Annotated in this window: 55 protein-coding genes (1 of these 55 cut by a window edge); 36 read left to right on the top strand and 19 right to left on the bottom strand. The window is 65.0% G+C overall.

Annotated features, from left to right (window positions below; all coding sequences use genetic code 11):
- Together ltrA and FAZ69_RS26265 are read left to right on the top strand one after the other, a co-directional pair.
- Positions 1 to 1,299: group II intron reverse transcriptase/maturase (gene ltrA / locus FAZ69_RS26260; protein WP_439654801.1), on the top strand; the 1,299-nt coding region annotated here is incomplete at its 5' end.
- A gap of 137 nt (positions 1,300 to 1,436) precedes the next feature.
- Positions 1,437 to 2,474: an IS110 family RNA-guided transposase gene (locus tag FAZ69_RS26265; RefSeq protein ID WP_136898024.1), complete on the top strand. Its 1,038-nt coding sequence runs from the start codon at positions 1,437 to 1,439 to the stop codon at positions 2,472 to 2,474.
- Between the two features lie 311 nt (positions 2,475 to 2,785).
- Here FAZ69_RS26265 and FAZ69_RS26270 read toward each other — a convergent pair whose 3' ends face one another.
- Positions 2,786 to 3,589: an IclR family transcriptional regulator gene (locus FAZ69_RS26270; RefSeq protein WP_136898025.1), complete on the bottom strand. Its 804-nt coding sequence runs from the start codon at positions 3,587 to 3,589 to the stop codon at positions 2,786 to 2,788.
- A gap of 180 nt (positions 3,590 to 3,769) precedes the next feature.
- On the opposite strand from FAZ69_RS26270, the gene FAZ69_RS26275 reads away from it, so the two are divergent.
- The 12 genes from FAZ69_RS26275 to iscX all read left to right on the top strand — a co-directional run bounded on the left by FAZ69_RS26275 (position 3,770) and on the right by iscX (position 13,057).
- Complete coding sequence (locus FAZ69_RS26275; RefSeq protein WP_136898026.1) at positions 3,770 to 4,492, top strand: (Fe-S)-binding protein; 723 nt, start codon at positions 3,770 to 3,772, stop codon at positions 4,490 to 4,492.
- Between the two features lie 45 nt (positions 4,493 to 4,537).
- Positions 4,538 to 5,950, top strand: a complete 1,413-nt coding sequence (locus tag FAZ69_RS26280; protein ID WP_136898027.1) for a lactate utilization protein B — start codon at positions 4,538 to 4,540, stop codon at positions 5,948 to 5,950.
- Between the two features lie 208 nt (positions 5,951 to 6,158).
- Positions 6,159 to 6,392 (top strand): hypothetical protein, encoded by a 234-nt coding sequence (locus FAZ69_RS26285; protein WP_136898028.1) that lies wholly within the window; start codon positions 6,159 to 6,161, stop codon positions 6,390 to 6,392.
- Between the two features lie 91 nt (positions 6,393 to 6,483).
- Positions 6,484 to 6,972, top strand: coding sequence for a low molecular weight protein-tyrosine-phosphatase (locus FAZ69_RS26290; protein ID WP_136898135.1), 489 nt, complete (start codon positions 6,484 to 6,486; stop codon positions 6,970 to 6,972).
- A 104-nt stretch (positions 6,973 to 7,076) separates the two neighbouring features.
- Positions 7,077 to 7,610: a Fe-S cluster assembly transcriptional regulator IscR gene (iscR, locus tag FAZ69_RS26295; RefSeq protein WP_136898029.1), complete on the top strand. Its 534-nt coding sequence runs from the start codon at positions 7,077 to 7,079 to the stop codon at positions 7,608 to 7,610.
- A gap of 65 nt (positions 7,611 to 7,675) precedes the next feature.
- A complete protein-coding gene (locus tag FAZ69_RS26300) occupies positions 7,676 to 8,899 on the top strand; it encodes an IscS subfamily cysteine desulfurase (protein WP_136898030.1) in 1,224 nt (407 codons plus the stop codon).
- A gap of 76 nt (positions 8,900 to 8,975) precedes the next feature.
- Positions 8,976 to 9,395, top strand: a complete 420-nt coding sequence (iscU, locus tag FAZ69_RS26305) for a Fe-S cluster assembly scaffold IscU (RefSeq protein ID WP_136898031.1) — start codon at positions 8,976 to 8,978, stop codon at positions 9,393 to 9,395.
- 29 nt (positions 9,396 to 9,424) lie between these two features.
- A complete protein-coding gene (iscA, locus tag FAZ69_RS26310; RefSeq protein WP_136898032.1) occupies positions 9,425 to 9,748 on the top strand; it encodes an iron-sulfur cluster assembly protein IscA in 324 nt (107 codons plus the stop codon).
- Between the two features lie 155 nt (positions 9,749 to 9,903).
- Entirely contained in the window at positions 9,904 to 10,431 is a 528-nt protein-coding gene (gene hscB, locus FAZ69_RS26315) for a Fe-S protein assembly co-chaperone HscB (RefSeq protein ID WP_136898033.1), read from the top strand.
- A 94-nt stretch (positions 10,432 to 10,525) separates the two neighbouring features.
- Positions 10,526 to 12,397 carry a Fe-S protein assembly chaperone HscA gene (gene hscA / locus FAZ69_RS26320; protein WP_136898034.1) on the top strand — a complete coding sequence of 624 codons (1,872 nt, stop codon included), beginning with the start codon at positions 10,526 to 10,528 and terminating at the stop codon, positions 12,395 to 12,397.
- 95 nt (positions 12,398 to 12,492) lie between these two features.
- The gene (gene fdx / locus FAZ69_RS26325) at positions 12,493 to 12,834 is read left to right on the top strand and encodes an ISC system 2Fe-2S type ferredoxin (RefSeq protein WP_136898035.1); all 342 of its coding nucleotides are present in this window, start codon (positions 12,493 to 12,495) and stop codon (positions 12,832 to 12,834) included.
- Between the two features lie 25 nt (positions 12,835 to 12,859).
- Complete coding sequence (gene iscX / locus FAZ69_RS26330) at positions 12,860 to 13,057, top strand: Fe-S cluster assembly protein IscX (RefSeq protein ID WP_136898036.1); 198 nt, start codon at positions 12,860 to 12,862, stop codon at positions 13,055 to 13,057.
- 109 nt (positions 13,058 to 13,166) lie between these two features.
- Here the strand turns inward: iscX and FAZ69_RS26335 are convergent, their stop codons facing one another.
- The 7 genes from FAZ69_RS26335 to FAZ69_RS26365 form a co-directional block, all read right to left on the bottom strand.
- On the bottom strand, positions 13,167 to 13,961 hold the full coding sequence (locus FAZ69_RS26335) for a glycine zipper 2TM domain-containing protein (protein WP_136898037.1): 795 nt from the start codon (positions 13,959 to 13,961) through the stop codon (positions 13,167 to 13,169).
- 242 nt (positions 13,962 to 14,203) lie between these two features.
- Positions 14,204 to 15,742, bottom strand: coding sequence for a lysine--tRNA ligase (lysS, locus tag FAZ69_RS26340; RefSeq protein WP_136898038.1), 1,539 nt, complete (start codon positions 15,740 to 15,742; stop codon positions 14,204 to 14,206).
- A 19-nt stretch (positions 15,743 to 15,761) separates the two neighbouring features.
- Positions 15,762 to 16,866 (bottom strand): peptide chain release factor 2 gene (prfB, locus tag FAZ69_RS26345; RefSeq protein WP_136898039.1). Its coding sequence is split into 2 segments (ribosomal slippage): positions 15,762 to 16,784 and positions 16,786 to 16,866, totalling 1,104 coding nucleotides; the frame shifts between segments, so codons are not numbered across the junction.
- A gap of 105 nt (positions 16,867 to 16,971) precedes the next feature.
- Complete coding sequence (locus FAZ69_RS26350; protein WP_136898040.1) at positions 16,972 to 17,406, bottom strand: type II toxin-antitoxin system VapC family toxin; 435 nt, start codon at positions 17,404 to 17,406, stop codon at positions 16,972 to 16,974.
- The gene (locus FAZ69_RS26355; RefSeq protein WP_136898041.1) at positions 17,393 to 17,629 is read right to left on the bottom strand and encodes a FitA-like ribbon-helix-helix domain-containing protein; all 237 of its coding nucleotides are present in this window, start codon (positions 17,627 to 17,629) and stop codon (positions 17,393 to 17,395) included. Before FAZ69_RS26355 ends, FAZ69_RS26350 begins: the two co-directional genes overlap by 14 nt.
- A gap of 135 nt (positions 17,630 to 17,764) precedes the next feature.
- Positions 17,765 to 19,492 carry a single-stranded-DNA-specific exonuclease RecJ gene (gene recJ, locus FAZ69_RS26360; RefSeq protein WP_136898042.1) on the bottom strand — a complete coding sequence of 576 codons (1,728 nt, stop codon included), beginning with the start codon at positions 19,490 to 19,492 and terminating at the stop codon, positions 17,765 to 17,767.
- A 70-nt stretch (positions 19,493 to 19,562) separates the two neighbouring features.
- Positions 19,563 to 20,642, bottom strand: coding sequence for a regulator (locus tag FAZ69_RS26365; RefSeq protein ID WP_136898043.1), 1,080 nt, complete (start codon positions 20,640 to 20,642; stop codon positions 19,563 to 19,565).
- A 171-nt stretch (positions 20,643 to 20,813) separates the two neighbouring features.
- Between FAZ69_RS26365 and FAZ69_RS26370 the strand changes: the two genes are divergently transcribed.
- From FAZ69_RS26370 to ftsB, 9 genes are all read left to right on the top strand, one after another.
- The gene (locus FAZ69_RS26370) at positions 20,814 to 22,067 is read left to right on the top strand and encodes a lipoprotein-releasing ABC transporter permease subunit (protein WP_136898044.1); all 1,254 of its coding nucleotides are present in this window, start codon (positions 20,814 to 20,816) and stop codon (positions 22,065 to 22,067) included.
- 4 nt (positions 22,068 to 22,071) lie between these two features.
- Positions 22,072 to 22,812: a lipoprotein-releasing ABC transporter ATP-binding protein LolD gene (gene lolD / locus FAZ69_RS26375; protein WP_439654803.1), complete on the top strand. Its 741-nt coding sequence runs from the start codon at positions 22,072 to 22,074 to the stop codon at positions 22,810 to 22,812.
- Between the two features lie 33 nt (positions 22,813 to 22,845).
- Positions 22,846 to 23,634 carry a TatD family hydrolase gene (locus tag FAZ69_RS26380; protein ID WP_136898046.1) on the top strand — a complete coding sequence of 263 codons (789 nt, stop codon included), beginning with the start codon at positions 22,846 to 22,848 and terminating at the stop codon, positions 23,632 to 23,634.
- Between the two features lie 89 nt (positions 23,635 to 23,723).
- Positions 23,724 to 26,222 carry a DNA internalization-related competence protein ComEC/Rec2 gene (locus FAZ69_RS26385; protein WP_136898047.1) on the top strand — a complete coding sequence of 833 codons (2,499 nt, stop codon included), beginning with the start codon at positions 23,724 to 23,726 and terminating at the stop codon, positions 26,220 to 26,222.
- A gap of 38 nt (positions 26,223 to 26,260) precedes the next feature.
- The gene (locus FAZ69_RS26390) at positions 26,261 to 27,076 is read left to right on the top strand and encodes an alpha/beta fold hydrolase (protein ID WP_136898048.1); all 816 of its coding nucleotides are present in this window, start codon (positions 26,261 to 26,263) and stop codon (positions 27,074 to 27,076) included.
- A 108-nt stretch (positions 27,077 to 27,184) separates the two neighbouring features.
- A complete protein-coding gene (gene pyrG / locus FAZ69_RS26395) occupies positions 27,185 to 28,846 on the top strand; it encodes a CTP synthase (RefSeq protein WP_136898049.1) in 1,662 nt (553 codons plus the stop codon).
- 166 nt (positions 28,847 to 29,012) lie between these two features.
- A complete protein-coding gene (gene kdsA, locus FAZ69_RS26400; protein ID WP_136898050.1) occupies positions 29,013 to 29,867 on the top strand; it encodes a 3-deoxy-8-phosphooctulonate synthase in 855 nt (284 codons plus the stop codon).
- A gap of 93 nt (positions 29,868 to 29,960) precedes the next feature.
- The gene (gene eno / locus FAZ69_RS26405; protein WP_136898051.1) at positions 29,961 to 31,244 is read left to right on the top strand and encodes a phosphopyruvate hydratase; all 1,284 of its coding nucleotides are present in this window, start codon (positions 29,961 to 29,963) and stop codon (positions 31,242 to 31,244) included.
- 82 nt (positions 31,245 to 31,326) lie between these two features.
- Positions 31,327 to 31,791 (top strand): cell division protein FtsB, encoded by a 465-nt coding sequence (ftsB, locus tag FAZ69_RS26410; protein ID WP_136898052.1) that lies wholly within the window; start codon positions 31,327 to 31,329, stop codon positions 31,789 to 31,791.
- Between the two features lie 72 nt (positions 31,792 to 31,863).
- Here the strand turns inward: ftsB and FAZ69_RS26415 are convergent, their stop codons facing one another.
- The 3 genes from FAZ69_RS26415 to FAZ69_RS26425 all read right to left on the bottom strand — a co-directional run bounded on the left by FAZ69_RS26415 (position 31,864) and on the right by FAZ69_RS26425 (position 33,875).
- The gene (locus FAZ69_RS26415; protein WP_169708767.1) at positions 31,864 to 32,238 is read right to left on the bottom strand and encodes a hypothetical protein; all 375 of its coding nucleotides are present in this window, start codon (positions 32,236 to 32,238) and stop codon (positions 31,864 to 31,866) included.
- Positions 32,239 to 32,367: 129 nt separating this feature from the next.
- Positions 32,368 to 33,318: an Hsp33 family molecular chaperone HslO gene (gene hslO, locus FAZ69_RS26420; protein ID WP_136898053.1), complete on the bottom strand. Its 951-nt coding sequence runs from the start codon at positions 33,316 to 33,318 to the stop codon at positions 32,368 to 32,370.
- Between the two features lie 32 nt (positions 33,319 to 33,350).
- Positions 33,351 to 33,875 carry a gamma carbonic anhydrase family protein gene (locus FAZ69_RS26425; RefSeq protein WP_136898054.1) on the bottom strand — a complete coding sequence of 175 codons (525 nt, stop codon included), beginning with the start codon at positions 33,873 to 33,875 and terminating at the stop codon, positions 33,351 to 33,353.
- Between the two features lie 190 nt (positions 33,876 to 34,065).
- Here FAZ69_RS26425 and FAZ69_RS26430 point away from each other — a divergent pair, with 190 nt between their 5' ends.
- The 10 genes from FAZ69_RS26430 (at position 34,066) to FAZ69_RS26475 (ending at position 43,146) form a co-directional block, all read left to right on the top strand.
- Positions 34,066 to 34,920, top strand: coding sequence for a ferritin-like domain-containing protein (locus tag FAZ69_RS26430; protein ID WP_136898055.1), 855 nt, complete (start codon positions 34,066 to 34,068; stop codon positions 34,918 to 34,920).
- 114 nt (positions 34,921 to 35,034) lie between these two features.
- A complete protein-coding gene (locus FAZ69_RS26435) occupies positions 35,035 to 35,919 on the top strand; it encodes an alpha/beta fold hydrolase (protein WP_136898056.1) in 885 nt (294 codons plus the stop codon).
- A gap of 94 nt (positions 35,920 to 36,013) precedes the next feature.
- The gene (locus tag FAZ69_RS26440; protein WP_136898057.1) at positions 36,014 to 36,844 is read left to right on the top strand and encodes a 3',5'-nucleoside bisphosphate phosphatase; all 831 of its coding nucleotides are present in this window, start codon (positions 36,014 to 36,016) and stop codon (positions 36,842 to 36,844) included.
- Between the two features lie 93 nt (positions 36,845 to 36,937).
- Entirely contained in the window at positions 36,938 to 37,570 is a 633-nt protein-coding gene (locus FAZ69_RS26445; protein ID WP_136898058.1) for an L-threonylcarbamoyladenylate synthase, read from the top strand.
- 63 nt (positions 37,571 to 37,633) lie between these two features.
- Positions 37,634 to 38,299 carry a site-2 protease family protein gene (locus FAZ69_RS26450; protein WP_136898059.1) on the top strand — a complete coding sequence of 222 codons (666 nt, stop codon included), beginning with the start codon at positions 37,634 to 37,636 and terminating at the stop codon, positions 38,297 to 38,299.
- 4 nt (positions 38,300 to 38,303) lie between these two features.
- Positions 38,304 to 39,506: a tryptophan--tRNA ligase gene (locus tag FAZ69_RS26455; RefSeq protein ID WP_136898060.1), complete on the top strand. Its 1,203-nt coding sequence runs from the start codon at positions 38,304 to 38,306 to the stop codon at positions 39,504 to 39,506.
- A gap of 28 nt (positions 39,507 to 39,534) precedes the next feature.
- Positions 39,535 to 40,152, top strand: coding sequence for a class I SAM-dependent methyltransferase (locus tag FAZ69_RS26460; protein ID WP_136898061.1), 618 nt, complete (start codon positions 39,535 to 39,537; stop codon positions 40,150 to 40,152).
- 42 nt (positions 40,153 to 40,194) lie between these two features.
- Positions 40,195 to 41,112: a 4-hydroxy-tetrahydrodipicolinate synthase gene (gene dapA, locus FAZ69_RS26465; RefSeq protein ID WP_136898062.1), complete on the top strand. Its 918-nt coding sequence runs from the start codon at positions 40,195 to 40,197 to the stop codon at positions 41,110 to 41,112.
- 113 nt (positions 41,113 to 41,225) lie between these two features.
- Positions 41,226 to 42,365 (top strand): NlpB/DapX family lipoprotein, encoded by a 1,140-nt coding sequence (gene bamC, locus FAZ69_RS26470; protein ID WP_136898063.1) that lies wholly within the window; start codon positions 41,226 to 41,228, stop codon positions 42,363 to 42,365.
- Between the two features lie 7 nt (positions 42,366 to 42,372).
- The gene (locus FAZ69_RS26475) at positions 42,373 to 43,146 is read left to right on the top strand and encodes an MBL fold metallo-hydrolase (RefSeq protein WP_136898064.1); all 774 of its coding nucleotides are present in this window, start codon (positions 42,373 to 42,375) and stop codon (positions 43,144 to 43,146) included.
- A 129-nt stretch (positions 43,147 to 43,275) separates the two neighbouring features.
- Here FAZ69_RS26475 and FAZ69_RS34075 read toward each other — a convergent pair whose 3' ends face one another.
- A complete protein-coding gene (locus FAZ69_RS34075; protein WP_240702470.1) occupies positions 43,276 to 43,539 on the bottom strand; it encodes a hypothetical protein in 264 nt (87 codons plus the stop codon).
- A gap of 226 nt (positions 43,540 to 43,765) precedes the next feature.
- Positions 43,766 to 45,001, bottom strand: a complete 1,236-nt coding sequence (locus tag FAZ69_RS26490) for a cupin domain-containing protein (RefSeq protein ID WP_136898066.1) — start codon at positions 44,999 to 45,001, stop codon at positions 43,766 to 43,768.
- A 32-nt stretch (positions 45,002 to 45,033) separates the two neighbouring features.
- Here FAZ69_RS26490 and FAZ69_RS26495 point away from each other — a divergent pair, with 32 nt between their 5' ends.
- Complete coding sequence (locus FAZ69_RS26495; RefSeq protein ID WP_136898067.1) at positions 45,034 to 45,579, top strand: FKBP-type peptidyl-prolyl cis-trans isomerase; 546 nt, start codon at positions 45,034 to 45,036, stop codon at positions 45,577 to 45,579.
- Here FAZ69_RS26495 and FAZ69_RS26500 read toward each other — a convergent pair.
- The 4 genes from FAZ69_RS26500 to FAZ69_RS26515 all read right to left on the bottom strand — a co-directional run bounded on the left by FAZ69_RS26500 (position 45,559) and on the right by FAZ69_RS26515 (position 51,913).
- Positions 45,559 to 46,851, bottom strand: coding sequence for a hypothetical protein (locus tag FAZ69_RS26500; RefSeq protein ID WP_136898068.1), 1,293 nt, complete (start codon positions 46,849 to 46,851; stop codon positions 45,559 to 45,561). The genes FAZ69_RS26495 and FAZ69_RS26500 overlap by 21 nt on opposite strands.
- The gene (gene mutS, locus FAZ69_RS26505) at positions 46,838 to 49,516 is read right to left on the bottom strand and encodes a DNA mismatch repair protein MutS (protein ID WP_136898069.1); all 2,679 of its coding nucleotides are present in this window, start codon (positions 49,514 to 49,516) and stop codon (positions 46,838 to 46,840) included. Before mutS ends, FAZ69_RS26500 begins: the two co-directional genes overlap by 14 nt.
- A gap of 111 nt (positions 49,517 to 49,627) precedes the next feature.
- Complete coding sequence (lplT, locus tag FAZ69_RS26510) at positions 49,628 to 50,926, bottom strand: lysophospholipid transporter LplT (protein WP_136898070.1); 1,299 nt, start codon at positions 50,924 to 50,926, stop codon at positions 49,628 to 49,630.
- A gap of 183 nt (positions 50,927 to 51,109) precedes the next feature.
- Positions 51,110 to 51,913, bottom strand: coding sequence for an inositol monophosphatase family protein (locus FAZ69_RS26515; RefSeq protein WP_136898071.1), 804 nt, complete (start codon positions 51,911 to 51,913; stop codon positions 51,110 to 51,112).
- A gap of 353 nt (positions 51,914 to 52,266) precedes the next feature.
- On the opposite strand from FAZ69_RS26515, the gene FAZ69_RS26520 reads away from it, so the two are divergent.
- On the top strand, positions 52,267 to 53,139 hold the full coding sequence (locus FAZ69_RS26520) for an RNA methyltransferase (RefSeq protein ID WP_439654804.1): 873 nt from the start codon (positions 52,267 to 52,269) through the stop codon (positions 53,137 to 53,139).
- 165 nt (positions 53,140 to 53,304) lie between these two features.
- A complete protein-coding gene (gene cysE, locus FAZ69_RS26525) occupies positions 53,305 to 54,072 on the top strand; it encodes a serine O-acetyltransferase (protein WP_136898072.1) in 768 nt (255 codons plus the stop codon).
- A gap of 21 nt (positions 54,073 to 54,093) precedes the next feature.
- On the opposite strand, the gene FAZ69_RS26530 is transcribed toward cysE, so the two are convergent.
- On the bottom strand, positions 54,094 to 54,861 hold the full coding sequence (locus FAZ69_RS26530) for a UDP-2,3-diacylglucosamine diphosphatase (RefSeq protein ID WP_136898138.1): 768 nt from the start codon (positions 54,859 to 54,861) through the stop codon (positions 54,094 to 54,096).
- A gap of 68 nt (positions 54,862 to 54,929) precedes the next feature.
- Positions 54,930 to 55,354, bottom strand: the 3' portion of a protein-coding gene (locus FAZ69_RS26535; protein ID WP_136898073.1) for a peptidylprolyl isomerase. Its footprint extends 70 nt past the window's final position; 425 of the gene's 495 nt are visible here — the last part of the coding sequence; its start codon lies off the right edge, out of view — the gene reads right to left on this strand; its stop codon occupies positions 54,930 to 54,932.

Below are 55,354 nucleotides of genomic sequence, written 5' to 3' on the forward strand. Positions count from 1 at the left end.
GAGCCGGAAGCGGTGCGTGATGAAGCACGGACGGCGCGAGACGAAACTGGAGGCTTGGGGCGAGACAGTCTGCTATCGCAGGTGCTCGCGAGAGCGAATCTGGTGATGGCGTGGAAACGCGTCAAAGCCAATCGCGGCAGTGCCGGGGTGGATGGGAAGTCGATCGCCGAGACGGCGGACTATCTCAAGACGCACTGGCCCCGGATTCGGGATGCATTACTGGACGGCAGCTACCGGCCCGCGCCGGTGAAGCGAGTCCAGATACCGAAACCTGGCGGCGGGAGGCGTGAACTGGGGATACCGACGGTGACGGATCGGCTGATCCAGCAAGCCCTGCTGCAAGTTCTGCAGCCCATCATTGATCCGACATTCTCCGAACACAGCTACGGCTTCCGACCGGGACGGCGTGCGCGTGACGCGGTGCTGATGGCACAACGGCATGTGCAGGACGGCTACCGGATGGTGGTCGATGTGGATCTGGAGAAGTTCTTTGATCGGGTCAATCACGACATTCTGATGGAGCGGCTCTCGAGGCGGATCGAGGACAAGGCCGTGCTGCGGCTGGTACGCCATTACCTGGTGGCCGGAATCATGGATGGCGGGGTGGTCAGTGAGCGATACGAGGGCACGCCGCAAGGCGGGCCGCTCTCGCCGCTGCTGGCCAATGTACTGCTGGACGAGGTGGATCGGACGTTAGAGAAACGTGGCCACCGCTTCGTGCGCTACGCCGATGACTGCAATGTGTATGTGCGCAGTCGGAGGTCGGGTGAACGAGTGCTGGACGGCTTGCGCAAGCTCTACGAGCGGCTTCACCTGAAGGTCAACGAGGCCAAGACGGCGGTGGCGCAGGCGACCGATCGCAAGTTCCTGGGCTACGAACTGTGGCGCAGTTCGGACGGGCGAATCAAATGCGCGGTTGCCCGTCAGGCGCTGGCGACCTTCAAGCAGCGCATCCGGGAAATGACACGCCGCTCGGGCGGGCGCAGCCTGCCGGAGTGCGTGGAGCGACTGCGGGCGTATATACCGGGTTGGAAGGCGTACTTCCACTTGGCCCAGACGCCCAGGGTGTTCCGCACGCTCGACGAGTGGATCAGGCACCGGCTGCGCGCGATGCAGCTCAAGCACTGGCGTCGGGGCACGACGATGTACCGGGAGTTGCGAGCGCTGGGCGCTTCGGAACAAGAGGCCCGCAGGGTGGCGGCGAACAGCTGCCGCTGGTGGCGCAACAGTTACTTGTTACTGAACCGAGCCCTGCCCATCGCCTACTTCGACCGGCTTGGCGTACCTCGGCTCTCATGACCTCAACGGCTCGAACCGCCCGGTGCGGACCCGCATGCCGGGTGGTAATGGAATGGACGCCCCCGTCCGAAACGGCATCGCCGTGTCAAAGTGGTGAGGCTGTCGAAACACCACCTTCATCGGAGGAGGGCGTCACCATGAACGTTACTACGATCGGCATTGACCTCGCCAAGAACATCTTCCAGGTCCACGGCGTGAATGAGCACGGCAAGACCGTGTTAAAGAAGCAGCTCAAGCGGCACCAGATGGTGGCGTTCTTCGCGAACCTTCCTCCCTGCGTGATCGGCATGGAAGCCTGCGCCAGCGCCCACTTCTGGGCACGTAAGCTGCAGGCGCTCGGCCATACGGTGCGGCTCATGGCTCCCCAGTTCGTCAAGCCCTACGTGAAGACGAACAAGAACGACGTTGCCGATGCGGAAGCCATATGTGAAGCCGTGTCACGTCCAAACATGCGGTTTGTGCCCATCAAGAATGCCGACCAACAGGCGGTTCTCGCATTGCACCGCGCCCGCCAGGGGTTCGTCCGCGCTCGCACGGCGCAGGCCAACCAGATCCGTGGACTGCTAGGGGAATTTGGTCTCGTGATCCCCCAAGGTATCAGCAGCATTACGCAAATGGTGCACGAACTCATCGAAGACGCTGACCATGAATTGCCGGGGTCATTCCGCCTGCTGATACAGCGCCTGACGGATCACCTGAAGGAACTTGACCGACAGGTCGAAGAGCTCGAGACGCAGATCAAAGCCTGGCATCACGCGAATGATGCCAGCCGCAGGCTGGCGGCCATTCCTGGCATCGGTCCGATCACAGCCAGTGCCCTGGTTGCGTCAATCGGCGACGCCAGATCCTTCAGCAACGCCCGGCAACTGGCGGCCTGGCTAGGCCTGGTGCCACGACAGCATTCGAGTGGAGGCAAGCCAACACTGCTGGGCATCACGAAGCGCGGCGATACCTACTTGCGTACGTTAATGGTGCACGGCGCGCGGGCTGTCGTCCGATATTGCGTTAACAAGGATGATGCGTTCTCGGGCTGGCTTCAACGCCTGCTGACGCGCCGTCACAAGAACGTCGCCGTGGTGGCAGTCGCCAACAGGAACGCCCGCATTGCCTGGGCTCTGCTCACGCAAGGCACTGCGTTCCGGTCGGATTACGCGCCGTCCACAAACGCCGAGTAATCCGATCGGGTTCAGTTAAGGCTCCCCCAGGAGGTTGCTTGGGCAATCGTGACGTGATGGCAAGATAGGTTGGACCGGGATCGGAATACTCTGCCCTCCCACAGGCGCTTCGAGCGCGAGGTGGTGATTAGAGCCCGATCAGCAGATTCCATCAGGGACAGAGGCGTTGCTGTCGCCTCCTCAACAGTCCGGATGTATGGCCGCAATCTCAATCCCATCTGCCGATCGTTCGCGAAGGCCTTGCAAAACGGGGGCGTCCATGTATGTGGGAGGGGATCGCTCAGGCTACCTGAGCGCCCCTATCCCGATGTTCAAGCGCGTTTCTGGGCGTCGGTCGGCGCGGCTTCGGGCCGGTATCCGAGCGATTCGGAAATCACGAGCGCGGTCTGGCTCAAATGGGCAAGCCAAGCGTCCTGGAGCCGGTCAGCCGGTGCGGACAGCGACAGGCCTGCGACAAGCTTGCCCGTATCGTCGTAAATACCTGCGGCGATGCAGCGCACGCCCAGTTCGAGCTCTTCGTTATCGCGCGCGCAGGCCTGCTGCCGCACGTGCAGCAATTCGCGCTCGAGTTTCGAAAGATCCGTGATGCTGTTCTGCGTGTGGCCCGAAAGCCCCGTGCGCGTAGCGTAGGCGCGTACGCGCGACGCTTCGTCAGCGGCAAGAAAGAGCTTGCCGACAGAGGTCAAATGCAGCGGCGCCCTGCCGCCGATCGCGCGTACCACTTGCATGCCTGAGCGCTCGGAATAGGCGCGCTCGATATAGACGATCTCGTCGCCTTGCCGGACCGACAGATTGACGGTTTGCCCAGTCAGCCGATGCAGTTCGCGCATCGGCTGGAGTGCGGCGTCACGCACCGAAAGCCGTGCTTTGACTAGATTGCCGAGTTCGAGCAGGCGCATGCCGAGGCGATAGGTGCCCGGATCCGAGCGGTCGACGAGGCGGCACGTCACCATGTCGTTCAAGATGCGGTGGGCCGTCGACGGATGCAGTTCCGTACGCTGCGCGAGTTCCTTGAGGCTGACCGGGTCGGTATGGTCGGCGAGAGCGTCCAACAGGCGCATCATGCGTTCGATGACCTGAATCGACGTTTTGGAATCCGGATTCGTTTCGCTCATCGTGAAAAATCGTTTGACGCGTCAACAGCGGGAGAGTCGATTGTATCTCGTATCGTGAAAAAAGCGAACGGCGTTCGAGGCCTGCCTCGGGCCGGAGATTCGGGCTTTCCCGCCCGTTTTGGCGTTGGAGATGCGAACCAAACAGCGGATAATCGCAGATGTTTTCTCGAAGGAGGGGCTATGCGTGTCGGATTGTTCGTGACCTGCCTGATTGACATGATGCGCCCGGAGATCGGGTTCTCCGTCATCAAGCTGATCGAGCGCGCGGGTTTCGAAGTCGTCGTTCCGCCGGCGCAGACCTGTTGCGGGCAGCCCGCCTACAACTCCGGAGAACGGCGTCTCGCGCGCGATCTCGCCGAGAAGACACTCCGCGAGTTCGAGCAGTTCGACTATATCGTGGTGCCGTCCGGCTCGTGCGGCGGCATGATCGGCGTCCACTACGGCGACTTGTTCGCTGACGATCCCGAACTGATGAGCCGCTACGGACGGCTGCGTCCGAAGGTCTTCGAGCTGACCGATTTTCTCGTCAACGTCGCGAAAATCGAACTGGCGCCGCTCGGGTTCGAGGGATCGGTTACGTATCACGACTCGTGCTCGGGGCTGCGCGAGCTGGGCGTCAAGGTGCAGCCGCGCGCGCTGCTCGCGCAAGCCGGCGTGGCGCTCACCGAGATGAAGGGTTGCGAGCACTGCTGCGGCTTCGGCGGAACCTTCGCGGTGAAGTACGGAAATATCTCGACGGCGATCGTCGACGAGAAATGCGCGAATATCCAGGCAAGCGGGGCGGATGCCGTCGTGCTCGGCGACCTCGGCTGCATGCTCAATATAGAGGGGCGCCTGCGGCGCACTGGCGACACCAAGACGCGCGTCCTGCACATCGCACAGGTTCTTGCCGGCGACGCGTGAAGCGGCCAGCCGCCGCGCTTTCCTCTTTTCCTCCAAGGTCGCCCCATGCAAGTTCAATCGATGCAGTTCAAGGCGCGCGCGGGCCAGAAGCTTGCGGACCAGCGTCTCCAGCAGAACCTGACCAAGCTGTCGACGAAGTTCGTCTCGGCGCGCGCGGCCTCGATGACCGCGATCGATTTCCCGGCGACGCGCGCCGCGCTGAAGGCGCGCCGCAATCGCGCGCTCGAAAACCTGGACGTCTGGCTCGAGACGTTCGAGCGCGAGGCGACGCGCCGCGGCGTCACGGTGTTGTTCGCGGAAACGACGCAAGACGCGGCCCGGCTTGTCGCCGATATCGCGAAGCAGCACGAGGTGAAGAAGGTCATCAAGACGAAGTCGATGGTGACCGAGGAGATGCGCCTGAACGCGGTGCTCGGCGAAATGGGCGTGCAGTCGATCGAGACGGACCTCGGCGAGTACATCCTGCAGATCAATGACAACGAGCCGCCGAGCCACATCATTGCGCCCGTCGTCCACAAGGACAAGGAAGAGATCTCGGACTTGTTCGCGAAGACGCATGGGCGCGCGCGCCTCACGGAAATCCCGGAAATGACGCGCGAGGCGCGCGAGGTGCTGCGGCCTCACTTCCTGTCGGCCGACATGGGCGTGACGGGCGGCAATTTCGTGATCGCCGAGACCGGCTCGGTGGCGCTCGTGACGAACGAAGGCAACGAGGGGATGTGCACCGTGATGCCGCGCGTGCATGTCGCGGTGACGGGTATCGAGAAGGTGCTGCCGACGCTCGAGGACCTTGCTACCGCGATGCGTCTCCTGCCGCGCTCCGCGACGGGGCAGACCACGTCGAACTATTTCTCCGTCCTGACCGGGCCGCGCGCGGCGGGCGACCAGGATGGGCCCGAGCATATGTATGTCGTGCTCGTCGACGGCGGCCGCACGGGGCTTATCGGCGGCGAGTTCCAGGAGATGCTGCGCTGCATCCGTTGCGGCGCCTGCATGAATCACTGCCCGGTGTATCAGAAGGTGGGTGGTCATACCTATGGCTGGGTCTATCCCGGGCCGATGGGGTCGGTGCTGACGCCGAGTTATGTCGGCCTCGACAAGGCGCTCGATCTGCCGCAGGCGGCAACGTTGTGCGGCGAGTGCAACAGCGTCTGTCCGGTGGGGATTCCGCTCTCGGATCTCTTGCGCAAGCTGCGCGAAAAGCAGATGGAGCGGCATTTGCGGCCGTGGCGGGAGCGCGCGGGCTTGGCCGTCTGGGGTTTCCTCGCGCTGCGCCCGGGCTTGTATAACTTGGTGACGAAGCTCGCTGTGCGCGTGCTCGAGCGCGCCGGCGGGCAGCGGCGCGCGATTTCGCGCCTGCCGCTCGCGCAGGGCTGGACGGCGACGCGCGATATGCCGGCGCCGGTCGGGCGGACGTTTCGCGAGTTGTACGCCGCGCAGCGCAGCCATATCGGCTGATCGCATCGCTGGCTTGGCGGGGGCGAGGGTTTGGCGGTGCGCCCTCGCGCATCGCGCCAAGATGGTTCCGCGCGCATACGACGATTGTTTGTCCCAATGCAACACTGCATTCGCTATTCGGTGCTTTTTCTCGATAGGTCCTGTCTATAGAATTTGGACTCGGCGCCATGGGTCGTTACTGCGCGCCATTCCCGAGAGAGAGCACATCATGAAAAAGAAAATATCGATCTACTGGCCGCTGGCGGTTATCGTGCCGCTCGCCGCAGTCGCTTACCTGCACGCATACGGCGATGCCGCCACGCACGCGCCACTGGCCGCGCGTCAAGTCACGGCGGAACTGGCCCGGACGGTTTCCTACGGCTACATCACGGACGGCGGTACGGCAAAAGAGCTGCCGGTGGTGCGCCGCGGCGCGCCGTTTGGCGCGTCGGAGGCTTCGTAAGCGCGTTAGTGCGTCCGACGAGGAATCGCTCGCCTTTGTATAATCGCGGGTCGGCTTTGTTCGGCCGCTTTCCAGGTTCTTGGCATCCTCGATGAATTCTGTTGCGATCTGCTTTGTCTGCCTCGGCAACATCTGCCGTTCGCCTACCGCCGAGGCGGTGATGCGCACGCAGGTCGAGGCGGCGGGATTGCAGTCGCGGATTGTCATCGATTCGGCCGGTACTGGAGACTGGCACATCGGCGAAGCACCGGATGCTCGGGCGCAGGGCGCCGCGCTGCAACGCGGCTACGATCTGTCAGCGCTGCGCGGCCGGCAGATCGCCAAAGCCGACTTCGAGCGCTTCGACTTGCTGCTGGCCATGGACGAGGCGAACCTGCGTGAATTGCGCAAGCTGTGTTCGACAGAGCAAAGCCACAAGGTGCGCCTGCTGATGGAGTTCGCTCCTCGGAGTGGACGCCTCGAAGTCGCAGATCCTTATTTTGGCGGCGCGCGAGGATTCGAAACGGTGCTGGATCAGTGCGAAGAAGCATGCCAGGGCCTGCTCGCTGATCTGCGCGTCAGGCTGGCGGCTGGAAATTAGTCATCCGCTCCGCTAATAACCGGAATCGAGATAGGGATACTTGACTAAATTTGTCATGTATTTATACTTGACCAAAACCGTCGAGAATTGCAGCTCCCCCAATTATGAGACTCACCACGAAAGGCCGTTTCGCCGTCACGGCGATGATCGACTTGGCATTGCGCCAGGAGCAGGGCCCGGTGACGCTGGCCGGCATCAGCCAGCGCCAGCGCATCTCGCTCTCGTATCTCGAGCAGTTGTTCGGCAAGCTGCGCCGTCATGAAATCGTCGAATCCGTCCGCGGACCCGGCGGCGGGTACAACCTCGCGCGCCGCGCGGAGGATGTGACGGTGGCCGACATCATCATCGCGGTCGACGAGCCGCTCGACGCCACTCAGTGCGGCGGCAAGGGCAGCTGCGAAGGCACCAAGCAGCACGATGGCCACTGCATGACCCACGAGCTGTGGGCCACGCTCAACCAGAAGATGGTCGAGTATCTCGATTCCGTCTCCCTGAAGGACCTGGTCGACCAGCAGCGCTCGCGCGAAGGCGCGCCTGCCGTGCTGCGCGATCGCCGCACCGAGGCGCCGGCTGCCGAACCCGCGCGGGTCGTGCCGAAAGGACCGAATTCCGTTTTCAATATGGCGACGAGTTCATAGACGCTCATCCCCACAGAGCCGAACCGTCAGCCGTAGCGCTGTGCATTGATTCCCCGGAGCGATTGATGAATAACGATATTCCCCACCTGCCCATTTACATGGATTACAGCGCGACGACGCCGGTCGATTCGCGCGTGGTGGACAAGATGATTCCGTACTTGCGCGAGCAATTCGGCAACCCCGCATCGCGCAGCCACTCGTATGGCTGGGACGCGGAGCGGGCGGTCGAGGAAGCGCGCGAGAACGTCGCGGCGCTCGTCAATGCCGATCCGCGCGAGATCATTTGGACGTCGGGCGCGACGGAGTCGGACAACCTCGCGATCAAAGGCGCAGCGCATTTCTACAAGAGCAAGGGCAAGCACGTCATCACGGTGAAGACCGAGCACAAGGCCGTGCTCGACACCTGCCGCGAACTCGAGCGCGAAGGCTTCGATGTCACGTATCTGGACGTGAAGGCCGACGGCTTGGTCGACCTCGATGTGTTCAAGGCCGCGTTGCGCCCGGACACGATCCTCGCGTCGGTGATGTTCGTGAACAACGAGATCGGCGTGATTCAGGACATCGCGACAATCGGCGAAATCTGCCGTGAAAAAGGCATCATTTTCCACGTTGACGCGGCGCAGGCCACGGGCAAGGTCGAAATCGACCTGAACAAGCTCAAGGTCGACCTGATGTCGTTCTCGGCGCACAAGACCTATGGCCCGAAGGGCATCGGCGCGCTCTACGTGCGCCGCAAGCCGCGCGTGCGCATCGAAGCGCAGATGCACGGCGGCGGCCACGAGCGTGGCATGCGCTCGGGCACGCTGGCGACGCATCAGATCGTCGGCATGGGCGAAGCGTTCCGGATCGCGCGCGAAGAAATGGCGACGGAAAACGAGCGCGTGCGGATGCTGCGCGACAAGCTGCTGCGCGGCCTCTCGGAGATCGACGAGGTCTATGTCAACGGCGACATGGAGCAGCGCATTCCGCACAACCTGAACATCAGCTTCAATTTTGTCGAAGGCGAGTCGCTGATCATGGCGATCAAGGATGTCGCGGTGTCGTCGGGTTCGGCGTGCACTTCGGCGTCGCTCGAGCCGTCGTATGTGCTGCGCGCGCTCGGCCGCAACGACGAGCTCGCGCACAGCTCGATCCGCTTCACGGTCGGCCGTTTCACGACGGAGCAGGATGTCGATTACGTCGTCAATCTGTTGAAGAGCAAGATTGCAAAACTGCGCGATCTGTCGCCGCTTTGGGAAATGCACCAGGACGGCATCGATCTGTCGACGATCAAGTGGGCCGCGCACTGAGCCGCCCGGTAAGCCGCCAGTTGCCGCCCGGGCGTCGCGAGCGAACGCCCGCTGAATCGAATCAAGGAGTGTGATCATGTCTTACAGCAACAAAGTTCTGGACCATTACGAAAACCCGCGCAATGTCGGCTCGTTCGCTAAGGACGACGATGCGGTCGGCACCGGCATGGTCGGCGCGCCCGCGTGCGGCGATGTGATGAAGCTGCAGATCCGCGTCGGCGCCGATGGCGTCATCGAAGACGCGAAGTTCAAGACCTACGGCTGCGGCTCGGCGATCGCGTCGAGCTCGCTCGTCACCGAGTGGGTGAAGGGCAAGACGCTCGATCAGGCGCTTTCGATCAAGAACACGCAGATCGCCGAGGAGCTCGCGCTGCCGCCGGTGAAAATCCACTGCTCGATCCTTGCGGAAGACGCGATCAAGGCTGCTGTCGCCGATTACAAGCAGCGTCACGGCGGTGCGCAATCGCCGGAAGAAGCGAAGCAACAGGTCGCCTGAGGGGCGGGCCGCGGGACGGGAAGAACGCTATGGCAATTACGATGACCGAAAAGGCCGCGCAGCATGTGCAGAAGTACCTGACGCGGCGGGGCAAGGGGGTCGGGCTGCGGCTCGGCGTGCGCACGACGGGCTGCTCCGGCTTGGCCTACAAGCTCGAATATGTCGATGAGGTCGCGCCCGAGGATCAGGTGTTCGAGAGCAACGGCGTGAAGGTTGTGGTCGATCCGAAGAGCTTGGCGTATATCGACGGCACGGAGCTCGACTTCGCGCGCGAGGGGTTGAACGAGGGCTTCAAGTTCAACAACCCGAACGTGAAGGATGAGTGCGGCTGCGGCGAATCGTTCCGCGTGTAAACGCCTTTGTCGAGCCGAGTTGGTGCTTCGGCACTTACTCGGGTCCCATGCAAAGCGCGGGTGGGAAAGAGGCGGCGCGGGCCGCCTTTTTGTTTGCTGGCCTCCTGTTTTTCGCGGCCCCATCCGCTTCCAACGATGACTGACGACGTAATGTGATGGCCTCGATCAGCGACAGCCACTTCGACCTTTTCCAGCTGCCGGCGCGCTATACGCTCGATGCCGAAGCGCTCGAGCACGCGTATCGAACCGTGCAAACACAAGTCCATCCGGACCGCTTCGCCGCGGCCGGCGACGCGCAAAAGCGCATCGCGATGCAATGGGCCACGCGTGCGAACGAAGCGTATCGCACGCTGCGCGATCCGCTGAAGCGCGCGATGTACTTGCTGTCGCTGCGCGGGGTCGATGTCGCGATGGAAAGCAACACGGCGATGGAGCCGGCATTCCTCATGCAGCAGATGGAATGGCGCGAGGGCGTGGAGGATGCAGCGGCGGCAAGGAACATCGACGCTCTCGATGCGCTCTTGAACGAGCTGCGCGACGAGGAGCGAGCGCGCTTCAACAAGCTCGCCGCGCTGCTCGACAGCGGCGCCGACCAGGCAGCGGCAGAGGCGGTGCGGCAATTGATGTTCATCGAACGCGTTGCGGCGGAGATCGGCGCACAAATCGAAAGACTCGAACACTGACGACAACGGGCAGCCGGTGCGCACGAACACTGCGCACACGGTGACGCCCTGCAACGCGATAATGGCGGGGACGCACGAACCCCGAAACGTACTGATGGCTTTACTGCAAATTTCCGAACCCGGCATGGCGCCCGCGCCGCATCAACGGCGTCTCGCTGTCGGCATCGATCTCGGCACGACGAACTCGCTCGTCGCCGCGGTGCGCAGCAGCATCCCCGAAGTGCTGCCCGACGAGCACGGCAACCTGCTGCTGCCGTCGGTGGTCCGCTATCTGGCGAAGGGCGGCCGGCGCATCGGCCACACCGCGAAGGCGGAGGCGGCTTCCGATCCGCGCAACACCATCGTGTCGGTCAAGCGCTTCATGGGGCGTGGCAAGGAGGAGGTCGAAGGCCATGAAAATGCGCCATATGACTTCGTCGATGCGCCCGGCATGGTGCAGATCCGCACGATCGACGGCGTGAAGAGCCCGGTCGAGGTGTCCGCGGAAATTCTCGCGACGCTGCGCCAGCGCGCCGAGGATACGCTCGGCGACGAGCTCGTCGGCGCGGTCATCACCGTGCCTGCCTATTTCGACGAAGCGCAGCGCCAGGCGACCAAGGACGCTGCGCGCCTCGCCGGCCTGAATGTTCTGCGCCTCCTGAACGAACCGACTGCGGCTGCGATCGCCTACGGGCTCGACAACGGCGCGGAAGGGCTCTATGCCGTCTATGACCTCGGCGGCGGCACGTTCGACCTGTCGATCCTGAAGCTCACGAAGGGCGTGTTCGAAGTGCTTGCAGCGGGCGGCGACTCCGCGCTCGGCGGCGACGACTTCGACCACGCGCTTTTCCGGCACGTGCTCGCGAAGGCGGGCATCGCGGCGCGGAGCCTGTCGCACGAAGACGTGCGCTTGCTGCTGGATCGCGTGCGCGAGACGAAGGAAGCGCTGTCGTCGGCGCCGAGCGCGATGCTCGAGGTGACGCTCTCGAGCGGCGCGAAGCTCGACATCGCAGTCGCCGAGAGCGAATTCGCCGATCTCGTTCAGGACCTCGTGCAGCGCACGCTCGGTCCGACGAAGAAGGCGCTGCGCGATGCCAAGATCGCGCCGAAGGATGTCAAAGGCGTCGTGCTGGTCGGGGGCGCGACGCGCATGCCGGTGATCCGGCGCGCGGTCGAGGCGTTCTTCGGTCAGCCGCCGCTCGTCAATCTCGATCCGGATCAAGTGGTCGCGCTGGGCGCGGCGATCCAGGCCGATCTGCTCGCCGGCAACCGGGGCGCGGACGGCGACGACTGGCTGCTCCTCGACGTGATTCCGCTCTCGCTCGGCGTCGAGACGATGGGCGGTCTTACCGAGAAAATCATCCCGCGCAACTCGACGATTCCCGTTGCGCGCGCGCAGGATTTCACGACCTTCAAGGACGGCCAGACGGCAATGGCGATCCACGTCGTGCAGGGCGAGCGCGAACTGGTGTCCGACTGCCGGTCGCTCGCGCGCTTCGAGCTGCGCGGCATCCCGCCGATGGCGGCCGGTGCGGCGCGCATCCGCGTGACGTACCAGGTCGATGCGGACGGCTTGCTGTCGGTGTTTGCGCGCGAGCAGCATTCGGGCGTGGAGGCGTCGGTGGTCGTGAAGCCGTCGTACGGCCTCGCGGACGACGACGTCGCGCGGATGCTCGAAGAGAGCTTCAAGACCGCCGAAATCGACATGCGCGCACGCGCGCTGCGCGAAGCGCAGGTCGAAGCGGATCGCCTCGTGGAAGCAACCGAAGCGGCGCTTGCCGTCGACGGTGAGTTGCTTGCCGCCGATGAGCGCGCCGAAGTCGACGCGGTGCTCGAGAGCCTGCGCACGCTTGCCAAGGGCGACGACACCGGCGCGATCGAAGCGGCCACCAAGGCGCTCGCGGCGCAAACCGACGAGTTCGCCGCGCGCCGCATGGACAAGGGCATTCGGCTCGCCCTGACGGGCCGCAAGCTGGACGAGATCTGATCGAGTCCGACGAATCTTAGGCGGCGCTGCAAGCCGCCGGTAACATGCGGCGGCGCTCGAGCGCCGCCGCGCCACCCAGTCAAAACGGAATTCGTATGCCTCAAATCGTTGTGCTGCCTCACGTCGAACTGTGCCCGGACGGGGCCGTGATCGACGCCGTGCCGGGCAAGAGCGTGTGCGACAGCCTGCTCGAACACGGTATCGAAATCGAGCATGCCTGCGAAAAGTCTTGCGCTTGCACCACGTGTCATGTGATCGTGCGTGAAGGGTTCGACGCGCTGACGCCGTCCGAAGAGGACGAGGACGATCTGCTCGACAAGGCTTGGGGGCTCGAGCCGACGTCGCGGCTATCGTGTCAGGCGGTCGTGCCGGATAACGAGGATCTCGTCGTCGAGATTCCGCGCTATTCGATCAACCACGCGAAGGAAAATCACTGAGCAAGATCCTAAGGAGCGAGACGCCATGAAGTGGACCGATACGCAAGAAATCGCGATGGCCCTGACCGACAAGCACACGGATATCGATCCGCAATATGTGCGGTTTACCGACTTGCATCGCTGGGTCACCGAACTCGAAGGCTTCGACGACGATCCGGAGCGGTCGAACGAAAAGATTCTCGAGGCGATTCAGCTGGCCTGGATCGAGGACGCGGCTGAATGAATTAGGCTGCAAGCAGTGGCAGGCGCCCAGATGGAAAAAAGGCGATTCGGATTTCCGAATCGCCTTTTTTCATGCCGACGAGCAAGCCTTGCGCGGCTGCTCGAGCCGGTTACCCGGCCACGAGAGTGCCGTTCTCAATCCGCACGCGCTCACCTTGCTGGAACGGCGGCGCATCGTGGTACGTGAAATAGCGCGTATGGCCGTTTTCCATCCTCACCCGGACTTGATAATCGGTTTCGCTGCGCAGGTGCTTTTCGAGCGCATTGCCGCCGAAGCCGCCGCCGACCGCGCCGAGCACGGTCATTGCCGCGCGGCCGTTGCCGTGGCCGAACATGTTGCCGACGAGGCCGCCCGCCACTGCGCCGCCGACGGCGCCGATACCGGTGCCATGACCTTCCTTCTTGATAGCGACGATCGATTCAACTGTGCCGCAGCTGGCGCAGTACGCCGGGGCCGGCTGGGACTGCTGCTGCGCGTATTGCGGCTGCGCCGGCCGCTGTCCGTACTGAGGTTGCGCTGGCTGTTGCGCATATTGAGGCTGAGCGGGTTGTGCCGCTTGTTGAGCCTGAGCCGGTGCGACGGGCGCTGCAGGAGCCGCGGTTGCGGGCTGCTGAGCCGTCGTTTGCGGCTGTTCTTGAGGCGCGGCCGAGCCCGCTTGCTGATCGGCTTGTCCGTTGGCCGCCAGCTTGGCCGGCGCGGACGAATCGACCACCCCTTGCGGCTGCGCGGTGACCGCGGCTGCCTGGGTCTGGTTGCTGAGCGAGTCGGAGCTCGATGCCTTCGGGAACAGGCCCGTGATCGCCGCGGTGGCGGCGAGGCTCGCGACGATGACGCCCGCCGCCGCAGTGGCGATGAGCGGATGAAGACGGCGATGCGGCGTGGTCGGCGTGTTCTGGTTGTCCATTTGGAACCTCCGTCTAAGCAGAGTCGATTTACCTAAGACAATAGTCTCCGCCGATTGGCACGGTATTGCGTTTCGATTTGTAACTGTTTGCAGCGGGCTTGCGGCGAGCGCTTGCGCTCTACCGTGCGAGATCGCCGTCGCCCGAGGGGCGTGAGCACAAATGAAAACTGCCCGACAAACCGCGTCGGGCAGCATTTACCGGCAGTTACAAATATCCGGCCAGAATTTCCACCTGAGCCGCGTCAGTCCTCGCGGCGCAGGTGCGGGAACAGGATCACGTCGCGGATGCTCGGGCTGTCGGTCAGGAGCATCACGAGGCGGTCGATGCCGATGCCGCAGCCGCCCGTCGGGGGCATGCCGTATTCGAGCGCGCGGATGTAGTCGGCGTCGTAGAACATCGCTTCCTCGTCGCCCGCGTCCTTCTGCTCGACCTGCTTCTTGAAGCGCGCAGCCTGGTCTTCCGGATCGTTGAGCTCGGAGAAGCCGTTGGCGATTTCGCGGCCCGTCATGAAGAGCTCGAAGCGTTCGGTGATGCCTTCGCGCGTGTCCGATGCGCGCGCGAGCGGAGACACTTCGATCGGGTAGTCGATGATGTAGGTCGGCTCCCAGAGCTGGGCTTCGGCCGTTTCTTCGAAGAGCGCGAGCTGAAGCGAGCCGACGCCTGCATTCAGGAATGCGGGCTGCGTCGTGTCGACGCCGAACTTCTTCAGCTCGGTGCGCAGGAAGGCGCTATCGGAGAGCTGGCCGTCGGTGTATTGCGGCGCATACTTCTGGATCGCCTGCGTGATCGTCAAGCGATGGAACGGCTTGGCGAGGTCGAGCTCGCGCCCCTGGTAGGTGATCGTGGCCGTGCCGAGCGAGTCGATCGCCGTCTGGCGGATCAGCTGCTCGGTGAAGTCCATCAGCCACGTGTAGTCGGTGTACGCGGCGTAGAACTCCATCATCGTGAATTCCGGATTGTGGCGCGGCGACACGCCCTCGTTACGGAAATTCCGGTTGATCTCGAACACGCGCTCGAAGCCGCCGACGATCAGCCGCTTCAGGTAGAGCTCGGGCGCGATGCGCATGAACATCTGCATGTCGAGCGCGTTGTGATGCGTGACGAACGGCTTGGCCGCCGCGCCGCCCGGGATCGGGTGCAGCATCGGCGTCTCGACTTCCATGAAGCTCGCGTCCGACATGAACTTGCGGATCGACGAAACGGCCTTGGTGCGCGCGACGAAGGTCTTGCGCGCCTCGGGCGTGACGATCAGGTCGACGTAGCGCTGGCGATAGCGCATTTCCTGGTCGGCGAGGCCGTGGAACTTGTCCGGCAGCGGACGCAGCGCCTTCGACAAAAGACGCAGCTCCGTGCAGCGCACCGACAGCTCGCCCTTGTTGGTGCGGAAGAGCACGCCGCGCGCCGCGACGATGTCGCCGAGGTCCCACTTCTTGAACGCCTCGTAGGTCTCTTCGCCGGCGTCGGCCGGCGTGATGAAGAACTGGATCTGCCCGGAGCCGTCGCGCACCGTCGCGAAGCTCGCCTTGCCCATCACGCGCTTGAGCATCATGCGGCCGGCGATGGCCACGTTGAGCGCGCTTGCTTCGAGCGCGTCCTTGTCGGTATCCGCGTAGGCCGTCCGCAGGTCGTCGGCGTGATGCGTCGGACGGAAGTCGTTCGGGAAGGCTACGCCGCGCTCGCGCAGCGCGCGCAGCTTCTCGCGGCGCTCGGCGATGATCTGGTTGTCGTCCTGCTCAGGCAGGGCGGCGGGCACGGCGGCCGGCTGGGTCAGTTCGGTCATGATGATTGGCTGTTGGAACTTACACGCCTTGCTTGAGGCTGGCGCTGATGAACTCGTCGAGGTCGCCGTCGAGCACGCTCTTGGTGTTGCTGATTTCGACGTTGGTGCGCAGATCCTTGATGCGGCTGTTGTCGAGCACGTAGGAGCGGATCTGGTGGCCCCAGCCCACGTCGGACTTGCTCGACTCGAGCTTGTCCTGCTCGGACTGGCGCTTGCGCATCTCCGCTTCGTAGAGGCGCGACTTCAGCATCGCCATCGCTTCGGCGCGGTTGCGGTGCTGCGAGCGGTCGTTCTGGCACTGCACGACGATGCCGGTCGGCATGTGCGTGATCCGCACGGCGGAGTCGGTCTTGTTGATGTGCTGGCCGCCCGCGCCCGAGGCGCGGAAGGTATCGATGCGCAGGTCGGCCGGGTTGATGTCGACTTCGAACGAGTCGTCGATTTCCGGGTACACGAACACCGACGAGAACGACGTGTGGCGGCCGCCCGACGAATCGAACGGCGACTTGCGCACGAGGCGGTGAATGCCGGTTTCGGTGCGCAGGAAGCCGTACGCGTATTCGCCTTCGACCTTGATCGTCGCGCTCTTGATGCCGGCGACGTCGCCCTCGGACTCTTCGAGCACCTCGGTCTTGAAGCCCTTGCGCTCGCAGTAGCGCAGGTACTGGCGCAGCAGCATCGAGGCCCAGTCGCACGCTTCGGTGCCGCCGGCGCCGGCCTGGATGTCGATGAAGGCGTTGTTCGGGTCGGCCGGGTTCGAGAACATCCGGCGGAATTCCATGTCGGCCACGCGCTGTTCGAGCGCCGCGGCGTCCGCTTCGCAGGCGACGAGCGTGTCGTCGTCTGCTTCTTCGCGCGCCATGTCGAAGAGATCCTGCGTGTCGCGCAGGTCGTTGTCGAGCGCCGTGAGCGTCATGACGACGCCGTCGAGCAGCTTCTTTTCCTTGCCGAGCGCCTGGGCGTGCTTCGAGTCGTTCCAGACGTCAGGGTCTTCGAGTTCCTTGTTGACTTCGGCTAGACGCGAGGCTTTGGCGTCGTAGTCAAAGATACCCCCGTAGCTCGCCCGCGCGATGGCGCAGGTCCGCAAGAGAGCTTTCGATCACGTTGAGACGTTCCGCTTCCATGTCGATCTGTTCGGCTTCGTAAAAAGGAGAAATTATAGCCGATCGACATGGCGGGGCGGCGGCGCGGATGGGGTTCGGCGCGGCGTGAGCAGTGCACGGCGCCGGTTATTCTGACCGGGCGGACCGGGCGAACGGGTTGAGGACCGCGACGCCGGTGCCCGCGAAATCGTCGACGTTGCGCGTGACGACGGTCAGGTCGTGAATCAAGGCGGTGGCTGCGATCAGCTTGTCGATCGCGTTCTCCGCGCGCGGCGCGCGCAGGGCGCCCCAGACTTGGCCGATGTCGGCGTCGATCGGCAGGATGTGATGCGCGAAATCGCTGACGAGCGCATTGAACCATTTTTCGAGCAGTGCGGTTTGCTTCGCGTCGCCTCGGTGGCGGATCAGCTCGACGCCGCGCCGCAGTTCGCCGACCGTCACGACCGAAAGATAGAGATCGGCGGAATCCTTGACGGCCTGGCGGAAGAACGCGCGCACGCCTTTGTCGGCGCGCTCGCGCTTTCTCGCTTCACTGATGACGTTAGTATCAACCAAATACATTCGCGGCCTTGGGCGAATCGGCGACGCGTTCGAAATCGGCGTCCTCGCCGACGTTCGGCATGGCCATCAGCACTTCGGCCAGACTCTTGCGCTTTACGCGCTTGAGTGCGTGCGAAAGGATTTCGCGATGCTCGGCCTCGGAACTGCGCCCGTGAGCTGCAGCCTGCTCACGCAGGTTTTGCACGAGTTCATCGTCGACGCCGCGAACCAGCAGATTGGGCATGGGGTACCTCCGTTGCTATCATTGCTATCAATGATAGCAGGTCGGTCGCAGGCTGTAACGGTCGTCCGGATGGGATAGGGCGAGGCGCTGTGACGCAGGAGCGAGGGTGCGATGGCGCCCCGCCGATTCCATCGATCAACCCGCCGCATGCTCCACGATCAACTGCACGCGCGATACGCCGTTCCACGTATCGCGCGCAAGCCGGTAGGCGAGCGTCGCGCGCGCGGGCAGCGGCTCGGTGTGGTTGAACCAGATCGCGTTGAAGCGCTGGCGGCCGCGCGCGAGCTGCAGCTTCAGGTGCTTGTCCTTCACGAGCGCCTGCGATGCGATGTCGAATTCGCCCGAGAACACCGGCGCCGGAAACCCCTGGCCCCAGACCGCGGCGTCGAGCATCTCGACGAACTGTGGCGTGAAGTAGGCCTCCTCGAGGTCGCCATCGGTTTCGACCACTCGCGCGAGCGCGTCTTCGGAGAGCCATTCGCGGCCGACGGCTTCGAACGCTGCCGTGAAGCGCGCGATATCCGCGGCGGCGAGCGTGACGCCCGCTGCCATCGCGTGGCCGCCGAACTTGGCGATGAGACCGGGCTCGCGCTTGGCGATCAGGTCGAGCGCGTCGCGCAGGTGGAAGCCCGCGATCGAGCGGCCCGAGCCCTTGGCGAGCGCGCCGCTGTCGTCGGCGAGCGCGAACGTGAACGAGGGCCGATGGAACTTCTCCTTCAGCCGGCCCGCGACGATGCCGATCACGCCCTGATGCCAGTCCGGGTTGAAGAGCGTGATGGTGGCCGTGCCCGCCGGATCGACCGTCGACAGGTCCGCTAGCGCCTGCTGCTGCATGCCCGCTTCGATTTCGCGGCGCTCTCGATTCATTGCGTCGAGCTGCTGCGCGAGCTCCCAGGCGCGGCCGACATCGTCGGTGGTCAGGCACTCGATGCCTAGCGACATATCGGACAGGCGCCCCGCCGCGTTCAGACGCGGCCCGAGCGCAAAGCCGAGGTCGAAGCCGGAGGCGCTTTTCGCGTCGCGCGCGGCGGCGCGGAAGAGGGCGGCGATGCCTGGCTGCATGCGGCCGTTGCGGATGCGCTGCAGGCCTTGCGCGACCAGCACGCGGTTGTTGCCGTCGAGCTTGACGACGTCGGCGACCGTGCCGAGCGCGACGAGGTCGAGCAGGCCGTCGAGACGCGGCTCCGGACGCTGGCCCGCCGCAGCGCCGAACGCGTTGCGCCGGCGCAATTCCGCGCGCAGCGCGAGCAGCACGTAGAACATCACGCCGACGCCCGCGATGCACTTGCTCGGAAACGTGCAACCCGGCTGGTTCGGATTGACGATCGCGCGCGCGTCCGGCAGGGCGTCGCCGGGCAGGTGGTGGTCGGTGACGAGCACGTCGATGCCGAGCGCGTTCGCCGCCTCGACGCCGTCGACGCTTGCGATGCCGTTGTCGACCGTGATCAGCAGATCGGGCTTGCCGGACGGGCCGAGCTTGCCCGATGAGGCCGCGAGCTCGACGATCTCGGGCGTGAGCCCGTAGCCGTATTCGAAGCGGTTCGGCACGAGATAGCCGATCTGCGCGCCGAACATGCGCAGGCCGCGCACGGCGACGGCGCACGCGGTCGCGCCGTCGCAGTCGTAGTCGGCGACGACGAGCATGCGGCGCTTCTGCTCGAGCGCGTCGGCGAGCAGGACGGCGGCGTCGGCGCAGCCCTTGAGGCTCGCCGGGGTGACGAGGCGGGCGAGCGCCGTTTCGATCTCGCCGGGCTGGCGGACGCCGCGTGCGGCATAGAGACGGGCCAGCACGGGATGGATGCCGTGACGGATCAGCGCTTCTGCATCGGCGGGTGACGACGCGCGGGTGACGATTCGGGTCATGCGGTAAAAGCGATAGAGAGGCGGACGGTCGCGCGCTGAGTCATGTGCGAAGCAGGTCGCCCGCCGTGTGTCATTCGAAGAGCGACGCCAGCACGCGGCGGCGCCAGAATTTGCGCAGGTCGCCGCGCGTGACGGTGAGTGTCGACGAGCCGGTGTCGCCGCACAGCGTCATCGCGAGCTCGCCGATGCGGCCTTGCTGCAGCGCTGCGAGCGCGGGCGCGAACCAGTCGCGCTCCAGCGCATCGAGCGCCGCATTCCAGCGTGCCCAATCCTGCTCGATGAATGGCGACGAGAACGGGTCCAGCTCGACGAGGGTGGCGCCGTCGCCGGCGGCTTGAAGCGCGGCGAACGACGGCGGAGGCGAAGCCGCTTCGACCCCAGCTGCGAGCGCAAGGCCGCGGGTGGCCGCGGCGTCCGACAGCACGAGCGCAAACGGGCTTTTGACTGCCTGCGCCGCGCCTTGCGCATGCATCCAGATCGAGTTGACGGCCGGCAACCCGCGCGCCTCGCGCGCTTCGTTGACCGGATGCTCGAACCACGCCATCTGCACTTCGTTCTGCAGCTTCATCCAGGCGCGCGAGCGCTGCCCCGTGTGCGCCTCGTGCGGCAGCCAGATCTCGATGTTGCGTCCGCTCGCGCGCAGCGGCGACGCGCCGGCGAGCTGGCCGAACGTGTCGCTCGACAGATACCAGCGCGTCGGCCGAGGCGCTTCGATGCGCACGCCGAGCTCTTCGACGAGCGGCTTGGCGACGGCCAGGAGCGTCGCGGCTTCGTCGTCGGACAAGTCGAGCGAGGCCGGGTCGATCAGCACCAGATGGTCGTGGGCGATGCGTACGTGGACCGGCTGCACGCAGGCCCAGACGGCGTCGCCGGGCGAGCCGCCATCGGCGAGCAGCATGTAGGGCGCGAGCGGCGCTTCGTCGTCGGCGCTCGAGGCGACGGCGCCGAACTGGCGCGCGACCCAGCGTTCGTGAGGCAGCGTGCGCTGGAAATCCTCGCCGGCGACGCGCTCGACCAGGCTTGCGCGCGAGAGCAACTTTTCGAGCGCCGGGCTTGCCAGGTTGTGCAGTGCGGTGGAGGCGTCGGCGGCCGTCGGCAGCGCGAAGGGCAGCAGGATATGGAGGCGGTTGGCGTGCATGATGGTGCGCATTGTATGGCAAACTTCGCGCTTGATTGACGGCTCGCCGGATCGCTTCACCGGCAGGCGCCGGCGCCGCCGCCGCGTAAGATGGCGTGCGAGGGCTCGCCCCGGGCGGTGCCGGTCGCGATATCCGCGCGGCTTGCGCGTCTCGCGCGCCGAAAGACCAGATTAAGGACTCGCTTGAAACTTCCCTACGAATGGCAGATCGGCTGGCGCTACACGCGCGCCGGCAAACGCACGACCGGCAACGGCTTCATTTCGTTCATCGCGTTCGTGTCGATGTCGGGCATCGCGCTCGGGGTCGCGGCGCTGATCGTCGTGCTGTCGGTGATGAACGGCTTCCAGAAGGAAGTGCGCGACCGCATGCTGTCGGTGCTCGCGCACGTCGAAATCTTTTCGCCGACGGGTTCGATGCCCAATTGGCAATTGACCGCGCAAGAGGCGAAGCAGAACAAGGAAGTGATCGGAGCGGCGCCGTATGTCGAAGCGCAGGCGCTGCTCACGCGCCAGGACGCCGTGAGCGGTGTCGCGCTGCGCGGCGTCGAGCCGTCGCTGGAGCCGCAGGTGTCCGACATCGGCAAGGAGATGAAGGCCGGCAGCCTGAACGCGCTCGAGCCGGGCCAGTTCGGCATCGTGCTCGGCGCCGACCTCGCGGCGAGCCTCGGCGTGGGCATCGACGACAAGATCACGCTGGTCGCCCCCGAGGGCACCATCACGCCGGCCGGCATGCTGCCGCGCCTGAAGCAGTTCACCGTGGTCGGCGTGTTCGAATCGGGGCACTACGAATACGACAGCACCCTCGCGCTGATCAACATCCGCGACGCCGAGGCGCTGTTCCGCCTCTCCGCGCCGACCGGCGTGCGGCTGCGCCTCACCGACATGCAGAAGGCCCCGCAGGTCGCTCAGGAGCTCACTCACCAGCTGTCAGGCGACCTCTACATCCGCGACTGGACGCAGCAGAACAAGACCTGGTTCTCGGCCGTGCAGATCGAGAAGCGGATGATGTTCATCATCCTCACGCTGATCATCGCGGTCGCGGCGTTCAATCTCGTGTCGTCGCTCGTGATGACCGTCACCAACAAGCAGGCCGACATCGCGATCCTGCGCACGCTCGGCGCGCAGCCGGGCTCGATCATGAAGATCTTCGTCGTGCAGGGCATCACGATCGGCTTCGCCGGCACTGCCACGGGCGTCGCGCTCGGCTGCCTGATCGCCTGGAGCATCCCGTGGCTCGTGCCGATGATCGAGCATCTGTTCCACGTGCAGTTCCTGCCGCCGTCGGTGTACTTCATCAGCGAGCTGCCGTCCGAGCTCGTGCCGGGCGACGTCGCCAAGATCGGCGTGATCGCCTTCCTGCTGTCGGCGCTCGCGACGCTCTATCCGAGCTGGCGCGGCGCGAAGGTGCGTCCGGCGGAGGCGCTGCGCTATGAATGAACATGTGATCGATCAACCTCTGACGGGCACCCGGGCTTTGGATAAGAACTCAAACGGCTTCGTGCTCGAAGCGAGCGGCGTTTCGAAAGCGTTCATGCAGGGCGGCCTCAACGTGGCGGTGCTGAACAACGCGGAGCTTTCCGTGCGGCGTGGCGAGAAGCTCGCGATCGTCGGCGCGTCGGGCTCGGGCAAGAGCACGCTCCTGCATGTGCTCGGCGGGCTCGACGAGCCGACCGCGGGGCAGGTCTCGCTGCTCGGCAAGCCGTTCACGAAGCTCGCCGAGCGCGAGCGCAACGATCTGCGCAACCGGGCGCTCGGCTTCGTCTATCAGTTTCACCACCTGCTGCCGGAATTCAGCGCGCTCGACAACGTCGCGATGCCGCTGCGCATCCGGCGCATGCCGGCCGAAGACGCGCGCCGCGACGCGCTCGCGACGCTCGAGCGCGTCGGGCTTGCGCATCGCGCGAAGCATCGGCCGGGCGAGCTGTCGGGCGGCGAGCGGCAGCGCGTCGCGATTGCGCGTGCGCTCGTCACGAAGCCTGCCTGCGTGCTCGCCGACGAACCGACCGGCAACCTCGACGGCAGCACCGCCGATTCGGTGTTCAACCTGATGCTCGAGCTGTCGGCGAAGCTGGAGACGAGCTTCGTGATCGTCACGCACGACACCGATCTCGCCGCGCGCTGCGACCGCATCATGCGCCTGCGCGACGGCGTGCTGCACGAAGAGCCCGCTGTGCCTGTCTGACGCTCAATTCGCCGTATTGCGGCAAACCCGGCCATGTGGATCGATACGCACTGCCATCTCGACGCCTCCGAGTTCGACGCGGACCGCGACGATGTCATACGCGCGGCGCGCGCGGCGGGTGTCTCGCAGATCGTGATTCCCGGCGTCGAGCGCGGCAACTTCGCGACGGTGCGGGAGCTGGCGGGGCGGGTCGAGGGCGCCGTGTACGCACTTGGCATCCATCCGCTCTACACGCCTCGCGCCAGCGATGCCGATCTCGACGTGCTGCGCATGGAGATCGAAGCGAGCCTTGCCGATCCACGCTTTGTCGGCATTGGCGAGATTGGTCTCGACTATTTCGTGCCGGGGCTCGACGACACGCGGCAGCAGTTCTTCTACAACGAGCAACTGAAGCTCGCGCGCGAATTCGACCTGCCCGTGATCTGCCATGTGCGCAAGTCGCAGGACCAGGTGCTCAAGGGGCTGCGCCGCCATGCGGTGCGCAAGGGCATCGCGCATGCGTTCAACGGCAGCTTCCAGCAGGCGCAGGCGTTCATCGATCACGGAATGCATCTGGGCTTCGGCGGCAACGTCACGTTCGAGCGGGCGCTGCAGATCCGGCGTCTTGCGCAGCAACTGCCGCTGGACGCGCTCGTCATCGAAACCGATGCGCCCGATATCCCTCCCGCGTGGCGCTACAAAGAGCGAAATACGCCCGATCAGATTCCGCGTATCGGCGCGGTGCTCGCCGAGTTGCGCGGCATCGGAGAAAGCGAGCTGGCGCTAGGCACAATGGCTAACGCGCGCGCCGCGCTGCCCCGGCTCGCGCTTTCGTCCGCATAATCGTTCCCGGTTGTTCGCGCTGCGCCGGACACGCGCGGCGTAGCGTTCTCCGCGCTTTCCCGGCGCGGCATGTCGTGCGCGGAGGGCGGATGCGGGCGGTGCTGTGCGGATTTGCGTTGGGCGTTTTCTGTTTGCAGCAGCAGGCGGCTTTGCCGGGAGCGCTGCACTGGGTCATCGGCGCGGCGTTGCTTGCCGTGGCGATCGCGTTCGCCGTATGGGCGTTCAAGCGTCGAACACGCTGGCTTCGACATGCCGGGTTTTGCGCGCTCGTCGTCTCGGCTGTGTTCGCCGGATTCGGCTATGCGGCCTGGCGAGCCGAAATCCGTTTGCGCGACGCGTTGCCCGTTTCGTGGCAAGGGCGCGATATCGAACTTGCGGGACACATCGAAGGATTGCCCTCGCGCGACGCGAACGGCACGCGATTCCTCTTTGCTGTCGACACCGATGAAGCCCGGCGCACCACTGGCATTGCCCATTTCCCTTCCACGCTTCAGCTCGCGTGGATCGATCGCACGGGCGCGCCGGAAGCGTTGCCGGTTCTCGCGCCGGGCGATCGATGGCGATTGACCGTGCGGCTGAAGCGGCCGCACGGCAACGCGAACTTCGGCGTGCGCGATCCCGAAGCCGCGCTGCTGGCGCGCAATGTTCGCGCGACGGGGTATGTGTCGGCGGCATCGGCAGCCAAGCGTCTGCCGGGCAGGGCGAGCGGCGTTGGGCTGACGATCGGCCGCTGGCGCTTTGCGTTGCGTGCGCGCATCGGCGCCGTGCTCGACGACGCGCCGCATCGCGGCATCGTGATGGCGCTGGCCGTTGGAGCGCAGGATGCAGTCGGCGCGGAGGACTGGCTCGTGATGCGCAACACCGGCACCAGTCATTTGATTGCGATTTCAGGTTTGCATATCAGTCTCGTGGCGGGACTGTGCGCGGCGCTCGCCGGAGGCTTGTGGCGGCGCTCGTGCTTTCTCGCGCGCGTGAGCCGCTGCGAGTGGCCGCTCATCGTGCCGGCGCAGATCGTCGCCGCCGTGGCAGGCGTGGCGTTTGCCGCGTTCTATGCGGCGCTCGCAGGATTCAACGTGCCTGCGCAGCGCGCGCTATGGATGCTGGCGGTGGTGAGCGCCGCCTTCGTGAGCGGGCGCAGTGTGGCGCCCTCGCTGGTGCTGGCGTGGGCGCTCGGCATTGTTTTGCTTGCCGACCCCTGGGCTGTTGTCACGCCCGGTTTCTGGCTGTCGTTTGGCGCGGTTGCAGCGATTTTGCTTGTGGTGCATGGGCATTTGCGCGTGCGTCATGAGGCTCCGGATTGGACGGAGCATGACGAGCCGCCCGCATCGCGCGTTTCGCGGGCGCTCGCTGCCATGCGGCGCTGGTTGATACGTTGGCGCGAACGCCTGATGAGCGCGGCTCGCGTTCAATATGCGGTCACGCTGGGTCTTGCCCCGCTAACGGCATTTTGGTTTTCGCAGATTCCCTTGATCGGACCGTTTGCGAACGCCTTCGCGATTCCCTGGGTGAGCGTGCTCGCCACTCCGGCGGTGCTCGCGGGCGTGGTGTTGCCTGCGCCGATCGACGCGTGGGCGTTTCACGCTGCGCACACGCTGATCGAAGCCCTGATCGCCGCGTTGCGAACCATATCAGGCCCTCAATGGGCCGTCTGGCGCCTGCCGCAGCCAAGCGCCTGGGCGCTCGCAGCCGCAGCGGCTGGCGTCGTCTGGTGCCTGCTGCCGCGCGGCTGGCCGCTGCGCTGGGCCGCGCCGCTGACATGGCTGCCGCTCTGCCTGCCTCCGCCGGCCGGTCCGCCTGCGGGCACGTTCCGGCTCACCGCGCTCGACGTTGGCCAAGGCTCGTCGATCCTGATCGAGACCGCGCGCCACGCGCTGCTTTTCGACACCGGTCCCGGCCCGGAATCGACGCACGCGGGCGAGCGCATCGTCGCGCCGTTCCTGCAGGCGAACGGCGTGCCGGTGCTCGACGCGCTCGTGATCAGCCATGCGGACTCCGATCACGCGGGCGGCGCCGGCGCCGTGCTGCAGGCGGTCCGCGTGCGGCAACTGCTCGGCGGACTGCCGCCGTCGAACCGGCTATGGGACGCCGCCCGCACGGCAGGCGCCGATACACTGCGCTGCTCGGCCGGTCAGCGCTGGCAATGGGACGGTGTCGAGTTCGCCATGCTCTGGCCTGACCCTGGGCCGCTGCCGAAAGTATCGAACGCACAATCGTGCGTGCTGCGCGTGAGCGCGCCGGGGATGTCGGCGCTGCTGACGGGCGACGTCGATGCACCGTCCGAGCGCGTGCTGGTCGCCCGCGCCCGGGACGCTCTGCGCGCAGAGGTGCTCGTCGTGCCGCATCACGGCAGCAAGAGCTCGTCGACCGAGCCGTTCCTCGACTCTATCGATCCGCTCGTCGCCGTATTTCAGGTAGGCTATCTCAATCGTTTTCACCATCCGGACCGGGGCGTGTGGGCGCGCTACGAGGCGCGCGGCATCGACCTCACGCGCAGCGACCGCGACGGCGCGGTGCGCATCGAAGCGAGCGGCGGGGTGCTCGCGCTCGAACGCTACCGCGAGACGCATCGCCGCTACTGGATGGACTGACGGACAGCGCGAAGATAACCACAAGGAGACACCGGCGCGTGAAAAACATCATCCACTTCTCTCACGCGAACGGCTTTCCCGCGTCCACCTACCGCACGATCTTCGCGGAGCTCGCCGACGACTACGAACTGCGCAGCATCGAGCGCATCGGCCACGACGCGCGCTATCCGGTGACGAGCGGCTGGCCGCATCTCGTCGAGCAGCTGCTCGAGGATATCGACCGCTCCTATCGGCATCCCGTGTGGCTCGTCGGCCATTCGCTCGGCGGATATCTGTCGCTGATGGCGGCGTTGAAAAAGCCGCAGTGGGTGAGGGGCGTGGTGATGCTCGACTCGCCGGTGATCGCGGGCTGGCGTGCGAACGTGCTGCGCGTCACGCAATGGACCGGGCTCGACGAGCGGCTCTCACCCGCGGCCGCCACGCGCACGCGCCGCACCCGATGGGCGAGCCGAGAGGAGACGTGGCGCCATTTCCACTCGAAGCCCGCGTTTGCCCGTTGGGACGAGCGCGTGCTCTCCGACTACGTCGACTTCGGCATTCCGCAGACGGCGGCCGACGGCGAGCGCACGCTCGCGTTCGATCGCGACGTCGAATACCTGATCTACCGGACGCTGCCGCGTACGCTCGGCGCCCGGCTCGTGCACGGCGCGCCGGTGCCGGTCGCGTTCATCGCCGGACGGCATTCGAAGGAGATCCGTCAGGTCGGCTTGGAGGCGACCCGGCGCGTGACCGGCGGCCACATCGAATGGATCGACGGCAGCCATCTGTTCCCGATGGAAAAGCCGCTTGAAACGGCGCGCGCGCTGCAGCGGGCGCTGCGCGAATTGCAGTCGCGCGAGCTCACTGCCGCGTGACAGCCGTGTGTCGATAGCCGGTCGAATTGTTGGCCATTCTCGCCCGCCGTCCGCTGGGTTGGAGCCCGCCTTTACGGTATAATCCGTTTTTCCCGCGAGCATCCAGCGATGACCAAATATGTTTTTGTCACCGGCGGCGTAGTGTCTTCCCTCGGCAAGGGTATTGCCGCCGCCTCCCTCGCCGCGATCCTCGAATCGCGCGGTCTCAAAGTCACTCTCCTCAAGCTCGATCCCTACATCAACGTCGACCCCGGCACGATGAGCCCGTTTCAACACGGCGAAGTCTTCGTGACGGAAGACGGCGCTGAAACGGACCTCGACCTCGGCCACTACGAGCGCTTCATCAGCACGAAGATGCGCAAGGCCAACAACTTCACGACGGGCCAGATTTACGAATCGGTGATCCGCAAGGAACGCCGCGGCGATTATCTGGGCAAGACCGTGCAGGTGATTCCGCACATCACGAATGAAATCCAGGCGTTCGTCGAGCGCGGCGCCGCGTCGGCGACGTGCGGCGAGCCGGATGTCGCGATCGTGGAAGTGGGCGGCACGGTGGGCGACATCGAATCGCTGCCGTTCCTCGAAGCGGCGCGGCAGATGAGCCTGCGCCTCGGCCGCAACAGCGCGTGCTTCGTGCATCTGACGCTCGTGCCGTACATTGCCACGGCTGGTGAACTGAAGACCAAGCCGACCCAGCACAGCGTCCAGAAGCTGCGCGAGATCGGCATCTCGCCGCACGTGCTCTTGTGCCGTGCGGACCGCCGCATTCCGGACGACGAGCGCGCGAAGATCTCGATGTTCTCGAACGTGCCGGAAGACGCCGTGATCTCCGTGTGGGACGTCGACAGCATCTACAAGATTCCGCAGATGCTGCACGACCAGGGTCTCGACAGCATCATCTGCGATGAACTGAAGCTCGCGCCGAACCCGGCCGATCTGTCGATGTGGTCGAACCTCGTTGAGAAGCTCGAGAACCCGCGCAACGAAGTGACGATCGGCATGGTCGGCAAGTACGTCGAGCTCACCGAGTCGTACAAGTCGCTGATCGAAGCGCTGCGCCATGCGTCGATCCACACGTCGACGAAGGTCAACATCGAATACATCGATTCCGAGCAGATCGAAGCGGAGGGCGTGGAAAGCCTGAAGCATCTCGACGCCGTGCTCGTGCCGGGCGGTTTCGGCCGGCGCGGCACCGAAGGCAAGATCGCCGCGATCCGCTACGCGCGCGAAGCGAAGGTGCCGTACCTCGGCATCTGCCTCGGCATGCAGCTGGCCGTGATCGAATTCGCACGCGATGTGGTCGGCATGAAGGACGCGAACAGTACCGAATTCGATCCGAACACGGAGAACCGCGTCGTCGCGCTGATCACCGAGTGGTACGACCGCGAAGGCCGCGTCGAGAAGCGCACCGAGGAGTCCGATCTCGGCGGCACGATGCGCCTGGGCTCGCAGCGCTGCCCGATCAAGCCGGGCACGATGGCCGAGGAAATCTACGGCAAGGACGTCAACGAGCGTCACCGTCACCGTTATGAAGTCAATAACCGCTTCGTGCCCCAGCTCGAGGCGGGCGGCCTTATCATCAGCGCGCATACCCCGAGCGAGGATCTGCCCGAGATGATGGAATTGCCGCGCAGCATGCACCCGTGGTTCGTCGGCGTGCAGTTCCACCCGGAGTTCACGTCCACGCCGCGTGACGGCCATCCGCTCTTCAAGGCATTCGTCGAAGCGGCGCTCGCTTGCAAAAAGGCGCGCGTCGAGGAGAAAGTATGAACGGCCCCCACGCTCACTATCGTTCGCTGTCGACCGGAGTTACCGCTTTAGCGGTTACTCCGGTCCCATGCAAAGCGCCCCCCGAGGGGGCGGCTGCCTCCCTTGGGGCGGCATGGGACCCGAGTAGAGCGCTGAAGCGCCAACTCGGGTCAGCATGGGAGGCCGCATGAAACTGTGCGATTTCGAAGTCGGTCTCGACCAGCCGTTTTTTCTGATCGCGGGCACCTGCGTCGTCGAATCGGAGCAAATGACGATCGATACCGCGGGCCGTCTCAAGGAAATCTGCGCCAAGCTGAACGTCCCGTTCATTTATAAATCGTCGTACGACAAGGCCAATCGCAGCTCGGGCAAGTCGTTTCGCGGGCTCGGGATGGACGAGGGCTTGCGCATCCTCTCCGAAGTGAAGAAGCAGCTCGGCCTGCCGGTGCTGACCGACGTGCACAGCGAAGAGGAAATCGAACCGGTCGCGTCGGTCGTCGACGTGCTGCAGACGCCCGCATTCCTGTGCCGCCAGACCGATTTCATCCACGCATGCGCGCGCTCGGGCAAGCCGGTCAACATCAAGAAGGGCCAGTTCCTCGCGCCGCACGACATGAAGAACGTGATCGACAAGGCCCGCGACGCCGCACGCGAAGCAGGGCTGTCGGAGGACCGCTTCCTCGCGTGCGAGCGCGGCGTGTCGTTCGGCTATAACAACCTCGTGTCGGACATGCGCTCGCTCGCGATCATGCGCGAGACGAGCGCGCCGGTCGTGTTCGACGCGACGCATTCGGTGCAGCTGCCGGGCGGCCAGGGCACGAGCTCGGGCGGCCAGCGCGAATTCGTGCCGGTGCTGGCGCGCGCCGCGGTGGCGACGGGCATCGCCGGCCTCTTCATGGAGACGCATCCGAACCCCGCGCAAGCCAAGTCGGACGGCCCCAACGCGGTGCCGCTCAACCGCATGGCGGATCTGCTCGAGACGCTGATTACGCTCGATCGGGCCGTCAAGCGCACGCCGTTTCTCGAAAGCGATTTCAACTGATGCCCCTGCTTGGGCGGCGCTCGCGCCTGAAGGCGGGCGCGTCCGCGCCGCTGTCGAAACCGTAAAGATTCAACGTCAATTCTTGAGGAAACCATGAGTGCAATCGTAGATATCATCGGTCGCGAAATTCTGGATTCGCGAGGCAACCCGACCGTCGAGTGCGACGTGCTGCTCGAGTCGGGCACGATGGGCCGCGCGGCTGTGCCGTCGGGCGCGTCGACCGGTTCGCGCGAAGCGATCGAGCTGCGCGACGGCGAAGCCGGCCGCTATGGCGGCAAGGGCGTGCTGAAGGCCGTCGAGCACATCAATACCGAAATCTCCGAAGCGATCATGGGCCTCGACGCATCGGAGCAGGCATTCCTCGACAAGACGCTGCTGGAACTGGACGGCACCGACAACAAGTCGCGCCTCGGCGCGAACGCGATGCTGGCCGTGTCGATGGCGGTCGCGAAGGCAGCGGCTGAAGAAGCTGGCCTGCCGCTCTATCGCTACTTCGGCGGCTCGGGCGCAATGCAACTGCCGGTGCCGATGATGAACATCGTCAACGGCGGCGCGCACGCGAACAACAGCCTGGACATCCAGGAATTCATGATCGTCCCGGTGAGCCAGCCGACGTTCCGCGAAGCGCTGCGTTGCGGCGCGGAAGTGTTCCATGCGCTGAAGAAGATCCTGTCGGATCGCGGCATGAGCACGGCGGTCGGCGACGAAGGCGGCTTCGCGCCGAACTTCGGCAGCAACGACGAGTGCCTGTCGACGATCCTGCAAGCGATCGAGAAAGCCGGCTATCGCGCAGGCGAAGACGTGCTGCTCGCGCTCGACTGCGCGGCGAGCGAGTTCTACCACGATGGCAAGTACCAGTTGGCGGGCGAAGGGCTGCAGCTGTCGTCGGCGGAATTCACCGACTACCTCGCGACGCTTGCCGACAAGTTCCCGATCGTCTCGATCGAAGACGGCATGCACGAAAGCGACTGGGCCGGCTGGAAGCTCTTGACCGACAAGCTCGGCAAGAAGATCCAGCTCGTCGGCGACGACCTGTTCGTGACGAACACGCGCATCCTGAAGGAAGGCATCGAGAAGGGCATCGCGAACTCGATCCTCATCAAGATCAACCAGATCGGCACGCTGACGGAAACCTTCGCCGCGATCGAAATGGCGAAGCGCGCGGGCTACACGGCCGTGATCTCGCACCGCTCGGGCGAAACGGAAGATTCGACGATCGCTGATATTGCCGTGGGCCTGAACGCCGGCCAGATCAAGACGGGCTCGCTCTCGCGCAGTGACCGCATCTCGAAGTACAACCAGCTGCTGCGCATCGAAGAGGATCTGGGCGACATCGCCAGCTATCCGGGCAAGTCGACGTTCTATAATCTGCGCTGATTATCTCGTTATTGTTCGTCAATTGATGTGCACGCCGCCCTGCGTATCGCGCAGGGCGGCGTTTATTTAACCGGCACTTTGCATGCGGCTCGTCACTGTTGTCCTGATCGTCCTGCTCGCGCTGATCCAGTATCCGCTTTGGTGGGGGCACGGCGGCTGGTTGCGTGTCCACGAGTTGAGCCAGGAGCTTTCGCAGCAGCAGCAAAAGAACACTGATGAAAAGCTGCGCAACGAGCGCATCGAAGGCGAGGTGCAGGATCTGCAGAACGGCACCTCGGCGGTCGAGGAACGCGCCCGCTACGAGATGGGCATGATCAAGGACGGCGAGGTCTTCGTGCAGTTCGTGTCGCCGAATCAGCCGCTGCCGGCGCCGGCGTCGACGGCGTCGAACAATACGTCAACGCGTGGCGAGGTGTCCGCGGCGCCCGTGGCGGTCGTGCCGAATCCTGTGTCGCGCGTGAAGCCGGAGAAGAAGCACGCTGAGAAGAAGGGCAAGGAAGCGGCGGCGAAGGAAAAAGACAAGATTAAGGCCAAGCGCGCAGGCTGAGCCGGTGCTTGTGGAGAGCAGCAAGAAAAAAGGCATGGATCGTTCCATGCCTTTTTTCTTAACGGGTCCCGATTACCACCACCAGCCGGGAGAACCGTAGCCGAAGCCGATGCCTGTGCTCCAGCCGCTGTAATAACCGCCGTAGGCGATGGGCGCAGGTGCGTAGTAAGGGGCGTAATAGCGCGCCCAAGCCTCAGCGGCCATCGCCTGATTCTGTTCCTGGAGCACCTGCTTATCGATCGCGTCGTAGCGTTGCTTCTCCTCGGCGCTCAATTGCGGCGCCGGAGCAGTGCCGGATTGAGCCGGAGGCAGCCGGCTCAGGATGGGCGCCGGCACTTGAGGGTCCAGTGAGCAACCGGACAGCACGGCGCCGCCGGTCAGCGCAGACAGCGCGACGAGGGTTCGAAACGCTGTCGATGGCGAGAGACGGGTACGGTTATTTTTCATTTTGACCTCCAACTTCCGCAGGCTGACACGACGCGGCTCCTGCATCCAGGCGGCAGCGGCGCCTGATCCAAGGATAGTGCGCCGTCCTTACGCAACCAAGCAACCCAGGGCTTGCGCGCCGTCCGCGTCCTAGTGGCGCTGCACGGCCGCGGGCGCCACGCCTGCCGCAATCGGGTTCGCTACGAAGAGCTGTGTGACGTCGACCGGGTCGAACTCGTAGCGCTGGTTGCAATAGTCGCAATGAATCTCGACGTGGCCGCGTTCTTCGATGACGCCGTCCACTTCCTCGCGTCCGAGCATCTTCAGCATTGCACCGACCTTTTCGCGCGAGCACGTGCAGGCAAAGCGCGCCGCAGCAGGCGAGAAGTGCTGGACGTTTTCCTGCCAGAAGAGACGCTTGAAGACGGTTTCCGGCGCTTCCTTGAGCAACTCTTCCTGAGACAGCGTGCCGCCGAGCGTGCAGACGCGCTCCCAGGTATCGGTATCGAGCTCGCCAGCGTGCGGGACGATGCCGCCGTCGCCCGGCAGCTTCTGCAGCAGCATGCCGACGGCCCGCTCGGTGTTCGCCGCCAGCCACAGCCGGGTGTCGAGCTGCTCGGAGTGATGCATGTAGTGTTCGAGCACTTGCGCCATCGACTCGAGCGGACCGCTCTCGCCGTTGAGCGGCACGATGCCCTGGTACGGCTGCTGCCCCGGTTTTTTGTCGGCGGGGTCGAGCGTGATCACGCAGCGTCCGCTGCCGCCGGCATTGACCAGCTCGGCAAAGGATGCGTCGTCGCGGATCGCATCGGCGGTGTCGCCCAGGAACTTCGCCGTCGCGCGCATCGTGAGACTCGAATCGCACTGCACGACCAGCATCTTGACGGGACCGTCGCCGAAGATCTGCATGATGAGCGTGCCGTCGAACTTCAAGTTCGCCGACAACAGCGCGCAGGCCGCCATCATTTCTCCTAGCACGTTCCGCACGGGAGCCGGGTATTGACGGCGTGCGAGCACTTCCTGCCACGTGTTGCGCAGCGAGACAATTTCGCCGCGCACCGGCGCCGCGCTGAACATGAATTTTTGCAACTGGTCGTCCACAGCTTTTCCTTGATTTGATGGCGCCCGGCCGGTTAGCCGATCCGCACGAGCTGCGCCTTGAAGTATTCGCGGCGCTGGGCATAGTTCTCCGTATTTCGGCGCATGCCGGCGATATCGGCTTCGCTCAATTCGCGCACCACTTTCGCAGGCGCGCCGAGAATCAGCGAGTTGTCGGGAAAGACCTTGCCTTCGGTCACGACGGCGCCTGCGCCAACCAGACAGTTGCGGCCAATCACCGCGCCATTCAAGACCACCGCCTGCATGCCGATCAGCGCCCCTTCCTTGACCGTGCAGCCGTGCAGCATCGCCTGATGGCCTACGGTCACGTTGGCTTCGATCGTGAGCGGGAAGCCGGGGTCGGTGTGCAGCACGGCGCCTTCCTGGACGTTGCTGCCCGTGCCGACGCTGATCAGCTCGTTGTCGCCGCGCAGCGCCGCGCCGAACCAGATGCTGGCGTTCTCCTCCAGCGAGACTTTGCCGATGATCGTCGCGGAATCCGCGACGAACACGCTTTCATGAATGGTCGGGGCGGAATCGCCGAGCTTGTAGATCGCCACAGTGTTGTCCTCGGGGAAGCGCCGGGGCGGCCGGTACAATGGCGCGCACGGCAGCAGCGCGCGAAACGTGCAGCTTTCGCTGCTTTCGCGGCGCAGGTTGGTCGGTCAATCGCGTATTGTAAACGGTTGCGCCGGAACGCCGGCCGATCGGCGCGGGCGCCATGCGGGTCGATTTCTCCATTTCTGGTTCATGACGTTGGCTGTTTCCTCTGTTTTCAGCGCGGCTTGCGTACGCAGCGCGGCGCTCGCTGTTTTGCTGGAGCGCGATCCGAAGGCGAAAGCCGAGGCGGCGCTCGCCCTTTATGCCCGCTTGATGGCGGGCGAGGCGGCGTGCTTGCCGTCGCTGGCGATTGACGAGCCTCCCGGCCTGCCGGGCCGGCCGGCGCGTCCCCAGCTCGTCGAGCCGCGGCTGCTGCAGCGGCGCAGCATGAAGTCGCCGGAAGGGCGGGCGGTGCTGCTGCACGCGCTTGCGCATATCGAATTCAACGCGATCAATTTGGCGCTCGACGCGGTATGGCGCTTTGCCGGCATGCCCGAAGCGTTCTACGCAGATTGGCTGAAGGTCGCCTCAGAAGAGGCCCATCACTTTTCCCTGCTCGTCGCTCGCCTTGCCGACTACGGGCACGCATACGGCGACTTTCCCGCGCACGACGGCCTATGGGACATGTGCGAGCGCACCCGCGGCGACGTGCTGGCGCGCATGGCGCTCGTGCCGCGCACGCTGGAGGCGCGCGGGCTCGATGCGTCGCCGCCGATTCGCGCACGGCTGCTCCAGGCGGGCGATCACGCATCGGCCGCGATTCTCGACGTGATCCTGCGCGACGAGATTGGTCATGTGCTGATCGGCAACCGCTGGTTCCGCTATGTGTGCGATCGGCAGGCGCTCGATCCGCATCAGGCCTACCTGCGTCTCGCCGAGCAATACCGTGCGCCGAAGCTGCGCGGCCCGTTCAATTTCGACGCCCGCCGCGAGGCGGGCTTCGACGCGGCCGAGCTGGCGGCGCTCGCCCAGCAGGATAGCGGCGCGGATCGCCGCGAAGAGTGAGTCTGGGCCGTATAGGCATTCGCCGCTGAACGTTTCCTCGGTATTCCGCGCCGCACCAAAATCCCGTCGTCTCGATATAATCGAACGATCATTCGTTTTTGTCGGGCTGCACCCATGAACCCTTCTGATTCCGACTTCGTCGCCGTGCGCGGCGTCCGGCTGCACGTGCGCCGCTGGGGCCGCCCCGATGCGCCCACACTTTTCATGCTGCACGGCTGGATGGATGTCGCGGCGTCGTTCCAGTTCGTCGTCGATGCGCTCGGCGGCAACTGGCAGGTGATCGCGCCGGATGCGCGCGGCTTCGGACTGTCGGACTGGCCGGTGGCCGAACGCGGCGGCGGCCACTATTGGTTTCACGACTATCTCGCCGATCTCGACGCGTTGCTCGACCATTACGCGCCGACGGGCCAGGTCAACCTCGTCGGCCACAGCATGGGGGCGAACATCGCGTGCCTCTACGCCGGCGCGCGGCCGGAGCGCGTGCGCAGGGTGGTGGACCTGGAAGGCTTCGGCCTCGCTCCGGCCGGCGCCTCTCAGATGCCACGCCGCCTGGGCGAGTGGCTCGACGAGATGCGCGATCCCCCGACGCTGAAAACCTATGCGTCGGTGGACGAGGTCGCGTCGCGTCTGGTCAAGAACAATCCGCGCCTCGCCCCGCAGCGAGCGCAATTTCTCGCGCAGCATTGGTCGAAGCTCGACGCCGACGGCCGCTACATGCTGCTGGCGGACCCGGCGCACAAACTGCGCGGACCATTGCTGTACCGCCTCGACGAGGTGATGGCCGTGTGGGCGACCATCCGTGCGAAGGTGCTGCACGTCGAAGCCGCAGGGTCGCCGACGCTCGCGATGCTCGCCGGCGCGATCCCGCTCGACGAATACAAAGCGCGTTTTCGCGCATTTCCCGATTGGCGGGAAAAGATCATCGACGATGCCGGCCACATGGTGCACCACGATCAGCCGGAGCAGATCGCCGCGTTGATCGAGGGTTTTTGCGCATAACGCGTGCTGCGCGCCGCTGCCGGCTCGGCGAATCGACCCGTGGTTCGCATGCCGCATTGCAGTAGAATGAAGGCGCTATCTCAAACAACTGACAATGAACGCCGATCTGCACTGCCATTCGAACGTTTCCGACGGACTGTTCGCGCCTGCCGCCGTCGCCCGCCGCGCGCGTGACGGCGGCGTGACGCTGTGGGCGTTGACCGATCACGACGAAGTCGGCGGGCAGGCCGAAGCACGCAGCGCCGCCGAAGCGCTCGGCATGCGTTATCTGTGCGGCGTTGAAATCTCCGTCACGTGGGCGTCGCGCACGGTGCATGTCGTCGGGCTCAATGTCGATCCGCGGTGTCAGGCGCTTGTCGACGGCCTTTACGCGACGCGCCACGGGCGCGCCGGTCGCGCCAAGGCGATTGGCGAGGCGCTCGGCGAGCTCGGTATTCCCGATGCCTACGAAGGCGCGTTGCGATACGTCTCGAATCCCGATCTGATCTCGCGTACGCACTTCGCCCGGTTCCTGGTCGAGAAGGGCTTTGCGGCATCGACGGCCGACGTGTTCGACCGCTTTCTCGGCGACGGCAAGCCCGGCTACGTGCCGCACCGGTGGGCCAAGCTCGCCGACGCAGTCAACTGGATCAAGGCCGCGGGCGGCGAAGCGGTCGTCGCGCATCCCGGCCGCTACAAGTACACGCCCGTCGAGTTCGACGCGTTCTTCGCGGAGTTCATCGACTTGGGCGGCAAGGCGATCGAAGTCGTGACCGGCAGCCACACGCCGGACCAGTATCGCGAGTATGCGGAGGTGGCGCGCCGCTTCGGTTTCGAGGCCTCGCGCGGCTCGGATTTCCACGCGCCGGGCGAGGGTTGCATCGAGCTGGGCAGCCTGCCGCCGTTGCCGTCCGATCTCAAGCCTGTCTGGGAGCGCTGGCTGTAGCGCTTGCCTGGCCGCTGCGCTGGTGCGCGGCGGCATGCCCGGGTCGTGCGCGAGGCGCGCCGCCCGCTGCCTCACTATCCCGACCCGTTTCCCATGTCCCAATTTTTTCGGATTCATCCCGACAATCCGCAGCCGCGCCTGATCGCTCAGGCGGTCCAGATCGTCAAGGACGGCGGCGTCGTGGCGTTGCCGACCGATTCGAGCTATGCGCTAGCCTGCCGGCTCGACGACAAGGATGCCGTCACGCGCCTGCGCCGCATCCGCGGGCTCGACGAGCGGCAGCACCTGTCGCTCGTCGTGCGCGATCTATCGGAGCTCGCGAACTTCGCGATGGTCGACAACCGCCAGTTCCGGCTCATCAAATCGGTGACGCCGGGGCCGTATGTGTTTTTGCTGCAGGCGACGAAGGAGGTGCCGAGGCGCTTGTCGCATCCTCAGCGTCGCACGATCGGTCTGCGCGTGCCTGACCATGCGATCACGCTTGCGCTGCTCGAAGCGATCGGCGAGCCGCTGATCGCGACGACGCTGATCCTGCCGCCGGACGCCGATCCGCTCAACGACCCCGAGGAAATCCGCGCGCGACTCGAAAAGCAGCTTGACCTCGTGATCGACGGGGGCGCTTGCCCGCGCGAGCCGTCGACCGTGATCGACCTGACGGGCGACGAGCCCGTCCTCGTGCGAGCCGGACGCGGCCGGCTCGAGCCATTTGGATTGTCCGCGGCGTGACGCGCGACGAGCAACAATGAAAGCGAGCGGCCGCTTGTCACCTGCTTGATACAATAACGCGCTATGGATTCTTCATTGATACAGACAATCGCGGTCTACGCATTGCCGGTGATTTTCGCGATCACGCTGCACGAGGCGGCGCACGGCTACGCGGCGCGCCTGTTGGGCGACAACACCGCTTACATGATGGGACGCGTGTCGTTCAATCCGATGCGCCACATCGATCCGCTCGGCACGATCGCGATTCCGCTCATCCTCTATTTCGCCACTGGCGGCGCGCTGATGTTCGGCTACGCGAAGCCGGTTCCGGTAGCGTTCCGCAACCTGCGCAATCCGCGCTGGGGGAGCCTATGGGTCTCGCTGGCCGGACCGGCATGCAATTTCGTGCAGGTGCTCGTGTGGGCGCTGGTCGGCGTCGCGCTGGCGCTCCTGTCGATCGACGAGCCGTTTTTCGTGCGCATGGCGCAGGCCGGCATCGGCGTGAACCTGGTCCTCGGCTTCCTGAACCTCTTTCCGCTGCCACCGCTCGACGGCGGCCGTGTGCTGGTCGCGCTGCTGCCGCCGCGTCCGGCGATTGCGCTCGCACGCCTCGAGCCGTACGGATTTTTCATCGTGATGGCGCTCGTGATGACGGGCGTCCTGACGAAGTTCTGGCTGAGCCCGCTCGTCGGCCTCGGTTACGATGCCGTGCGGGCCATCATGACCCCTTTCGTGTCGCTCCTAAACTAAAACCATGTTCCCAGACCGTATTTTCTCCGGCATGCGGCCCACCGGGTCGCTGCACCTCGGCCACTACCACGGCGTGCTGAAAAACTGGGTTCGGCTGCAATCCGAATATCCGTGCTTTTTCTGCGTGGTGGATTGGCACGCGCTGACCACGCACTACGAAACGCCAGAAGTCATCGAGAAGAGCGTCTGGGAAGTGCTGATCGACTGGCTCGCGTCGGGCATCGATCCCGCGCAGGCGACGCTCTTCATCCAGAGCAAGGTGCCCGAGCACGCCGAGCTGTCGCTGCTGCTCGGCATGAGCGCGCCGCTCGGCTGGCTCGAACGCGTGCCGACCTATAAGGAGCAGATCGAAAAGCTCAAGGACAAGGACCTCTCGACCTACGGCTTCCTCGGCTACCCGGTGCTCATGGCCGCCGACATCCTGCTGTACCGCGCCTCGCTCGTGCCGGTGGGCGAGGATCAGGTGCCGCACGTCGAGATGACGCGCGAGATCGCACGCCGCTTCAACCATCTGTACGGGCGCGAGCCGGGCTTCGAGGAGAAGGCGCTCGAGGCGGCCAAGAAGCTCGGCGGCAAGCGCGCGAAGCTCTATCACGAGCTGCGCAACGCCTATCAGCAGGAGGGCGACGACGAGGCGCTCGAACAGGCTAGGGCGATGCTGCAGGAGTCGCAGAGCCTGTCGATGAGCGACCGCGAGCGGCTGTTCGGCTACCTCGAAGGCGCGCGCAAGATCATTCTCGTCGAGCCGCAGGTGCTCCTGACCGAGGCGTCGCGCATGCCGGGCCTCGATGGCCAGAAGATGTCGAAGTCCTACGGCAACACGATCGGCTTGCGCGAGGACGCGGAGACGATCACGAAGAAAGTCCGCACCATGCCGACCGATCCTGCGCGCGTGCGCCGCACCGATCCGGGCGATCCGGACAAGTGCCCGGTGTGGCAGCTGCATCAGGTCTACACCGACGAGACGACGCACGACTGGGTGCAAAAGGGCTGCCGCTCGGCGGGTATCGGCTGCCTCGAATGCAAGCAGCCGGTGATCGAGGGCATCCTGCGCGAGCAGCAGCCGATGCTCGAGCGCGCGCAGAAGTACATGGACGACCCGTCGCTGCTGCGCGCGATCGTCGCCGACGGCTGCGACAAGGCCCGCAAGTTCGCGACCGAGACGATGCGCGACGTGCGCGAGGCGATGGGCCTCTCGTACAGCTGATCGGGCCTGGCGTGGAGCGCAGCGAGCGATGAGCGAACCGACGGCACTGGCTGCCGAGCTGCACGGCAACGGGCTCGAGCCGTCGCGCTGGGTGAGGCGCTGGGCGCATCTCGTAGCGGCGGGCGGCGCGGTGCTCGACGTCGCAGCGGGTGGCGGGCGCCACGCGCGCTGGTTCGCCGCCCGGGGGCACCGGGTGACGGCGCTTGACCGGGACGCCGCCGCGCTTGCGGCGATGACCGGCGTGGCGGGCATCGAGACTATCGCTGCCGATCTGGAGGATGGCAGCCCGTGGCCGTTGCCGCCCGACTCGGGATTTGCCGCTGTGGTCGTGACGAATTATCTGTACCGACCCTTGTTCCCCCGGCTGATCGACGCGCTCGCGCCGGGCGGCGTGTTGATCTACGAGACGTTCGCTGCCGGTAATGAGACGGTCGGCAAGCCGTCGAACCCGGCGTTCCTGCTCGCCCCGGGCGAGCTTCTGGACGCGGTGCGGCCGCGCCTGCGCGTCGTCGCTTTTCAAGATGGATTCCTGGCAATCCCGCGCGCCGCTTTCGTTCAGCGGATTTGTGCGGTTCGAGAGGCGGAACCGTCGGTAATCGACGCGAAGGGAGCCCTGGTTCCCCCGCGTTACGATTTGGCTGGCTAATCCGCTACAATCCCGATTTACCGATTAAATTCAAAGCATTTCATGACTCACGGCAACCAAAGCGGCACCCAGGACAGCATTCGAATCCGCGGCAGCATCCCCGCCATCGTGACCCCGATGCTTGAAGACGGCGGCCTCGATCTGCCGGCGTTCCGCAAGCTGATCGACTGGCACGTCGAAGAAGGCACCAATGCGCTGGTAGTGGTCGGCACGAGCGGCGAATCGGCGACGCTGTCGGTCGAAGAGCACATCCTGATGGTCAAGACGGCGGTCGATCACACGGCAGGGCGCATCCCCGTGATCGCCGGCGCAGGCGGCAACTCCACCTCAGAGGCGATCGAGTTGACCGAGCGGGCGAAGGCCGTCGGCGCCGACGCCACGCTGCAAGTCGTGCCGTACTACAACAAGCCGACGCAAGAAGGCATCTACCGCCACTTCAAGATGATTGCCGAAGCGGTGGATCTTCCCGTCATCCTCTATAACGTGCCGGGCCGCACCGTTGCCGACATGTCGAACGAGACGATCCTGCGGCTCGCCCAAGTGCCGGGCATCATCGGCGTGAAGGAGGCGACGGGCAATATCGACCGCGCCGCGCACCTGATCAAGTCGGCGCCGGCTGGCTTCGGCATCTACAGCGGCGACGATCCCACCGCGATCGCGCTGATGCTCCTCGGCGGCCACGGCAACATTTCCGTCACGGCCAACGTCGCGCCGCGCGCGATGAGCGAGCTCTGCAAGGCCGCGCTGGCTGCCGATGCGAAGACGGCCCGCGAGATCCACCTCAAGCTGTTGTCGCTGCACAAGAACCTCTTCATCGAATCGAATCCGATTCCCGCCAAGTGGGCCCTGCAAGAGATGGGCAAGATGCAGGGGGGCATCCGCTTGCCGCTGACCCCGCTCGATGTGCGCTATCACGATGTGGTGCGCGCGGCATTGCGCGAAGCGGGTCTTTTGGGCTGAACGCTGCAGCCCGTCGAGCGCCGCTAACCGGCATTCCCTTAACCGACGTCGACCCTCGACTCACGTTCCCGGCACCGTTGCAGGCAACGCGTTCCAGCATCACGAAGGACTTCATGAAACGTTCTGCTCTCTCCACCCACGCCACCCGCATGGCGGTGCTGGCGCTTGCGCTTTGCACGCTCGCCGGCTGCGACACGTTGAACGACTGGTTCGCGTCTGATCGCGTCAACTACAAGGCCACGGGGTCGGCGCCGCCGCTTTCCGTGCCGAGCGATTTGAATCCGACCGCGATGAACCAGCAGTTCACCGCGCCGCCGGTCACCACCCCGCTGGGCGGCGCGCCGACGCTGTCGAAGACGGCGGCGGGCAATACGGTCGAAGGGGTGCCCACGGCGCAAGATCCCTACGGCGTGCACGTCGAGCGCGACGGCGACCGCCGTTGGCTGGTCGTCGACGGACGCACGCCCGATCAACTGTGGCCGATCCTGCAGGAATTCTGGAAAGACAACGGTTTCTCGCTGAAGACCGATGCGCCGGCCACCGGCATCATGAGCACCGACTGGGCCGAGAATCGGGCGAACATCCCCGACGACTGGTTCCGCCGCACGATCGGCAAGGTCATAGACTTCGCGTACTCGTCGGGTACGCGTGACAGCTTCCGTACGCTCGTCGAACGCGCGCCGAATGGCGCCACCGACATTTCGATCACGCACAGCGCGATGGAAGAAGTGTTGACGGGCCAGGACAAGTCATCGTCGCGCTGGATCGAGCGGCCCCGCGATCCGGCGCTGGAGGCCGTGTTCCTCGACAAGCTGATGCAGAAATTCGGCCTGACCGACGCGCAAGCCAAGCAACTGCTCACCGACGCTCGCCCGTCGACTGCGACGGCGCAAGTCGATATGGCTGCGGGCGCGACGACGCTCGACTTGTCCGAGCCGTTCGACAGCGCATGGCTGCGTGTCGGCCTTGCGCTCGACCGGACCAACTTCACCGTCGACAATCGCGATCGCGAGAAGGGCATCTACTACGTGCGCTATGCCGATTCGATGCAGGAGCTCAAGCGAGAGGGCATCTTAGGCAAGCTGTTCTACGGCGGCCCGACCGCGCAAAAGCCTGGCCACGAATTCCTCATCAACGTGCGTTCGAAGAGTGCGGACGTCACGCAAGTGGCGGTTGTCGATGCGAATGGGCAGGTCGACACGTCGTCCGAAGCGCAGAAGATCGTCTCGCTGCTGCACGCGCAGCTCAATTAAACGAGCCGTGCGTTTCGCCAGCCTGGGCAGCGGCAGCGAGGGCAATGCCCTCGTCGTCGAGGCATCGGACGGAATCTCGACGACGCGTGTCCTGCTCGACTGCGGTTTTTCTGCGAAAGAGCTGGAGCGGCGGCTTCTCAGGCTCGAGCTGGGCGTCGAGCAACTCGACGCGATTCTGATCACGCATGAGCACAGCGACCACATCGGCGGTGCGCTGACGCTCGCACGTAAGTGGTCGTTACCGCTCTACATGAGCTGGGGCACGGCGCGAGCAGTCGGCGCGGACGATGCCGATGTCGATTTGCACGTGCTTTGGGGCGAGGAAACGGTCGCCATCGGCGACCTCGAGGTCTTGCCTTATACGGTGCCTCACGACGCGCGGGAACCGCTTCAATTTGTGTTTTCGGATGGAGCTTGCCGCTTGGGCGTGTTGACGGACGTCGGTACCTCGACGCCTCATATCAGCGCCATGCTAAGCGGTTGTGACGGTCTCGTGCTCGAATGCAACCACGACACCAGGATGCTGGCCGATAGCCGCTATCCGCAGTCGCTGAAGGCGCGCATCGGCGGCAATCATGGACACCTTAACAACGACGCGGCGGCGGACATTCTCGCGTCGCTCGATCGCTCGCGCTTGAAGCATCTTGTGGCCGCGCATCTGAGTCAGCAGAACAACCTGCCGGAGCTTGCCCAAGCAGCGATGGCGCGCGTGCTCGGGGCGGCGGTTACGGAGGTGGTGGTCGCTTCGCAAGAGGAAGGGTTCGGCTGGCTAAGCCTTTAATTTATTTCGCTTATTGCGGTTTATCAGCCGGCTCGACGTTCCCCTGCCGGGCAGCGCGCTTTCAGAATTTGCAGGCAACAAAAAACCGGCCCGAAGGCCGGTTTTTTGTTGCCACGTGCAACTGGCAGCTTACTGGCTTGCGCCCGAAGCCGGAGCAGCAGCCGAAGCGCCAGCGTCCGACGCGGCAGCAGCCGGTGCCGAAGCAGCAGCGCCAGTGTCGCTCGCAGCAGCAGCGCCCGAAGCAGCGCCCGTGTCCGAAGCAGCAGCGGCCGGCGCCGAAGCGGCAGCCGAAGCGTCGCTAGCGGCCGGGGCGGCCGCTTGGTCGCTGCTCTTGTTGCAAGCGGCCAGGGCCACAGCTGCCAGCAGGGATGCTACGAGGAGGGATTTCTTCATGATCACGTCCTTTTATGGTTAAAGGTAAGCAACAGCGCGAAATAATACCGGTAATGTGCTCCAACACCAACCTGGGCCGCTGGTGGGATGCACTTCAGAGCGTGAATCTTCCCTACGGCTTGGGCGGAAATTATATGCACTTTCGTACCGACCGTCGACAAACCAGGGTCAATACGTTGTCTTTCTCATACAAAATATTGTGTCAACGAACAACAGGTGGAGAACTTTACGCGAATTCGCCCACTTGTACCCAGCCCGCACAATACCATTCGTGCAGCAATGCTGTCACCGCCCCATCCCCCGAGAGTGTTACAAACCGTTTCGCCCCCAGACGCCGTGCGTCGGCCAGCTCCGCGAGCCATTTTTGCCCGCGCAAAAGCCGTTCTTCTTCGCCGTTGATGAAGTACGAATGGGCCCCATACAGCAACACTGTTTTTCTATCGAGCCGGATCCCCGAGCGGGACGCATTTCGAATAAACGCGGCTTCGCTCAAGTGACGGTGCGGCGGATCGAATACGACGTTCGCTTTCGGCTCGCTCAAGTAGCTTCCCAAAAACGATGCCACGTCTCGCTCGGTCCATTTGACCTGCGCAAGGATCGCGCCAACGCGCTCGATGAGAGCTTGCGGCAATTGTGCCGGTGTCGTCACCGCAGGCTGCCGAGGGTCCCGGTAGCGTTCGTCCTTGAGCGAGCTGTTCATGGCCTCGCCGCGCTCGGCGAGATGATAGAGGAACTGGCCGGTCAGCTCGTTGGCGGAGGGGGCTCGAAAGCCGATCGAACACGTCATGGATTCGCCTTCGGCGATGCCGTCGTGGGCGATGTGCGGGGGCAGGTACAGCATGTCGCCCGGTTCGAGCAGCCACTCTTCGTCGGGCTCGAAATGCTGCAAAACTTTCAACGGCAGCCCCGGTTTCAGCGACAGGTCTTTTTGCGCGCCAATGCGCCAGCGCCGTTTGCCGTGAACCTGCAGCAGGAATACGTCGTAGGAGTCGAAGTGCGGGCCGACGCCGCCGCCGTCGGTCGCGTAGGAGATCATCAGATCGTCGAGGCGGGCATCGGGAATGAAGCGAAAGCGGTCGAGCAGCGCGCGGGCGCGATCGTCATGCAGGTTGACGCCCTGAACAAGAAGCGTCCATTCGCGGCGTTTTGCCGATGGCAGCTCGCTTGGCGCGAACGGCCCATGCTCGAGCCGCCAGGCGTCGCGAAAATGTGTGATCAGCCTGGATTCGGCATCGTCGCTGTCGGCCAGCTCGAACAATTCGTCACGTGTGAGCGGCGGCACGATGCCCGGAATGGCCTTGCGGATCAGTAGCGGTTTTTTCTGCCAATACCGGCGCATGAATTGCGACGGTGCGAGGTTGCCGAGCAAGGGCACAGGCACATCGGGAAGCGGGGGCGAATCAATCGATTTGGCGGGGGGCGCCGTGGTGCCGGCGAGGTCGTCTTGGGGCCGCTTGGGCATCGTATAATGGGAGCTGTATTTTGGAGAATCGAATGAAAATCGCAAAGAATACCGTCGTATCGGTCGCCTACAAGCTGTCGGATGCGCAAGGCAACCTGATCGAGGAGAGCGAAGAGCCGATGGTCTATCTGCACGGCGGCTATGATGGCACGTTCCCCAAGATCGAGGAAGAACTCGACGGTCGCGAGCCCGGTTTCCAGACGCAGATCCAGCTCGATCCGCAGGACGCCTTTGGCGAGTACGACCCGGAGCTCGTGAAGATCGAGCCGCGCAACCGTTTTCCCGAGCCGCTCGAAATCGGCATGCAGTTCGAAGGCACGCCGGAAGAGGGCGACGAAGATGTTGATTCGCTGATCTACACCGTCACCGATCTCGCCGAGGATAAAGTCGTGCTAGACGGCAACCATCCGCTCGCCGGCATGGCGCTGCGTTTCGCGCTGACGGTCAAGGAAGTGCGCGAAGCCACGCAGGACGAGATCGAACACGAGCACGCCCACGGCGCGGACGGCCTCGAAGTCATCGATGAAGACGAGGACGATAACCAAGAGGGCGGCGGCTCACGGCCCACGTTGCATTGACGAACTCGCGGGCGCGGCGCCGTCGGGCGCCGGCGCCTGCGAAGCCGGATTCGAGGGCGGCGGCAGCATCGGTGGTACGCCCTGATTGTTCTGTGGCGGGAGCGGCTGCAGGTCCGAAGCAGGCAGCGCGGGCATCAATCCCGACGCATCGGGCACCGGCGGCACGGCCGGCTCCTCGCTGGGCGCTTCCGTTTGCGGCGCGGCCGGCACCGGTAAATTCCTCGGCACATTTCTCAGGCTGACCCTGAAGGGCGGCTGTCTGGCGAAATCCGCATCGATCTGAACCCATTGCTTCAAGCGATCGTGAGGCGCGATGGCGATGCGCGTCAGGTTCATGGCGCGCGCGCCTTTGTCGTTGTAGAGCGGCTGGTCGATCAGGAAGCCGCCCGTCAGGCGCCTGTCGTCACAGTGGACGAGCAGCACAGGGCCGTGAAACGTTTCTGCCAGTTTGACCAGGCTGCGCTTGAATTCCAGATAGCCGTCGCGCGCGCGCGCGCGTTCAAACCGCAGCCATGCGAAGCGATCCGGACGTTCGTACTGCTTCAGATCCGGCGCCCCCTGGATAAAAACGACCACGGCGCGCGCGTCGCGGCGCTTTGCATATTCGGCGGCGTGCTCGAGCCAGAACGCCGTGGCGACGACACGATCTTCGAATTCCCCATTGCGTCCGCCTGCGCTCAGGTAGTGATTGTTTTCGCCGGGCACGTTCAGGCCGATGAACACCGTGTCGCCGATCTGCCAGCGGATGTTTTCCCGGTAGGGCCGAAAGCGTGCGACCTCGCTTTCGCGCGTCAGCGCGAGCGGATTCTGGCCCATCGACGTCGTGTCGGCGAGCATCGTCTGCCTTAGAAAGTCGAGCCGCTCGACCGCATCGTAGCCGCCCGCTTGCGGCTGACCGCAGGCAACCCAGTCGTGGCCACCAGGGATGAAGAAGAGTGGTGCGCGCGATGATTCGAGCACTTGCTGACGTTGCTCGTAAAGCGTATCGCGGCAGGCTTCCGACGCGCTCTTGAGGTTGCCGTCGTAGACGACGAACGACATCTGCTTCTCGAGGCCGATGGCTTCGAGCAAGCGCTGGGTTGGCGCTTCGTCGGCGGGGTCTTCCAGCGTGTTGCCGATCACCGAAAAGCTATAGCGGGGCGCGGCGGCGTTTGCTCGGCTGGCCGGAGCCAGGCAGCACACGAGCGCGACGGCAAGGGCCGCCGCGCCGTGCGCGATGGGCTGGCGCAGGCGTGTCGCCTGGGGCCGCATGCGGCGCTCAGCGTTGCGCATCCGGCTTCGTGCTTACGAGCTCATGCAGTTCGTAAAGCAGATCGAGCGCCTCGCGCGGCTTCAGATCGTTCGGATCGATGGCGCGCAGCTTGTCGAGCGCGGGGTGCGCTTGCGAGGCGGGCTGCTCGATTTCATCATCGGGCGCATCTTCCACATAGGCGGGTTCGGCGAACAGATCGAGTTGCGGCGTCGCGTGTCCCACCGACTGTTGCTCCAGATACGCAAGATGCTTGCGCGCGGCGCGAATCACGGGCGAAGGCACGCCGGCCAACTGGGCGACCTGCAGGCCGTAGCTCTGGCTGGCGGGCCCTTCGTTGACGGCGTGCAGGAAGACGATCCCGTGCCCATGCTCGACGGCGGACAAGTGGACGTTGGCCGCGTGCGGGAATTCGGCCGGCAGTTGCGTCAACTCGAAATAGTGCGTGGCGAAGAGGGTGTAGCAGCTGTTGTGCGAAAGCAGGTGGCGCGCGATCGCCCACGCGAGCGCGAGGCCGTCGAAGGTCGATGTGCCGCGCCCGATCTCGTCCATCAGCACGAGGCTTTGCGGCGTCGCGTCGTTGAGGATCGCGGCCGCTTCCGTCATTTCGACCATGAATGTCGAGCGGCCGCCCGCGAGATCGTCCGCGGCGCCGATGCGCGTGAAGATGCGGTCGATCGGCCCGAAGCGGGCGCGCCGCGCCGGCACGAAGCTGCCGGCATAGGCCAGGAGCGCGATCAAGGCGGTCTGGCGCATGAAGGTCGACTTACCGCCCATGTTGGGGCCGGTGATCAACAGCAGCTTGCGCTCGTTGGTCAGGCGACAGTCGTTCGAGATGAACTGCTCGACCTGCGCTTCGACGACGGGATGCCGGCCCTGTTCGATCTCGATGCCGATCTCGTTGGAGAATTCCGGCGCGACCCAGTCGAGCGCGCGGGCTCGCTCCGCCAGCGCAGCGAGCAAGTCCAGCTCGGCGAGCGCTGCGGCCACGCGCTGACATTCCGCGATGAAGGGCAAAAGCCCTTGCAGCAGCGCGTCGAAGAGCGCGCGTTCGCGGGCCAGCGCCCGTTCCTGGGCGGAGAGCGCCTTGTCCTCGAACGTCTTCAGCTCGGGCGTGATGTAGCGCTCGGCGTTCTTGAGCGTCTGGCGGCGGCGGTAGTCGTCCGGCACCTTGTCGGTCTGGCCGCGCGTGACTTCGATGTAGAACCCGTGGACCTTGTTGTACTCGACGCGCAGATTCGCGATGCCGGTGCGGGCGCGTTCGCGTGTTTCGAGATCGATCAGGAACTGTCCGCAGTTCTCCGAAATATCGCGCAATTCGTCGAGCTCCGGGTCGTAGCCGCGGGCGATCACGCCGCCGTCGCGCACCATGGCGGCCGGCTCGGCGGCGACGGCGCGGGTCAGCAGGTCGACGCAATCCGCAGGCGGTTCGAGTGCGGCATCGATGCGAGCGAGTGCGTCCGCGTTGGCCGTAACGGGGGACAGTCTGGCGCGCAGCGCCGGCAGCGCGATGAACGTATCGCGCAGGCTCGACAAATCGCGTGGCCGCGCCGACAGTAGCGCGAGCCGCCCGGTGATCCGCTCGACGTCCGCGATCTGGCGCAATGCGCTGCGCAGCGAGTCCAGACTCGCATCGACGGGCACCTCCAGCAGCGCGCCGATCGCCTGCTGACGCATTTGTGCGACCAGCGCGTCGCGTGGCGGATGATGCAGCCAGTGACGCAGCAAACGGCTACCCATAGCCGTGCTGCAGGTATCGAGGAGCGAAAAGAGCGTCGGCGATTCGGTGCCGCGCAGCGTTTCCGTCAGTTCCAGATTGCGGCGCGTGGCCGGATCGAGGCCGATGTATTCGGATTCGTACTCGACCTTGAGGCTGCGCACGTGGCGCAACTGCTGTCCCTGTGTGGCCGACGCGTATAGCAGCAGCGCGCCGGCCGCGCCGCACGCGCTCGTCAGCGTTTGCGCGCCGAAGCCGTCGAGCCCCGCGACGCCCAATTGGTCGCACAGGCGCTGCGTGCCCGATGCGACATCGAAATGCCACACCGGCACCCGCGTGAGCGCGCCGGCCGCGACCGAGGGGGAGAAACCGGCAGGCGCGTCGGCGACGAGAATTTCGGCCGGGCGAATGCGCTCGAGCGCGGCGCCGACCTGGTCCGCCGCAACTTCCGCAAGACGTAGTGCGCCGCTCGCGAGGTTGAGCCATGCCAGACCGACGTTCGTCACGACCCCGCGCTTGTTGTGGCCCGGAGAGAGCGCGAGCAAAAAGACATCGCTCTTGTCGGACAGCAGGGCGGCATCGGTGAGCGTGCCTGGTGTGACGACGCGCACGACCTTGCGCTCGACGGGGCCCTTGGACGTGGCCGGGTCGCCGATCTGCTCGCAGATCGCGACCGATTCGCCCAGCTTCACGAGCTTCGCGAGATATTGCTCGACGGCGTGATGCGGCACCCCCGCCATCTTGATCGGGTTGCCCGCGGAGGCGCCGCGCTGCGTGAGCGTGAGGTCGAGCAGGCGAGCGGCTTTTTCGGCATCGTCGAAGAAGAGCTCGTAGAAGTCGCCCATTCGATAGAAAACCAGTGTGCCTGGATGCTCCGCTTTGATTCGGAGATATTGCTGCATCATCGGCGTGTGCTGCGCTACGCTGCTGGCGGCGCCGGCTTCGCCGGTCGCTTCAATTGGATTGCCCATGTATGTGTCTTGCTGTGCCTATATAGGCCGAGAGTTTAACCCGCGCGGGTCGCGCTCGATCCTTGGACGAACGGCTAATGCGAGCATGCCGCGCGAGCGCTGCGCCGACATTCATTCCTCGACGAGCGCCCGTAGATTCACCTTGCGCGCATTCGCCATGCTGCGACGCTTCGCGAGCCAGATCATCAGGCAGATGAAGCTGCCGAAGACGACGATGATCCACTGCGCCGGCATGTTCGCGGTCAGGAGCAGGGCGTACGCGCCGAGCATCAGCAGCACCGCGAGATTCTGATTGAAGTTCTGCACCGCGATCGAATGGCCGGCGGTGAGCAGCGCCGCGCCGCGATGCTGCAGGAGCGCGTTCATCGGCACGATGAAGAATCCCGCGAGACCGCCTAGGCCGATCATCAACGGATAGGCGAACACGATGTAGAACGGCGCGAACAGGCTGCCGATCCGCAGGCCGGAGCCCGCCGGGAAGAGTCCCTTGCTGTAGAACGCGATCGCGACGGCGAACAGGCCGCAAGCGATGCCCACCGGCAGGACCTTGAGTGAGCGCACGAGCGGTATCCAGGCCGCTGCCGCAGCCGCGCCGACCGCAATGCCAATGCCGGTCACCCCCTGCATCACTGCGGCCTTCGAGAGCGACAGCCCCAGGTTCGACGCGGCCCACTTGAGCACCAGCAACTGCAGCGTGACAGCCGCGCCCCACATGAGCGTCGTCACCCACAGCGCAATCTGCGCGAGCTTGTCGGTCCACAGCACATTGAAGGCGTGCACGAAGTCGTTCACGAGCTTGCCGGGTTCGCGCAGGCGATTCGGATAGCGCGCGCCGGTGTCGGGAATGTCGATATTGATGAGCGCCGCCACGGCGTAGGTGAGCATGACGGCGAGCATCGCGAGATCGGCGGCCGAATGCACGAGCGGCCAGTGCACGTGCGCGACGAAGCGCTCGGCGATGGGGCTGATCAGCGCGCCGCCCAGCATGGTGCCGAGGATTGTCGAGAGGACCGTGGCCGATTCGAGCCAGGCGTTTGCGGCGATCAGGCGCTCGGCCGGCAGCAGCTCGGTGAGAATGCCGTATTTGGCGGGCGAGTACGCCGCGGCGCCGAATCCGACCACGCCGTAGGCGATCATCGGATGGACGCCCGCGATCATCAGCAAGCAGCCGCACGCCTTCAGCGCATTCGACGCGAACATCACGTGGCGCTTTTGCAGCGCATCGGCGAAGGCGCCGACGAACGGCGCCAGCAGCACGTACGAGACCGTGAAGAAGATCTGCAGGAGCGGTGTGACCCAAGGCGCAGAGCGAATGACGCTGAGCAGCGCAATCGCGGCGATCAACAGCGCGTTGTCGGCGAGCGACGACACGAATTGCGCCGCGATGATCGTGTAAAAGCCTTTTTTCATGTGGCGGGCGGGAACTGCGGGTTGCCGAGGCGGCCATCGCTGTTTCGGCAAGCATGGAAATCGTGGTGCGCGGCGAGCGCGCCCGCGTCCTCGCCGCGGCGAGGGGCGGATAGCGCGTGCACGAAGAGTTGCAACACAGCCTTATAACAAAAAAGCGGCCGCAGCCGCTTTCGTCGCCTTACATCATGCTGCCGCTTGCCGGGTACGGCTGTAAGGGCTCAGGATCGGCACCATTTGCGCGTACACCTTCGGGTTCGCCGCGACGATCTCGCCGAGATGCAGGAATTCGGAGTCGCCCGTGTAGTTGCCGACGAGGCCGCCGGCTTCGGTGATCAAGAGGCTGCCTGCCGCCATGTCCCAGGCGTTGATGCCTTGCTCGAAGAAGCCATCCATGCGGCCCGCAGCCACATTGGCGAGGTCGAGCGCGGCGGCGCCCGGGCGGCGCAGGCCCGTGCACGCGTGGGTCATCTCCGCGAACAGGCGGCAATAGGCATCGAGGCCGTCCTTCTCGCGGAACGGGAAGCCCGTGCCGATCAGCGAATCGGCGAGCCGGTCGCGGCGGCCGACGCGGATGCGGCGATCGTTGAGGTATGCGCCGCGGCCGCGCGAGGCGGTGAAGAGATCGTTGCGAGTCGGGTCGTAGACGACGGCCTGCGTGACAATGCCCTTGTGGGAGAGCGCGATCGACACGCAGTAGTACTGGAAGCCGTGGATGAAGTTGGTCGTGCCGTCGAGCGGATCGATAATCCACTGGTACTCGGATTCATTTTCGGAGCGGCCGGATTCTTCGGCGAGGATGGCGTGATCGGGGTAGGCGGTCTTGATCGTATCGATGATCGCCGCTTCCGATGCCTTGTCGATCTCCGTGACGAAATCGTTGTGCTGCTTCTTGCTGACCTGGATCAGGTCGAGATCGAGCGAGGCGCGGTTGATGATCTGTCCGGCGCGGCGGGCGGCCTTGACGGCGATGTTGAGCATGGGATGCATGAGCCTGGTTCCTTGTGCCGGGCATGCACAAGCGCTGCCCGGTAATGAGCTAAACCGGCCGGAACGCGTGAACGGTCACGAATTCCGTCGACGGAGACGAATTGAAGAAGAGCGGGGCGTAGGCTGCTCGCCGATCAACGACGGGGCGGCACGCGCGAATGTGCGTGATTTTACCCGAGTCGGGCATATTCCGGCAGAGCTTCGCATGCCGGTGGCGTCTGGCTTCGCTCGGTTCGGCTTTGCACCAAGTTTGCGCGAACTCGTGCGCCGCGCACAACCTGGCCGAACGGCAGATTGGGTTCGCCCTGGGTTGGCGATACCATACTTACTTCCCGCAGATCTCCTCGGCGCGGATTGCGCCGGCTGCACGTCACGGTTTTTCTCTTGTCATCTTGAATCATCCAAATACACCACATCGCCCGCCGGGCGGCGAGCCGTCGGCCGTAACAGACAATGCCGATTGTGCCGGCGCGCCGCGCGGCGGGTTCACGTCGACGCGCTTCGTACTCGTGGAGCCGAGCCATCCCGGCAACGTGGGCGCCGCGGCGCGCGCGCTCAAGACGATGGGCTTTTCGCGGCTCGTGCTCGTCGCGCCGAGGGTCGCGCACGTGCAGAGCGATCCGGAGGCTATCGCCATGGCGAGCGGCGCCGACGACGTGCTCGCCTCCGCCCACGTCGTGCCGACGCTCGCCGATGCACTGACGGGCGTGCATTGGTCGATCGCGCTCACGGCGCGGCTGCGCGAGTACGGGCCGCCGCAGCTCGCGCCGCGCGTGGCTGCCCAAGAGGCATTCCGGCACGCCACGAACGGCGACATCGCGCTCGTGTTCGGCAACGAGCGTACGGGCTTGTCCAACGAGGATGTCGAACGGTGCAGTGCACTCGCGCACATTCCGGCCAATCCGGCCTACAGCTCGCTCAATCTTGCACAGGCGATCCAGGTGCTGACCTACGAACTGCGCATGGCGTATCTCGGCGAGCCGGGCGGCGAGGCGCCTGCCGGCGCGGGCGGCCCGCGCGCCTCCAGTGACGAGATCGAGCGGATGTTCGTTCATTTGGAGAACGCGCTGATCGCGCTGGAGTTTCTCGATCCCGCCAATCCGAAGAAGCTGATGTCGAGACTGCGCCGGCTTTTCGCGCGCTCGGGGCTCGAGCGCGAGGAGGTCAACATCGTGCGCGGCATCGCCAAGCACATCTTGCTGAAGGCGCGCGATCAGGAGAGGTAGCAGCGGGCCCGAGCGCGAAATACCCGCGCGCGTATTGTGGCGAAGAAGCGAGTCAAGCACATCGGCTTGCTTCGCTCTAAAATCGGCGTTCGTCATAAGCATATGAGCGGAACTGCTGTTCCGCGCTTTCGCCGCCGCGACCGGCTCACCCCTACGATCACGACCATGTTCACGAGACTTCGCGAAGATATCGCCACGATACGCGAGCGCGATCCCGCCGCTCGCAGCGCCTGGGAAGTTCTCACGTGCTACCCGGGCCTGCACGCGTTGGTTCTGCATCGGTTCGCCCACGCCTGCTGGCGCGGCAAGCGCCGCTGGCTGGCGCGGTTCGTATCGCAGGTGGCGCGCTTCCTGACCGGCATTGAGATCCACCCAGGCGCGACAATCGGCCGGCGCGTGTTCATCGATCACGGGATGGGCGTCGTGATCGGCGAGACGGCCGAGGTCGGCGACGGTTGCACGATCTACCAGGGCGTAACGCTCGGCGGGACCTCGCTCACGCGAGGCGCGAAACGTCACCCGACGCTCGAGCGCGGCGTGATTGTCGGGGCCGGTGCGAAGGTGCTGGGCGGCTTCACGATCGGCGCCGAGGCGAAAATCGGCTCGAATGCCGTCGTGGTAAAGCCGGTGCCCGCGGGCGGCACCGCCGTCGGCAATCCCGCGCGCGTCGTGATGCCCGCCGATACCAAGCGCACGCCGGAACGCGCCGGGTTCTGCGCGTACGGCATCACGCCGAACGCCGACGATCCTGTGTCACTGGCGTTGCATGGCCTGATCGATCACGCCGCGAAGGAAGCGCAGCGTGTCGACGAAATCGTCGCGGCGCTCGAGCGGCTCGGTGCGCGCCTGGAGGCGTTGCAGGGCGCGGATGCGGCGCTCCTCGACTTGCGGCGCTTGTCGGCGGCGATCGAAGGGAAAGCGGTGCAGGAATAAGCGGTGCAGGAATGATGCCGCTCAATCGAGCGGCAGCGCGCGGATGCCTTCGGCGTCGATGCGCAGATAGCCGCCGCGCCGTTTGCCGTGGTCGAGATCCCAGTCGGGCAGCACCCAGCGCGTGCCGCCGCTTTCCTGGTGGCGCGCCGGGCGGTGCGTGTGTCCGTGGATCATTGTCGATGTCTTGCTTGCCTTGAAGAGCGTTTCCACACCTTCGGGCGTGACGTCGTAAAGCGGCGAGACAGGACGCGTCCGCCCTTCTTCGCTCGCGCTGCGCATCCGCTCGGCGAGCGCGCGCCGCCATTTGAACGGCCACGCCAGAAACAGCAGTTGTGCCACGCGGCTGCGCGCGAAGCGGCGAAACGTCTGATATTTCCTATCCGCGGTGCAAAGCGCATCGCCGTGCGCAAGCACGATGCGCGAACCGAATGCCGTCATGACGAACGGGTCGGGCAGCCAGATCGCGCCGGCCGCTTTCATGAAGCGCTTGCCCAGCAGGAAATCGCGATTGCCGTGCATGATGTAGAGCGCGATGCCGCGCTCGGACAGCGTATGCATCAGCGCCGCCATGCGTGCGGCGAAGGGGTCGGCGAAAAGCATGTCGTCGCCGATCCAGTACTCGAACAGGTCGCCGAGAATGAAGACGGAATCGGCGTTGTCGGCCGTCACGCGGACGAAGTGCTCGAACGCGGCGACCGTGTGCGGAATCGCCTCGCTCAAGTGAAGGTCGGAGATGAAGAGCAGCGGGCGCGGCGCGTGCGGGCGCGTGCGGCCGACTTCGTCCGGCACGCCCGCCGCGACGCTGCGCGGCGTGTCCGTGCGCCCCGCGGCGCTCTTCTCACGTAAGTAACTCGTGCTCAATCGACGATGACAGCCTTTTCGATCACGACATCCTCGGCGGGCACGTCCTGATGGAAGCCCTTCGAGCCCGTCTTCACTTTCTTGATCTTGTCGACGACCTCGATCCCTTCGACGACCTTGCCGAACACGGCGTAGCCCCAGCCTTGCGGCGTCGGCGACGAGTGGTTCAGGAAGTCGTTGTCGTTCACGTTGATGAAGAATTGCGCGGTGGCCGAGTGCGGATCGTTCGTGCGCGCCATCGCAATCGAGCCCTTCACGTTCTTCAGGCCGTTGTTCGCTTCATTATCGATCGGGGCGTCGGTCGGCTTCTGCTTCATGCCCGGCTCGAAGCCGCCGCCTTGAATCATGAAGCCGTCGATCACGCGGTGGAAGACCGTGTTGTCGTAATGGCCTTTCTTCACGTAGCTGAGGAAGTTCTCGA

Origin of the sequence: Trinickia terrae (genome assembly GCF_005144415.1) — a bacterium.
Classification (GTDB): domain Bacteria; phylum Pseudomonadota; class Gammaproteobacteria; order Burkholderiales; family Burkholderiaceae; genus Trinickia_A; species Trinickia_A terrae.

What these genes read in the sequence shown, in the direction of transcription:
- FAZ69_RS26265 (WP_136898024.1), top strand. Translation starts at nt 1,437, where the DNA reads ATGAACGTTACTACGATCGGCATTGACCTCGCCAAGAACATCTTCCAG.
- FAZ69_RS26270 (WP_136898025.1), bottom strand. Translation starts at nt 3,589, where the DNA reads ATGAGCGAAACGAATCCGGATTCCAAAACGTCGATTCAGGTCATCGAA.
- FAZ69_RS26275 (WP_136898026.1), top strand. Translation starts at nt 3,770, where the DNA reads ATGCGTGTCGGATTGTTCGTGACCTGCCTGATTGACATGATGCGCCCG.
- FAZ69_RS26280 (WP_136898027.1), top strand. Translation starts at nt 4,538, where the DNA reads ATGCAAGTTCAATCGATGCAGTTCAAGGCGCGCGCGGGCCAGAAGCTT.
- FAZ69_RS26285 (WP_136898028.1), top strand. Translation starts at nt 6,159, where the DNA reads ATGAAAAAGAAAATATCGATCTACTGGCCGCTGGCGGTTATCGTGCCG.
- FAZ69_RS26290 (WP_136898135.1), top strand. Translation starts at nt 6,484, where the DNA reads ATGAATTCTGTTGCGATCTGCTTTGTCTGCCTCGGCAACATCTGCCGT.
- iscR (WP_136898029.1), top strand. Translation starts at nt 7,077, where the DNA reads ATGAGACTCACCACGAAAGGCCGTTTCGCCGTCACGGCGATGATCGAC.
- FAZ69_RS26300 (WP_136898030.1), top strand. Translation starts at nt 7,676, where the DNA reads ATGAATAACGATATTCCCCACCTGCCCATTTACATGGATTACAGCGCG.
- iscU (WP_136898031.1), top strand. Translation starts at nt 8,976, where the DNA reads ATGTCTTACAGCAACAAAGTTCTGGACCATTACGAAAACCCGCGCAAT.
- iscA (WP_136898032.1), top strand. Translation starts at nt 9,425, where the DNA reads ATGGCAATTACGATGACCGAAAAGGCCGCGCAGCATGTGCAGAAGTAC.
- hscB (WP_136898033.1), top strand. Translation starts at nt 9,904, where the DNA reads ATGGCCTCGATCAGCGACAGCCACTTCGACCTTTTCCAGCTGCCGGCG.
- hscA (WP_136898034.1), top strand. Translation starts at nt 10,526, where the DNA reads ATGGCTTTACTGCAAATTTCCGAACCCGGCATGGCGCCCGCGCCGCAT.
- fdx (WP_136898035.1), top strand. Translation starts at nt 12,493, where the DNA reads ATGCCTCAAATCGTTGTGCTGCCTCACGTCGAACTGTGCCCGGACGGG.
- iscX (WP_136898036.1), top strand. Translation starts at nt 12,860, where the DNA reads ATGAAGTGGACCGATACGCAAGAAATCGCGATGGCCCTGACCGACAAG.
- FAZ69_RS26335 (WP_136898037.1), bottom strand. Translation starts at nt 13,961, where the DNA reads ATGGACAACCAGAACACGCCGACCACGCCGCATCGCCGTCTTCATCCG.
- lysS (WP_136898038.1), bottom strand. Translation starts at nt 15,742, where the DNA reads ATGACCGAACTGACCCAGCCGGCCGCCGTGCCCGCCGCCCTGCCTGAG.
- FAZ69_RS26350 (WP_136898040.1), bottom strand. Translation starts at nt 17,406, where the DNA reads ATGTATTTGGTTGATACTAACGTCATCAGTGAAGCGAGAAAGCGCGAG.
- FAZ69_RS26355 (WP_136898041.1), bottom strand. Translation starts at nt 17,629, where the DNA reads ATGCCCAATCTGCTGGTTCGCGGCGTCGACGATGAACTCGTGCAAAAC.
- recJ (WP_136898042.1), bottom strand. Translation starts at nt 19,492, where the DNA reads ATGACCCGAATCGTCACCCGCGCGTCGTCACCCGCCGATGCAGAAGCG.
- FAZ69_RS26365 (WP_136898043.1), bottom strand. Translation starts at nt 20,642, where the DNA reads ATGCGCACCATCATGCACGCCAACCGCCTCCATATCCTGCTGCCCTTC.
- FAZ69_RS26380 (WP_136898046.1), top strand. Translation starts at nt 22,846, where the DNA reads ATGTGGATCGATACGCACTGCCATCTCGACGCCTCCGAGTTCGACGCG.
- FAZ69_RS26385 (WP_136898047.1), top strand. Translation starts at nt 23,724, where the DNA reads ATGCGGGCGGTGCTGTGCGGATTTGCGTTGGGCGTTTTCTGTTTGCAG.
- pyrG (WP_136898049.1), top strand. Translation starts at nt 27,185, where the DNA reads ATGACCAAATATGTTTTTGTCACCGGCGGCGTAGTGTCTTCCCTCGGC.
- kdsA (WP_136898050.1), top strand. Translation starts at nt 29,013, where the DNA reads ATGAAACTGTGCGATTTCGAAGTCGGTCTCGACCAGCCGTTTTTTCTG.
- eno (WP_136898051.1), top strand. Translation starts at nt 29,961, where the DNA reads ATGAGTGCAATCGTAGATATCATCGGTCGCGAAATTCTGGATTCGCGA.
- ftsB (WP_136898052.1), top strand. Translation starts at nt 31,327, where the DNA reads ATGCGGCTCGTCACTGTTGTCCTGATCGTCCTGCTCGCGCTGATCCAG.
- FAZ69_RS26415 (WP_169708767.1), bottom strand. Translation starts at nt 32,238, where the DNA reads ATGAAAAATAACCGTACCCGTCTCTCGCCATCGACAGCGTTTCGAACC.
- FAZ69_RS26430 (WP_136898055.1), top strand. Translation starts at nt 34,066, where the DNA reads ATGACGTTGGCTGTTTCCTCTGTTTTCAGCGCGGCTTGCGTACGCAGC.
- FAZ69_RS26435 (WP_136898056.1), top strand. Translation starts at nt 35,035, where the DNA reads ATGAACCCTTCTGATTCCGACTTCGTCGCCGTGCGCGGCGTCCGGCTG.
- FAZ69_RS26440 (WP_136898057.1), top strand. Translation starts at nt 36,014, where the DNA reads ATGAACGCCGATCTGCACTGCCATTCGAACGTTTCCGACGGACTGTTC.
- FAZ69_RS26445 (WP_136898058.1), top strand. Translation starts at nt 36,938, where the DNA reads ATGTCCCAATTTTTTCGGATTCATCCCGACAATCCGCAGCCGCGCCTG.
- FAZ69_RS26450 (WP_136898059.1), top strand. Translation starts at nt 37,634, where the DNA reads ATGGATTCTTCATTGATACAGACAATCGCGGTCTACGCATTGCCGGTG.
- FAZ69_RS26455 (WP_136898060.1), top strand. Translation starts at nt 38,304, where the DNA reads ATGTTCCCAGACCGTATTTTCTCCGGCATGCGGCCCACCGGGTCGCTG.
- FAZ69_RS26460 (WP_136898061.1), top strand. Translation starts at nt 39,535, where the DNA reads ATGAGCGAACCGACGGCACTGGCTGCCGAGCTGCACGGCAACGGGCTC.
- dapA (WP_136898062.1), top strand. Translation starts at nt 40,195, where the DNA reads ATGACTCACGGCAACCAAAGCGGCACCCAGGACAGCATTCGAATCCGC.
- bamC (WP_136898063.1), top strand. Translation starts at nt 41,226, where the DNA reads ATGAAACGTTCTGCTCTCTCCACCCACGCCACCCGCATGGCGGTGCTG.
- FAZ69_RS34075 (WP_240702470.1), bottom strand. Translation starts at nt 43,539, where the DNA reads ATGAAGAAATCCCTCCTCGTAGCATCCCTGCTGGCAGCTGTGGCCCTG.
- FAZ69_RS26490 (WP_136898066.1), bottom strand. Translation starts at nt 45,001, where the DNA reads ATGCCCAAGCGGCCCCAAGACGACCTCGCCGGCACCACGGCGCCCCCC.
- FAZ69_RS26495 (WP_136898067.1), top strand. Translation starts at nt 45,034, where the DNA reads ATGAAAATCGCAAAGAATACCGTCGTATCGGTCGCCTACAAGCTGTCG.
- FAZ69_RS26500 (WP_136898068.1), bottom strand. Translation starts at nt 46,851, where the DNA reads ATGCGCAACGCTGAGCGCCGCATGCGGCCCCAGGCGACACGCCTGCGC.
- mutS (WP_136898069.1), bottom strand. Translation starts at nt 49,516, where the DNA reads ATGGGCAATCCAATTGAAGCGACCGGCGAAGCCGGCGCCGCCAGCAGC.
- lplT (WP_136898070.1), bottom strand. Translation starts at nt 50,926, where the DNA reads ATGAAAAAAGGCTTTTACACGATCATCGCGGCGCAATTCGTGTCGTCG.
- FAZ69_RS26515 (WP_136898071.1), bottom strand. Translation starts at nt 51,913, where the DNA reads ATGCATCCCATGCTCAACATCGCCGTCAAGGCCGCCCGCCGCGCCGGA.
- cysE (WP_136898072.1), top strand. Translation starts at nt 53,305, where the DNA reads ATGTTCACGAGACTTCGCGAAGATATCGCCACGATACGCGAGCGCGAT.